The 57671-nt window shown below is 32.2% G+C and carries 44 protein-coding genes (2 of these 44 cut by a window edge); 38 read left to right on the top strand and 6 right to left on the bottom strand.

Annotated elements, in window-relative coordinates:
* The 18 genes from FVE72_RS09455 to FVE72_RS09370 all read left to right on the top strand — a co-directional run.
* On the top strand, positions 1 to 311 hold the 3' portion of the coding sequence (locus FVE72_RS09455; protein WP_026738148.1) for an endonuclease/exonuclease/phosphatase family protein. 439 nt of this gene lie to the left of the window's left edge; 311 of the gene's 750 nt are visible here — the last part of the coding sequence; the start codon falls outside the window, past its left edge; the stop codon is at positions 309 to 311.
* 21 nt (positions 312 to 332) lie between these two features.
* Entirely contained in the window at positions 333 to 1619 is a 1287-nt protein-coding gene (locus FVE72_RS09450; protein WP_232049445.1) for a glycoside hydrolase family 10 protein, read from the top strand.
* Between the two features lie 766 nt (positions 1620 to 2385).
* Entirely contained in the window at positions 2386 to 2772 is a 387-nt protein-coding gene (locus FVE72_RS09445) for an adhesion protein FadA (RefSeq protein WP_026738147.1), read from the top strand.
* 10 nt (positions 2773 to 2782) lie between these two features.
* A complete protein-coding gene (locus tag FVE72_RS09440; protein WP_036056037.1) occupies positions 2783 to 3223 on the top strand; it encodes a hypothetical protein in 441 nt (146 codons plus the stop codon).
* 9 nt (positions 3224 to 3232) lie between these two features.
* On the top strand, positions 3233 to 3706 hold the full coding sequence (locus tag FVE72_RS09435; protein ID WP_051411732.1) for a hypothetical protein: 474 nt from the start codon (positions 3233 to 3235) through the stop codon (positions 3704 to 3706).
* A gap of 242 nt (positions 3707 to 3948) precedes the next feature.
* Positions 3949 to 4191, top strand: a complete 243-nt coding sequence (locus FVE72_RS09430; protein WP_006808102.1) for a hypothetical protein — start codon at positions 3949 to 3951, stop codon at positions 4189 to 4191.
* Positions 4146 to 4688: an OmpA family protein gene (locus FVE72_RS09425; protein ID WP_026738146.1), complete on the top strand. Its 543-nt coding sequence runs from the start codon at positions 4146 to 4148 to the stop codon at positions 4686 to 4688. Before FVE72_RS09430 ends, FVE72_RS09425 begins: the two co-directional genes overlap by 46 nt.
* 62 nt (positions 4689 to 4750) lie before the next feature.
* Positions 4751 to 11014 carry an autotransporter-associated N-terminal domain-containing protein gene (locus tag FVE72_RS09420; RefSeq protein ID WP_026738145.1) on the top strand — a complete coding sequence of 2088 codons (6264 nt, stop codon included), beginning with the start codon at positions 4751 to 4753 and terminating at the stop codon, positions 11012 to 11014.
* Between the two features lie 462 nt (positions 11015 to 11476).
* On the top strand, positions 11477 to 18775 hold the full coding sequence (locus FVE72_RS09415) for an autotransporter-associated N-terminal domain-containing protein (protein WP_146966558.1): 7299 nt from the start codon (positions 11477 to 11479) through the stop codon (positions 18773 to 18775).
* A gap of 191 nt (positions 18776 to 18966) precedes the next feature.
* Positions 18967 to 19689 carry a hypothetical protein gene (locus FVE72_RS09410; protein WP_051411785.1) on the top strand — a complete coding sequence of 241 codons (723 nt, stop codon included), beginning with the start codon at positions 18967 to 18969 and terminating at the stop codon, positions 19687 to 19689.
* Positions 19690 to 19763: 74 nt separating this feature from the next.
* Entirely contained in the window at positions 19764 to 20033 is a 270-nt protein-coding gene (locus FVE72_RS09405) for a GNAT family N-acetyltransferase (RefSeq protein WP_026738144.1), read from the top strand.
* Positions 20034 to 20072: 39 nt separating this feature from the next.
* Entirely contained in the window at positions 20073 to 20690 is a 618-nt protein-coding gene (locus FVE72_RS09400; RefSeq protein ID WP_232049444.1) for a TraX family protein, read from the top strand.
* A gap of 8 nt (positions 20691 to 20698) precedes the next feature.
* Positions 20699 to 21373 (top strand): endonuclease III, encoded by a 675-nt coding sequence (nth, locus tag FVE72_RS09395; RefSeq protein ID WP_026738142.1) that lies wholly within the window; start codon positions 20699 to 20701, stop codon positions 21371 to 21373.
* 17 nt (positions 21374 to 21390) lie between these two features.
* Positions 21391 to 23016 carry a D-alanyl-D-alanine carboxypeptidase family protein gene (locus tag FVE72_RS09390; RefSeq protein WP_026738141.1) on the top strand — a complete coding sequence of 542 codons (1626 nt, stop codon included), beginning with the start codon at positions 21391 to 21393 and terminating at the stop codon, positions 23014 to 23016.
* A 72-nt stretch (positions 23017 to 23088) separates the two neighbouring features.
* Positions 23089 to 24072, top strand: a complete 984-nt coding sequence (locus FVE72_RS09385; protein WP_006807862.1) for a PTS sugar transporter subunit IIB — start codon at positions 23089 to 23091, stop codon at positions 24070 to 24072.
* Between the two features lie 15 nt (positions 24073 to 24087).
* Entirely contained in the window at positions 24088 to 24897 is an 810-nt protein-coding gene (locus tag FVE72_RS09380; protein ID WP_006807861.1) for a PTS mannose/fructose/sorbose transporter subunit IIC, read from the top strand.
* Positions 24898 to 24910: 13 nt separating this feature from the next.
* Entirely contained in the window at positions 24911 to 25825 is a 915-nt protein-coding gene (locus tag FVE72_RS09375) for a PTS system mannose/fructose/sorbose family transporter subunit IID (RefSeq protein ID WP_006807863.1), read from the top strand.
* Positions 25826 to 25851: 26 nt separating this feature from the next.
* The gene (locus tag FVE72_RS09370) at positions 25852 to 26352 is read left to right on the top strand and encodes a DUF956 family protein (RefSeq protein ID WP_232049443.1); all 501 of its coding nucleotides are present in this window, start codon (positions 25852 to 25854) and stop codon (positions 26350 to 26352) included.
* Between the two features lie 142 nt (positions 26353 to 26494).
* On the opposite strand, the gene rpmB is transcribed toward FVE72_RS09370, so the two are convergent.
* From rpmB to FVE72_RS09350, 4 genes are all read right to left on the bottom strand, one after another.
* Positions 26495 to 26758 (bottom strand): 50S ribosomal protein L28, encoded by a 264-nt coding sequence (gene rpmB, locus FVE72_RS09365; RefSeq protein ID WP_006808482.1) that lies wholly within the window; start codon positions 26756 to 26758, stop codon positions 26495 to 26497.
* An 84-nt stretch (positions 26759 to 26842) separates the two neighbouring features.
* A complete protein-coding gene (gene ppc, locus FVE72_RS09360) occupies positions 26843 to 29632 on the bottom strand; it encodes a phosphoenolpyruvate carboxylase (RefSeq protein WP_051411784.1) in 2790 nt (929 codons plus the stop codon).
* A 14-nt stretch (positions 29633 to 29646) separates the two neighbouring features.
* Entirely contained in the window at positions 29647 to 30486 is an 840-nt protein-coding gene (locus FVE72_RS09355) for a hypothetical protein (protein ID WP_026738139.1), read from the bottom strand.
* On the bottom strand, positions 30483 to 31181 hold the full coding sequence (locus FVE72_RS09350; RefSeq protein WP_026738138.1) for an ABC transporter ATP-binding protein: 699 nt from the start codon (positions 31179 to 31181) through the stop codon (positions 30483 to 30485). Before FVE72_RS09350 ends, FVE72_RS09355 begins: the two co-directional genes overlap by 4 nt.
* 139 nt (positions 31182 to 31320) lie before the next feature.
* Here FVE72_RS09350 and FVE72_RS09345 point away from each other — a divergent pair, with 139 nt between their 5' ends.
* From FVE72_RS09345 to FVE72_RS09310, 8 genes are all read left to right on the top strand, one after another.
* Positions 31321 to 33660 (top strand): endonuclease MutS2, encoded by a 2340-nt coding sequence (locus FVE72_RS09345; RefSeq protein ID WP_026738137.1) that lies wholly within the window; start codon positions 31321 to 31323, stop codon positions 33658 to 33660.
* 375 nt (positions 33661 to 34035) lie between these two features.
* A complete protein-coding gene (gene cysS, locus FVE72_RS09340; protein WP_026738136.1) occupies positions 34036 to 35520 on the top strand; it encodes a cysteine--tRNA ligase in 1485 nt (494 codons plus the stop codon).
* Positions 35521 to 35552: 32 nt separating this feature from the next.
* Positions 35553 to 36584, top strand: coding sequence for a rod shape-determining protein (mreB, locus tag FVE72_RS09335; RefSeq protein WP_006808470.1), 1032 nt, complete (start codon positions 35553 to 35555; stop codon positions 36582 to 36584).
* Positions 36585 to 36594: 10 nt separating this feature from the next.
* Entirely contained in the window at positions 36595 to 37566 is a 972-nt protein-coding gene (locus FVE72_RS09330) for an ATPase (RefSeq protein WP_026738135.1), read from the top strand.
* A gap of 38 nt (positions 37567 to 37604) precedes the next feature.
* Positions 37605 to 39140: a phosphohexomutase domain-containing protein gene (locus tag FVE72_RS09325; RefSeq protein WP_026738134.1), complete on the top strand. Its 1536-nt coding sequence runs from the start codon at positions 37605 to 37607 to the stop codon at positions 39138 to 39140.
* A gap of 13 nt (positions 39141 to 39153) precedes the next feature.
* Positions 39154 to 39831 (top strand): EndoU domain-containing protein, encoded by a 678-nt coding sequence (locus FVE72_RS09320; RefSeq protein ID WP_026738133.1) that lies wholly within the window; start codon positions 39154 to 39156, stop codon positions 39829 to 39831.
* On the top strand, positions 39831 to 40268 hold the full coding sequence (locus FVE72_RS09315; protein ID WP_026738132.1) for a hypothetical protein: 438 nt from the start codon (positions 39831 to 39833) through the stop codon (positions 40266 to 40268). Before FVE72_RS09320 ends, FVE72_RS09315 begins: the two co-directional genes overlap by 1 nt.
* 367 nt (positions 40269 to 40635) lie before the next feature.
* Positions 40636 to 42273, top strand: a complete 1638-nt coding sequence (locus tag FVE72_RS09310; protein WP_026738131.1) for an AAA family ATPase — start codon at positions 40636 to 40638, stop codon at positions 42271 to 42273.
* 107 nt (positions 42274 to 42380) lie between these two features.
* On the opposite strand, the gene FVE72_RS09305 is transcribed toward FVE72_RS09310, so the two are convergent.
* Both FVE72_RS09305 and FVE72_RS09300 read right to left on the bottom strand, forming a co-directional pair.
* Positions 42381 to 43466: an NAD(P)H-dependent flavin oxidoreductase gene (locus FVE72_RS09305; protein WP_026738130.1), complete on the bottom strand. Its 1086-nt coding sequence runs from the start codon at positions 43464 to 43466 to the stop codon at positions 42381 to 42383.
* Between the two features lie 37 nt (positions 43467 to 43503).
* Positions 43504 to 43980 carry a hypothetical protein gene (locus FVE72_RS09300; protein WP_006808487.1) on the bottom strand — a complete coding sequence of 159 codons (477 nt, stop codon included), beginning with the start codon at positions 43978 to 43980 and terminating at the stop codon, positions 43504 to 43506.
* A gap of 168 nt (positions 43981 to 44148) precedes the next feature.
* On the opposite strand from FVE72_RS09300, the gene FVE72_RS09295 reads away from it, so the two are divergent.
* The 12 genes from FVE72_RS09295 to FVE72_RS09240 all read left to right on the top strand — a co-directional run.
* On the top strand, positions 44149 to 44694 hold the full coding sequence (locus tag FVE72_RS09295) for an ECF-type riboflavin transporter substrate-binding protein (protein ID WP_026738129.1): 546 nt from the start codon (positions 44149 to 44151) through the stop codon (positions 44692 to 44694).
* 61 nt (positions 44695 to 44755) lie between these two features.
* Positions 44756 to 46459 carry an ABC transporter ATP-binding protein gene (locus tag FVE72_RS09290; RefSeq protein WP_026738128.1) on the top strand — a complete coding sequence of 568 codons (1704 nt, stop codon included), beginning with the start codon at positions 44756 to 44758 and terminating at the stop codon, positions 46457 to 46459.
* Positions 46459 to 47292 (top strand): energy-coupling factor transporter transmembrane component T family protein, encoded by an 834-nt coding sequence (locus FVE72_RS09285; RefSeq protein WP_026738127.1) that lies wholly within the window; start codon positions 46459 to 46461, stop codon positions 47290 to 47292. The genes FVE72_RS09290 and FVE72_RS09285 overlap by 1 nt, the downstream gene beginning before the upstream one ends.
* Before the next feature lie 553 nt (positions 47293 to 47845).
* Positions 47846 to 48694 (top strand): SAM hydrolase/SAM-dependent halogenase family protein, encoded by an 849-nt coding sequence (locus FVE72_RS09280; RefSeq protein WP_006808481.1) that lies wholly within the window; start codon positions 47846 to 47848, stop codon positions 48692 to 48694.
* 10 nt (positions 48695 to 48704) lie between these two features.
* A complete protein-coding gene (locus FVE72_RS09275) occupies positions 48705 to 49370 on the top strand; it encodes a uracil-DNA glycosylase (RefSeq protein ID WP_026738126.1) in 666 nt (221 codons plus the stop codon).
* 3 nt (positions 49371 to 49373) lie between these two features.
* Complete coding sequence (locus tag FVE72_RS09270) at positions 49374 to 50354, top strand: LacI family DNA-binding transcriptional regulator (RefSeq protein WP_026738125.1); 981 nt, start codon at positions 49374 to 49376, stop codon at positions 50352 to 50354.
* A gap of 199 nt (positions 50355 to 50553) precedes the next feature.
* Positions 50554 to 53511, top strand: a complete 2958-nt coding sequence (ebgA, locus tag FVE72_RS09265) for a beta-galactosidase subunit alpha (protein ID WP_036056195.1) — start codon at positions 50554 to 50556, stop codon at positions 53509 to 53511.
* A gap of 10 nt (positions 53512 to 53521) precedes the next feature.
* Positions 53522 to 53950: a YhcH/YjgK/YiaL family protein gene (locus tag FVE72_RS09260; protein WP_026738124.1), complete on the top strand. Its 429-nt coding sequence runs from the start codon at positions 53522 to 53524 to the stop codon at positions 53948 to 53950.
* A 22-nt stretch (positions 53951 to 53972) separates the two neighbouring features.
* Positions 53973 to 55154, top strand: coding sequence for an ABC transporter substrate-binding protein (locus tag FVE72_RS09255; protein ID WP_026738123.1), 1182 nt, complete (start codon positions 53973 to 53975; stop codon positions 55152 to 55154).
* Positions 55155 to 55169: 15 nt separating this feature from the next.
* On the top strand, positions 55170 to 56057 hold the full coding sequence (locus tag FVE72_RS09250) for a carbohydrate ABC transporter permease (RefSeq protein WP_026738122.1): 888 nt from the start codon (positions 55170 to 55172) through the stop codon (positions 56055 to 56057).
* A gap of 13 nt (positions 56058 to 56070) precedes the next feature.
* On the top strand, positions 56071 to 56895 hold the full coding sequence (locus FVE72_RS09245; protein ID WP_006808460.1) for a carbohydrate ABC transporter permease: 825 nt from the start codon (positions 56071 to 56073) through the stop codon (positions 56893 to 56895).
* Positions 56892 to 57671, top strand: the 5' end (the start) of a protein-coding gene (locus FVE72_RS09240; protein WP_026738121.1) for a glycoside hydrolase family 65 protein. 1479 nt of this gene lie beyond the right edge of the window; the window shows 780 of its 2259 coding nt (coding positions 1–780); its start codon is at positions 56892 to 56894; the stop codon falls past the right edge of the window. Before FVE72_RS09245 ends, FVE72_RS09240 begins: the two co-directional genes overlap by 4 nt.

Genomic DNA, 57671 nt, shown 5'->3' with positions numbered 1-57671 from the left:
GATTGAAACAGATTGTCCAATTAAGAAAATTGATACAGGACTGCAGAAAACCTTTTATTGTTGCAGGAGATTTCAATGTTCTTTGGGGAAATGAAGAAATAGAGCTTTTTTTGGAAGCAAGCGGACTGCACAATGTAAATGTACATAGAGAGCCTACATTTCCAAGCTGGGCACCTAAAAAGGAACTTGATTTTATTTTGTGTTCAAAAGAAATAAAAGTAAAAGAATTTCAGGTTATAAAAACATTATTGTCGGATCATCTGCCTGTTATTATAGATTTTGAGATAAAAAAAGACGGTTATAAAAATTAAAAAAGAGATAGGAGAAAAAAAGTGAAAGCAATATCAAAAATATTATTAATCATTATGTTAATCACAGGAGCGTTGAATTTATACGGTAGAGAAGGTGTATCCGATTATAATCCTGAAAATGATGATGAAATATTAAAAATAATAGACAGCTACAGTAATGATGATTTCAGTGTTTCAAATACAAAGACAAAAAAGACTGCAGCGAAAAAAAATAAAAAAGAACTTAGAGGAGTATGGGTTGCAAGTGTTATTAATATTGACTGGCCTTCTAAAAAAGGACTCAGTGTAAGTGAACAGAAAAGAGAATTTATCTCGGTGCTTGAAAATGTAAAAAAATGGAATATGAATGCCGTATTTGTTCAGATAAAACCTGTAGGAGATACTTTTTATCCTTCGAAATATGCTCCGTGGTCTGAATATTTGACAGGTGTTCAGGGAGAAAATCCCGGTTATGATCCGTTAAAATTTATGATAGAAGAGGCTCACAAGAGAAATATAGAATTTCATGCATGGTTTAATCCTTACAGACTTACTATGGGTGGAGGCAGAGAAAAACTTTCGAGAGATAATATAGGAAATAAAAGACCCGAATGGACAGTAATGTACGGAGGGAAATTATATCTCAATCCGGGAATACCCGAAGTAAATGATTATGTTGTGGACAGTATAGTGGAAGTAGTAAAAAAATATGATGTAGACGGAGTTCATATGGATGACTATTTCTATCCTTACAAAGTAAAGGGTCAGGAATATCCCGACAGTCAGCAGTACAGAAAATACGGCGGAAAATTTTCCAATATAGGAGACTGGAGAAGAAATAATATAAATAAATTAATCGAAAAGCTCCATAATTCAATAAAAAAAGAAAATAAAAATGTTTCTTTCGGTATAAGTCCTTTCGGAGTTTGGAGAAACGCCTCGACAGATCCTGTAAGAGGTTCTCAGACACAGGCGGGAGTTCAGAATTATGACGATCTGTATGCAGACATACTTTACTGGATGGACAAACATTGGATAGATTATGTTGCACCTCAGATTTACTGGGTAAGAGGATTTAAAGTAGCAGATTACAGTACTCTTATAAATTGGTGGAGTAAATATGCAGGAAAAACAAACACTGATCTGTATATAGGACATGCTGCCTACAAAGTAAATGACTGGTCAAATCCTAATGAGTTGGTAGAACAGGTAAAACTTAACAGAAAATATCCGGAAATAAAGGGAAGTATATTTTTCAGTTATAAATCACTGGTGCCGAATCCGAAAAATGTAACAAATAACTTATTAAACGGACCTTACAGCAATTAAATACAGTAAACAAAAAAGCCGACTTAATGTCGGTTTTTTTGTCACTTTTTATGTCACAACTCATTTTATTAGAAAATTATTATATAACATTTCTCCGTAAAAATCAATCATATCAGGTAAAAACAAAAAAAGCCGATATATATCAGCTTCTTTTGCCACTTTTTTAATGCTTCAACTTGTTTTATTACAGTACAATTATACAATATTTCTTCTTGAAAATCAATCATAAAAGCAAAACATTTATATTAAATTAAAAATATGTAGAAATTTTATTATTTTTAATATATAATATACAGGACAAATCAAAGTTCACTTCTTTGATTGTTATAACATTCTCGAGAGGGGGTGTAGAATAATGCTTCAATTTGTAATAAAAATAGTTATACTGATTATTATATTTTTATTGTTGAATGTAAAAGTATTCTAATTTAATATAACTTTTTTTCTCACTGTATGAAATTTGTGCAGTGAGTTTTTTTTGAAAAAAGGATTAAATCAATCATTTAGGAGTACTATAAAATTATAAAAAGATTAATTAATAAATAAAATATTTATATAAATATACGCTCATATATAACGGTGTTTAAATATTTATATTAAATATAATGCTTTAAAATAGAAAGAAAATAGAAAAATAAAAAACAAAAACATCTAAAAAATTAAAATAAAAAAAATAATTGAATTTTACAATTATTTTTGATATACTAATCTGTAAGAAAAATCTAAGAAAAAAATGGAAAATCTAAGAAAGATTTAAGGAGGAAGTATGAAAAAAATCATTTTATTACTGGCAGGAATATTAACAGTATCGTCAGTAAGTTATGCAGCACCGCAGAAGAGCTTGGAACAAAGTTTGAATGCGATAGAGTCAAAATTTAATGATTTACTAGAAAAAGAAGCACAAAAGAAAAGAGAGTTTGAAGCACAGAAAGCACAACTGGAAGCAGAAGTTGAAGACTTGAAAGCAAAAGAACAGGGGAAAGAAAAACTGTTTGAAAAGCTGAAAAAGGATTCGGAAGTAAGATGGTTAAGAGACAAGTATAAACAGGTTCTTAACAATTACGACACATACTATAAAAACATAGCAAAAATGATAAGAGAAAAAGAGCAGAAGATAAGTGAATTAGAAGCAATGTTATCAGTGATGAATTAGGAGGGAAGTAATGAAAAAGATAGTAATGTTGGGCTTACTTGCGATAGGAAGTATAGTAATGGCAGAGAGTGCACAGGACGTATTAAGAAAAGCAAGAGAAGACTATTATAGACAACAAAAAGAGGCATCAAGACCTGTAAGAGAAGAAAAAGTAAAAGAAAAGAAAGTGTTAAGAAGAGAAACAGCTGAAGGGAATGTACAGGAAGTGACATTGGATGTAGAAGAAGAAGCAGTAGAAGAAGTAAAACCAAAGACACCGATGGAAAAACTTGAGTATAATGCAGCAAAAGCAAAAGACAGAGTAGACTTTTACGAAAGAGTAGTGAGAAGTGTAGAAAGAGAAGAAAAAGAATTAAACGGATATAATGAAGTAATAGGCAAGAAAAAGAAAGTAAAGAAAGTAGTAGAGAAAAAAGTAAGAGAGCCTAAGAAAGTAAATAAGAAGAAATAGGAGGAAGCAATGAAAGTGAGAAAAGCGATAGGGTTGTTGGCAGGATTAGTACTGTTAATGACACAAATAAGTTACAGTGACCCTGCAGTGGACAGATTATTGAGAGAAGCGAGAAAGAGACAGGCAGAGGAAGCGAAGCAGGAGAAGGTAGAAGAAGTGACAGTGGAAGAAACACCTGTTACAACAGAAACACCAAACAGTATACAAAAGAGAGCGGCAGAAATAAAAAGAGAATCACAAAGTAAAAAAAGTCAAGAAATGAAGATGAAAAAAGATGCCCAGATGCAAAAGAAAGCAGAAATGAGAGCAAATAAGGCAAGACAGAAGAACATGACAGAAAGTGAAAAGATGAATGTAGAAATACAGAGAATCAAAAAAAGAGTGGATGAAATAAACAACAATATAGAAACATTCCACAAAACAAATGAAGCGTTAGAGAAAATGGAAGAGAGACTGGAAGGTATACAAAGTAAAATGAAGTAGCTTTTAACTTCCTTTTTTGAAAAAAAGGAAGCGAAAAAACAAACGACAAAAATTTTACTAACTCGAAATAACTGACTACACTATAAAAACAACAAACTCGCTACGCTCAAACAGTTGTTTTTATGACGTTTCGTTACGTATTTCTCGAAGTAAAATTTAAATGTCGGAAGTAAAGAAAACTTCAACGTTGTAAAATATGATGTTGAGAGAAAAATAAAAATATAACAGGAGAGGTAGAAAATATGAAAAAGATAGCAATAGCATTAGGATTAGGAGCATTGGCAGTATCATGTACAAATGCGAAGTTGGTAAACTACAATACAGACAGATTGGACAATATAGAAGCATATCTGAAAGAGAATAAATTTGTAAAACCGTCAGATAATCTGGAGAAATTGAAAAATGAAGGACAGATAGAATACACAACACAATATAAGTCATTGGAAAGAGAGGCAGATGCATGGAAAGAAAGTCAAGAGCAATAATATTAATGATGTTGTTATTGATGCTTTCGATTCCGACAATGGCTTTCAGAAAGTTGACGACAACACAGATAAGAGAGAACAGTATAAGAATAAATGCATTGGAATTGGATGAAATAGACATAACGAGAGTAAAAGGACCTAAGGAAGTAACAGTAGTATTGGATGAGAGATCATTGTTATTTGATTTTGACAAATCAAATGTAAAACCGCAATATTACGGAATATTACAAAACTTGAAAGAGTATATAGAAGTGAATGATTATGAAGTAACGATAATAGGACATACAGATTCTAAGGGAACAAACGAATACAACATGAAACTTGGAATGAGAAGAGCGGAAAGTGTAAAAGCTAAGATGATAGAGTTCGGAGTGCCTGCAAGTAGAATAGTGGGAGTAGAAACAAGAGGAGAAGAAGAGCCTGTAGCAACAAATGAAACAGCAGAAGGAAGAGCACTGAACAGAAGAATAGAGTTTAAACTTGTGAGAAAGAATTAAGAAACAGGAAATGTAACGAAATGGAAAGAAAATAAAAGAATTGTTATAGAAAGGGAGAAATTATGAGTAATAACTTGAAAAAAATGGAAAAAGACTTAAGAGCCTTCGCTAAAAGATCTAAAGATGTAAAATATACAAAAGGCTTATTGTTCAGTTTCCTATTAATGGGGATGTTGACATTTTCAGATACATTGACATCACCTGAAGTTAAGAGTACAGAAAATGCAATAAATCAGACTAGAAAAGAATTAAACACATCAATAAGTGAAATGCACACAGCATTTAAACAGGCAAAGAGAGAGAATAACAGATTATTGAAAAGAGCAAATTTAGAATTGATTCAGTTAATGGAACAGGGAGACCATGTAGTAAAATCACCATGGAGCAGCTGGCAAATGGGAATGAACTACTTCTACAGTAACTGGAGAGGAACATATAAAGGAAGAGGAGATAAGGCAGAAAAATATCCTTATGAAGGAATACTTGAAAGGGATAGTAACGAATTTAACAGATATGTTTCGCCTGACAGTAAATTTTACGGCAGTTTGCCAACATCTTCGAATCCGCGTTCGGCGGCATCAAATGCAAGACAGGGATTAAGCACTCAATATGGGATAGCAAGTACACAACCTGTACCCGAACCTATAGTAGATTTGCAGTTAAGTGCAGGAATAAATCCTAAAATAGTAAATAAGGCTGATTTGAATTTAGTTCCTAAATCCGCAAATGTGCCGAATTTACCTGAACCTGTTAAGTTTCAGCCGATAAATCCTAAGATTACGATTCCGGCGGATCCTCCACTACCTACACCGCCTAATTTTGCTATAGTGTTAGGAGGAGACTGTAACTCGGGATGTGACAGTTATGATTGGAGAAATGGAGGTGGAACAACTCCAAGACAAAATACTAAATCAGGTTTTACACCACCTGCCGGTACTAATCAAAATGTAACTAATATATTACATTATACTTGGAGAGATGGACTTGCAACACCTGCTGAAAGATCTTATGCATTTAAAATGCTTTGGGAAGCACCAAACGGATCTACGACTTCTTATAAATTAGAAGATAAACCGCAAGAAATATTTTTTAATTCATATAACTACGGATATGGAAGAGCTGCCAACGGTGGTGAATGGGCTTCTGATGTTGCAGATTCACAGAATATTCCGAGTGATACACAGGAAAAAAACCATCAATATTTCTTGATAGGTGGTTCAAGAGTTTTAGAAGTGGATAATGTTTACAGTACTAATACTGAATATGGAGTAGCTTCAGGAAGAACATTACAATTAGGAGGTATTTTTACATTAGGAGTTGTTTCACAGGAAAATGGAACAATTTTAGTAAATGAAGGAACTATTACTGACGAAAAAGAAAATCAGGATTCTTATATAAGAAATATGCCGACAGATCCAGGAAAAGATTATTTAACTATTCATGGACCTACTCAAGATTATCAAATTTCTAAAAACGGAAACGGATATGTAGGGTATAAAGTCGGTATTGCTCAAGTTGAAGAAAATGAAGGAGTTTCACAATTCCATATGGATCAACAAAGATTACAAAATAGAAGCGGTGGTAAAATTAACTTTTTTGGAAACCGTTCCATAGGAATGTATGTTTATTTACCAAGACACACTACTTATGCTAAAATGGAAAACCAGGCAGGAGCAGAAATTAATATGAGCGGTGCTGAGAGCTACGGTATGAGAATTGCTGCAAAATCAGATGATGCTGCAACAATGTTGAATGCAGGTACGATAAACTTACGCAAAATCAATAATCAGGGAGCAGATACTTCAGCGGGAATGGCATTAATGTTAGACAGCTCTGTTGTTAACGGAGTAAGTTTAAAAAGAGGAAATGCTAAAAATACAGGGAAAATAACTCTTACAGGTGTTAAAAACTCAATAGGTGCTTATGTTAATATTGACAGTGATATAACAAATGAAGGAACTATCAGTATAAATTCGACTATAGCAAAAAATAATGATCCTACTAAACAAGAAGTAAATGTAGGTATGAGAGCTGATAAAACTGCTACTGCCGAAGTAATAAATGAAGGAACAGGTAAAATTACAATGGACGGTTCTTACGCAATGGGTATGCTTGCTAACGGTTCTAAACTTGTTAATAAAGGTACTATATCAAGTACTAATGTACTTAATGGGGTCGGAATAGCAGGAATAAACAATGCAAAAGTAAAAAATAGCGGTTCGATAAAAGTTTTAGGAAGTGGTAATACCAATAATATAGGGGTGTTCTTAAAAACAAATTCAGAAGGAGAGATTGGAACTCCAGCTGCAGGTGTAAACCAAGAAGTTGAAGTTACTGGAGATAATTCTACTGGAGTGCTTGTATCTGATAACAGTAAACTTACAATGAACGGTAACGTAACAGTTTCAGGTAAGAGTGTTTCAGGAGTAGTTGTAAATAATGGCAGCCAAGTTACTTCAAATGGAGGAACGGTAAAAGTTGATAATTCAGGTAATCACGCAGAACCTATTGGAGATAAAGGATCTTACGGAATAGTTGTAAAAGGAGCAACATCAAAATATACAGGAGCGACTACAGAAGTAACAGCAAAAGTAACTTCCGATAAATCAATGGGACTTTATTCAGAAGGGAAATTGGAAGTAAATAAAGCGAATATAGATGCAAAAGACGGAGCAATAAACTTCTATGCAAATGGAGGAGAAATCAAAATAAATAATGGAGGAAATTCTGTAACAGGACAAAAATCATTATTGTTTTATACAGCCGGTGCAGGTAAATTTAATCTTGCCGGAGGAACTCTAAGTGCGACAATAAAAGGAGGAACAACTCCAAGTACAAGAGGAACAGCTTTCTATTATGAACATACGGGACCAACTTATGGATCGTTTGATACAGCTGCATTGACTAATTTTGCTTCTACAAAATTCCAAAATACTTTAAATCACCTTAACTTAACAATGGAAGCAGGATCAAGATTATTTGTGGCTTCCAATGTAGAAATGAATCTTAGCGACACTAATCCTTCGGGACTTGTAGGAGCATTAAATTTAGGAGGAATTACAGGTTCTGATTATAAAGTATTTATGCTTTATTTGAGTAGATTAAAAGTAAATCAAGCCGCAAATTTGGATGATGCTAATGACTTGTACAATAAATTGGAAATAGCAAATTCGTCTATTACAAATGAAAATACAATGACAGGAAGTCAAAACAGACAGGTTGCAATGGCTCAGGAAAACGGTTCTAATCCTTCGGGAACTCCATATGCTGCAAATAAAGTTACTTTAATAAATGAAGCAAACGGAAAAATTAATTTGACCGGAGAAGAAACTACAGGAATGTATGCTAAAAGAGGTGTAATAGAAAATAACGGTGAAATAAGTGTAGGTAAAAAATCCACAGCTATATATTCTGAAGATGATGATGCAATTACAGCAGGTACTTCTGCAACTGCAGAAAATAAGGGGAAAATAACATTAGGTGAAGATTCTACAGGAATTTACTATAAAAATGGAGTTTCTGCTGCAGGTGGAGGAGCATATAACCAAGGAAAAATAGAAAGTTCTGCAAATAATGTAATAGGTATGACCTTTGATACAGGTTCAAACAGTAAAGTATTCAGAAATCACGGAAACGGTGAAATAAATCTTACAGGAGATAAATCAACAGCAATGTATGCTACAGGAAATGGAACATACACAGCTGAAAATAATGCAAAAATAACATTGGGAAATTCAAGTGATGCAAATAACCCTAATGTGGGAATGTTTACCGATAAATCTCAAATAACATTGAAAAATACGGGAACTATTGCAGCAGGAGATAAAACGGCAGCAATGTACGGATACGGGATCAATACAGATGCAAGTTCCGATATTAGTGTAGGATCAGGAGCAACAGGAATATACTCTAAAGGTGGAAATGTTCATTTAAGAGGAAAACTAGCTACAGGAGGAAATGAAGCAGTAGGAGTGTACACTGTAGGTGCAGGTCAAACAATAACAAATGATGCGACAAATGTTAACATAGGTGACGGTTCGTATGGATTTGTTATTAAAAATGCTGCAGGAGGTAATAATTTTACAAGTAATACGGCAAATGTAACAGTAGGAAATAACGTAGTATATGCTTATTCTACAGACACTACGGGAACTATGACAAATAATACAAAATTAAATTCTACAGGAAATGAAAATTACGGATTATACGGAGCGGGAACAATAACAAACAATGCCGATATTGACTTCGGTTCAGGAATAGGAAGTGTAGGAATTTACAGTATAAAAGGCGGAACAGCGACAAATACTGCGGGAAAAACTATAACAATCGGAGCATCAAATGTAAGTGGGCAAAAATACGGAATAGGAATGGCTGCAGGATATGAAAACAGCGACACAGGTAAAATTATTAACAAAGGCACAATAAATGTAAACGGTAAAAACAGTATCGGTATGTATGCAACAGGAAACGGTTCGGTAGCAACAAATGACGGAACAATAAATCTCGGAGCAGACGGTACTCAGGGTATGTATCTTGATAACGGAGCAAAAGGAATAAATAACGGAACAATAACAACAGTAGGAAATCCTACAGGAGCAATCGGAGTAACTGTAAGAGGCGGTGCTGAAATAACAAACAACGGAACGATAAATATTAATTCATCAAACGGATATGCTTTTGCACTCTTAAAAGGCGGAATAATCAAAAACTACGGAACATTTACAGTAGGAAACGGTGCTCAAAAATTATATGAACCTAAGGCTAAACCGACAGGAAAAGGAGTTGCAGGAGTAGAAATAAGTGCACCTGCAGGAGCATCAAATGCCACAATAACAGTAAATGGTAAACCTGTTACTCCTGTTACAATTTCAAGTACAGCAGGACAACGTGCACCGTTGACATCATCAATAGGAATGTACATAGATACATTAAGAGGAACAAATCCTATCGGAGGATTAATACCTTCAGGAGAAGCCGACTTGATAATAGGCTCCGAAGCTGCACAAAAAACAAACAGTAAATATATTGAAGTAAACGGAGATATAATAAAACCTTATAATCAAGCGATAACTAATAATCCTCAAATAAAAAAATGGAATATATATTCAGGATCATTTACATGGATTGCAACAGCTACAATAGATACAGGTGCGGCAACTATAAGAAATATATATTTAGCTAAAAAACCTTATACTGCATTTGCAGGAAAAGAACCTACACCTGTGGAAGTGACAGATACATACAACTTCCTTGACGGATTGGAACAAAGATACGGAGTGGAAGGGTTGGAAACAAGAGAAAAAACTTTATTTAACAAATTAAACGGTATAGGAACTAATGAACAGTTGTTATTCTATCAGGCAACAGATGAAATGATGGGACACCAATATGCAAATGTACAGCAAAGAATGAACAGAACAGGAACATTATTGGATAAAGAGTTCACTCATCTGAGAAAAGAATGGGATAATAAATCCAAACAGTCGAATAAATTAAAAGTATTCGGAATGAGGGACGAATACAAAACAGATACAGCAGGAATAATAGACTATACAAGTAATGCTTACGGAGTGGCTTATATTCATGAAGATGAAACAATAAAACTCGGAAACAGTTCAGGATGGTATGCAGGAGCTGTAAATAACAGATTCAGATTTAAAGATATAGGAAGATCAAAAGAAAATACAACAATGTTAAAACTCGGATTGTTTAAATCAAAAGCATTTGATGATAATGGAAGCTTGAACTGGACAATATCCGGAGAAGGTTACATAGCAAGAAGCAATATGCATAGAAAATTCCTTGTAGTAGATGAAATTTTTGAAGGAAAATCAGATTATACAAGCTATGGAGCAGCATTGAAAAACGAAATAAGCAAAGAGTTCAGAACAAGCGAAAGAACAAGCATAAAACCATACGGAAGTTTAAAACTTGAATACGGAAGATTCAATACAATAAAGGAGAAAACAGGAGAAGTAAGACTTGAAGTAAAAGGAAATGATTATTACTCTGTAAAACCTGAAGTAGGAATCGAATTTAAGTATAAACAACCAATGGCGGTAAGAACGACATTTACAACAACATTAGGCTTAGGATATGAAACAGAATTAGGAAAAGTCGGAAATGTTAAGAATAAAGGAAGAGTGGCATATACTGATGCAGACTGGTTTAATATAAGAGGAGAAAAAGACGATAGAAGAGGAAACTTTAAAGCGGACTTGAATCTTGGAATAGAAAATCAGAGATTTGGAGTAACATTGAATGCAGGATATGACACAAAAGGTAAAAACATAAGAGGAGGATTAGGATTCAGGGTTATTTATTAATATCTGAAGAAAAAAATATCTAATATAACAATAAATAAAATTTTAAGACACTAAAAATAAAGATATTTTTTCCTAACTTTTTTCTAAAAGAAGCTATTAAATAGATATATTTCTATTTTAAAATAGCTTCTTTTTGTTTTATATAAAAATATTAATTATAATTTTACTGTTTTTATAATAAAAAATTTTAAAGTGTTGAATATTATTGTTTAGAATATAAAAATGTGAGGTTTATGAAAATAGAAAAATATATAAAATAGATTTTAAATGTACGATAAATAATTATAATGAATATAAATTATTATTGATTATTTAGATAATATTTGTTATACTCTTCATAGAAAATTACACGTGTTATAAAAAAATATATATAAAAATTATGAAAAGTTAAGTATTTTAGAGGATAAAAAAGAAAAATACTTTTTTATCAATAACAAATTATAAAGAAAGGAAATAAAAATGATGAGTAAGAATCTAAGAGAAATCGAAAAAAATTTAAGAACTTTTGCTAAAAGGTGTAAAAATGTTAAGTACACAAAAGAGTTATTATTCAGTTTTCTCCTAATGGGTATGTTGTCATTTTCGGATACAACATTATCTTCTCAATTAGAAAGTACAGAAAATGCAATAAAACAGTCAAGAAAGGAACTGAATATATCGATAAAAGATATGCATATGGCATTTAAAACAGCCAAAAAAGAAAATAACAGATTGCTTAGAAATTCAACTTTAGAATTAATACAATTAATGGAACAGGGAGATCAGGTAGTAAAATCTCCATGGAGCAGTTGGCAATTCGGGATGGGATATTCATATAGTAATTGGAGAGGAATATATAAAGGAAGAGGAGATAAAAAAGAAAAATATCCTTATGAAGGAATTTTTAAAAGAAGTAATGACTTATTTTTAAGAAATATATCGCCTGAGAGCGATGCTTACGAGAGATACACAGCATCTTCAACTGAGAATTTTGACAATCCTGCAACAACTTCAGATAGAAAGAAAAGAAAAAACTTAAATGATTCATATGGATTGGAAAGTACCTCTGATCAGCAGGAACCTATAGCACAGATTGAACTGGGAGCTTCAGTTAGACCGAGAGAAATAGTTAAAAACCCTATTACTGTAACTCCTCCAAGAATAACAGTAAATACGGTTAGACCTTTAAATACACCTGTTGCACCTACACCGCCTGCAGCACCGAATATTGGGATTGATAAATTTAATCCCGTGGCTCCTGATGACATAACAGTCAGTTTACCTAAGCCGCCTACTTTTAATATTAAGTTAGGTTCTTATCGTAATTATATGGAACAGAACACGCTCGGTCAGATTGACGGTGGAAGACATTCAGGTGATGGAAAATCTTATAACAGTAGCAGTAATGCAGATATAGACGGTAATACATTAAATTATACTGCGATATATGCGTGGGCAAGTCCGAGTACTGCACTTAGAGGAGCACAGGGATTTAATTCAGCTTTATTAAAAGCTTACTTTGATTATACGAATAGAGGAGGCACAGGTGGAGGAACAGCTACTGTAAGAGGTAATATAACAATCGACTCTATAAGAGGAAATATAAATGACTCTGATCCAGGGGCAAGACCTTGGAATAATCAACCTTTTCTTGTAGGAGGTTCAAGGGTAGCAACTCTTGATAATGCTAATGGTGGAGGAACGATTGTAAACAGAGCAACAGTAAATATGGTAGGTCCTCTTGTAACAGGTTATGAAATACAGAATGATGATGCAGGTTCGGGGAAAAGAGAAGTAATAAACGAAGGAGAATTAACAGATAGAGCCGAAGAAGGATATAGAGGAACTGAAGGATTGGGTGGACTTCATGTAGGAAAAGCAGGAGGACAAACTGAAGCTTCAAATTCTACAAATTTAAAGCTCGCCCCTTATTTAGGAGGAAATGAATATCCACGTGGTGTAGATATTTCCAGAACACCCGATATAGTAGATGGAGCAGGGAATGTTCTGAAAAGAGGAGGCTATACGGGTTATAAAATAGGATTAATTTTAACACAGGAATTTGACGACCCTAATCCGGGAAATAACTATTATAGATTGATAAATAACGGAAAAATTTCGTTTATGGGAAAAAGTTCTATAGGGATACAGGTATATGCAAAACCTACAAATAGTCCAAATACTGTAATAGATGTTATAAATGGAGAAGGTACAGGCAGCAAGGAAATAACAATGGGTGGAATAGAAAGCTACGGAATGAAGCTTTCTTCGAGAATATTGCAATCAGCTGCCGGCAGAAGCTCTGTATTTGAAAATAGGGGAACTATTAATATTAGCGGTGGTGATGGAAGCGGGAGCTCTCTTTCTTCGGGAATGGCAGTATTGGAAGATAACGACATGACCTCAAATAAAGCGATAAGAGCTTACACGGGAATGGTTAAAAATAAAGGGACAATAAATGTTTCGGGTGGAACAGGTAACAGCGGTATGATTTTAAAAGTAAAAGATAATGACGATGTTACTAATGATACAGGCGGAACTATTAACGTTACGGGAACTAAAAATATAGGAATGAGAGTGGATTTGGGAAGCGTAGTAACTGAAAACAGTCCTGCCAATATTACACCGAAAGCTATAAATAAAGGAACTATCAATATAAATGACGGTGACGGCAATATAGGAATGGCTGCAAATAATTCCGAAAAGAATGCTGCAGGAGAGATTACTCATAAAGCGGTTGCCGAAAATACAAAAGATATATTGTTTAATAATACGTCCAAGAACGGAATAGGAATGTTCTCTCAGGATGGCGGAGAAATAGTAAATAAAGGGAATATTAAAGGAATAGGGGATAAACTGGAAAAAACTATAGGAATGGTTATCCAGAAAGCCTTGACGACTGCGGGAAATAACAATACGGCTTCAAGCGGAGTAAATGCAGGGAAAATAGAATTAAGGGGAAAACAGGTTACAGGAGTATTCAATCAGGGTAAATTCACAATGACAGGTGGCTCAATTCTGACATCGGGAGAAAAATCAATTTCACTGTATGCTAAAGGGACTACGGCGACTACAAAGATAGTAAAAGGAGACATAACAGCGGAAAATAAAGCATTAGGATTGTATGCCGATAATACTGAAATAGAATTGGGAGATGCTGCAAATGCAAATACTGTAAATCTTACTGCAAAAGGTGCGGGAACATTATTATTCTATAACTATACGAAAAATGCGGGGGGAACTTATACTCCAAGTGGTAAATTTAAACTTCTTAATAATATATCGGGTACGATAAAAGACGGAGCAACTGCATTTTATTACAGAGATTCCGCTACAGCTGCAACAATATCGCAAAGATTAAACGATATGTTTAATGATACCGGAAGTACAGCAGGGAAAAAATTAAAATTGAAAATGGAAGATAATTCTACATTGTTTGTTTTGGAAAATACAACTCCGAGTACAACAGCTATAAATCTAAGCAGTGTAGATCCGAGCCAGATAAACAACTATCTTGGAAAGAGAGTTGAAATTGACAGTACATCTTCCAAAAACTTTAAAGCGTATAAAGTATCAAAGGGAACATTGAACATTGACAGTGATGTAAACCTTGATAATCATTCGGGTGCTGCAATTGATAAATATTACAGAGTAGAATTTATCAACTCGGCTGTGACAATAGCATCAGGCAAAAAAATAAGCGGTACTGACAGCGGAAAGCTCGACCAGGTAATAGCACAGGCAAACTATGAAGGAGCTATGAGCCGGGATAATATTAATGTCGTAAATGAAGGAACGATAGATTATTCCAAAAAAGGAGCAACAGGAATAGTAGTGGATTATGGTAAAGCCACAAACAAGGGTCTTATAAAAATGGATGCCGATAACGGAAATAATCAAAACAGTACGGCATTGTTCGGAGCATCGGATTCATTGCTGTTAAATGATACTACGGGTACAATTCAGCTTGGAAACAAAGGAGTAGGAATTTGGGGGGCTAATAAGATAGGTTCTTCAATTGGTACTTGGAGCAAAAATATAAACATTACAAATAAAGGAAAAATAGCAGGAATTAACGGTAAAAAAGGATTGTTCGGAATATATGCGGACAATAAAGAAGCGGGAGCAACTTCAACTATATCTCATACAGGAACTATAGATTTTTCCAAAGTCACAAGCAGTACAGGGATATATGCAGTAAAAGGAAAAGTGACTTCAAGCGGAAATATATCGGTTAAAGAAGGAAGCGTCGGCATAAATGCAAAAAATTCGGAAGTGGAAATAAACGGAGGAACTTATACTATAGGTAAAAACTCTGCAGGATTTAATTTGACGACTGACAGTGGAACTTCCAAATTTATAGGAAACTCAGGAAATATATCATTAGCAGGTAAAGGGTCAGTTGCATACTTGATTAAAGGAGGTTCCTATAATTCAAGCAGCAATTTTAAAGATAATTTGACATTGACATCTACAGACGGATATACATATATGAGCATTACAGAAGCTTTCATGCAATATAAGAATACTAAAGTCATAAATAATGATGACAGTCTATTTGTAAATGCAAAAAATTCGACTGTAAATTTGGATAATGGAACAGATATATCGTCAACAAAAAACAGAGTTACAGGAATTTATTCAGATGGAGGAGTAGCTTCTAATAACGGAAAAATATCTTTAACAGGAGATAAGTCATCAGCACTTTACGGAAAAGATGCTTCAATGGCAAATGGTATAGATGGTAAAATTACTATAGGAACTAACGGTTCCGGAATATATACTGTAGACGGTAACGGACATAACAATGGACAGATCACAGTCGGTTCGGGGTCTGTGGGAATGCGTGCCGAAAATGGAAATGTTTATAATAGAGCTACCGGAAAAATTGAAAGTACCGGAGAAAATGCAATCGGAATGTCTCAAAGTGGAAATTCGGGAGAGATAGAAAATCATGGAAATATTAATTTAGTAGGAGATAAATCTATAGGAATGCACAGCGAAGGGGCTACTAATGCAGGGCATACAATGCTTAATAAAGGAAATGTGACAGTAGGAGATTCGACAAGAGCAGACAGTCCAAGTATAGGTATATACTCGAATAACGGCTTGAACAGCACAATCAGAAACGAAGGAAAAGTTCAGGCAGGAGCGAGATCGACAGGAATTTACGGAAGAAACGTTACTTTGACAAGCAGTTCTGAAACTACGGCAGGAGACGGCGGAATAGGAGTTTATTCTAAAGAAGGAACAGTTAATATTGAACAAAATGCAAAAATATCTGTAGGAAAATCCTTAGGTGCCAGCCAAGAAGGAGCGGGAGTATATCTTGCAGGAAACGGGCAGACACTTAACAGTGATACGGATAAAATGACTATCGGAAAAGGCTCTTTCGGTTATGTTATGACAGGACAGGGTAATACAGTAAGAACAGGATTATTAGGAACAACAGGAGTTACAACTTTATCAGATGACTCGGTATTTATGTACTCTGCTGACAGAACAGGAACAATAACAAACTACAGTAATTTAAGATCGACAGGAAGCCTGAACTACGGGATTTACGCTTCAGGAGAAGTTAAGAATTACGGAACAATAGATTTCAGAAGAGGTATAGGAAACGTAGGAGCATACAGTTATGTAAAAGGCGGAACTTCAACTCCTAAAGCTATAAAGAACTACGGTATAATAAATGTATCGGGATCGGATATATCTACTAATCCTGATGATAAAAAATATGGAATAGGAATGGCGGCAGGATATAGTGAAGAATCTCCTGCAGGTTCGGGAAATAAAGTAACAAGAGGAATAGGGAATATTGAAAATCATGGAATAATAAGAGTTACGACACCGAACAGTATAGGAATGTATGCTACAGGAAAAGGTTCAAGAATATTAAATGGAGTTAACGGGCGAATTGAGTTAAGCGGGTCTAAGAGAAATATAGGAATATTCGCAGAAAACGGAGCCGAAGTAATAAATGAAGGTACAATTACAACTGTAGGAACAGGAAACGTAGGGCAAATAGGAATTGCAGTTACAAGCGGAGCAACTTTGGACAACAGAGGGAAAATTCATATAGATGCTTCTAAGGGATACGGGTTACTTGTAGCAGGTGGAATAATTAAAAACTACGGAGAATTTAATATAACTACAGGAAGCGGAGCGAATAAAATTAAGGAAGTTAAAGCTGCCGATACATCGAAAACGTTAGGAGATGCAGGACTGGACAGAATAAGAATGTACGCCCCTGCAGGCAGTTCAAACGCAACAATAACGAGAAATGGGCAAATTCAGAAACCGCACTTGGCAAGAGTACAGGCGATTGCTAACAGAAAACCGAGTGAAATACCGACATCATCAGTGGGTATGTACATAGATACATCGGGTATAAATTATACAAAACCTATAAATAATATCGGAGCTTTGGCAGGATTGACACAGGGAGACCTTATCTTAGGTTCTGAAGCTACAAAATATACAAACGCAAAAGATATTCAATTAGGTGATGATATAATAAAACCGTATAATGACATGATAAGAAGATCCGGAATTGAAAAATGGTCCATATATTCAGGAGCATTGACATGGATGGCGACTATAACTCAGTTACCTGATTATACAATAAGAAATGCTTATCTTTCAAAAATACCTTATACTGTATTTGCAGGAGACAAGAAAACTACAAGAGATACGTATAACTTTACAGACGGACTTGAGCAAAGATACGGTGTGGAAGCATTGGATTCAAGAGAAAAAGCATTGTTTAACAAGTTAAATAAAATTGGAAATAACGAGAGAATTTTATTGCAACAGGCATTTGACGAAATGATGGGACATCAGTATGCAAATGTACAGCAGAGAGTATCTTCTACAGGACAAACTCTTGATAAGGAAATAAACGGGCTACGAAAAAACTGGAATAATAAATCTAAACAATCAAATAAGATAGCTGCATTCGGGTCAAGAGGAGAATATAAGACAGATACAGCAGGAATAATAGACTATACAAGCAATGCCTACGGAGTAGCGTATGTTCATGAAGATGAAACTATTAAATTAGGAAATTCAAGTGGATGGTATGCAGGAGCTGTAACAAATATATTCAAGCTCAAAGATATAGGAAGATCAAAAGAAACAACAACAATGTTAAAATTAGGAGTGTTTAAATCTAAAGCATTTGATCATAACGGAAGTTTACAATGGACAGTATCCGGAGAAGGCTATATAGCAAGAAGTGATATGCATAGAAAATATCTTGTAGTAGATGAGATATTTAATGCAAAAGCCGGATATAATACATACGGAGTTGCGGTTAAAAATGAAATAAGTAAAGAATTCAGAACAGGAGAAAAATTCAGCATAAGACCGTATGGAAATTTAAAACTTGAATATGGAAGATTTGATTCAATTAAGGAAAAAGCCGGAGAAGTAAGACTCGAAGTAAAAGGGAATGATTATTATTCTGTAAAACCTGAAGTAGGAATCGAATTCAAATATAAACAACCAATGGCAGTAAAAACAACATTTACAACTACGTTAGGTTTAGGATATGAAAATGAACTTGGAAAAGTGGGAAATGTAAAAAATAAGGCAAGAGTAGCTTACACAAAAGCTGATTGGTTTAATATAAGAGGAGAAAAAGACGACAGAAAAGGAAACTTCAAGGCTGATTTGAATTTAGGATTGGAAAATCAAAGATTTGGGGTAACTCTAAATGCAGGATATGATACAAAAGGTAAAAATATAAGAGGTGGATTAGGATTTAGGGTTATTTACTAATAAGCTTTTCAAGTTATTATTTATAAATAAAAAGAATTCGTTTTAATTTAAAGCGGGTTCTTTTTAGCTTTTACTTATAATTAGTTTTTCGAAAACATTAATAAAACTGTTGGAAATAACTTATAATTATGCTATATTATAAGCGGAAGTAAGAATTATTGACGAATTTAAAAATTACCGGAGGAATGTGTATGAAAAAGTATTTCTTATTAATGTTAGTGTCGGGGATTTTATTGGGAGCGAATGAAAAAGAACTGACTATAGAAAAAATACTGAATAATGAAAATGTAGTTGCAGCTGCAACTGCATCAGCAAAACAGTCTACTGCAAAAAAGGAAGAAAAAAAAGCAGCTGCAGTTCCGAAAAAAACTGTAAATACAGCAACAAATAATAAAGCCGCAACACCACAAAATAATGCGAAAACAACAGCAAATGAAAATGTCAAAGCAAAACAGACAAACGAAGTAAAAAAGACTGCAACAACTAAAAGTTCCGGGGCTGTGAGTCCTCAAAAGGATACTGCAAATACTGTAATAGATCGTGACCGTACGAAACAGTTTAATGATCCTAAAAATTTAGAAAAAGGCTCATACTGTAACAAACCTGTGGGAAGACATCAGTTTCAGGAAATAAACGATAAAGGCGAATACAGAGCGGATATAAAATTCCAGTATTGTATGATTAACAACGAGAAAAAAGAAAATATGACTGTAGGCATTATAGGTACAGATCTTAATGCAATAAGCGGATATATAAAAAAATATGCTTATTTGCATTTGAAAAATGCCGATAAATTACATCAGAATACAGACGGAAAAAGTTATTACTATGACGGAGTATGGGCATGGAGTAATTCATCAGATTATCCGATGTCGGCATGGGAAGAAAAAACAAATACAAATAAAGGAAAATAAAATCTGATTGTCGACTTTTTTCATTTTGATTTTTATGATATAATTTATAAAATAAAATAATCGGAGGTGTCTAAATGGAAATAAAACATATAGAAAATAAAGGATTTTATATATATGATGAAAAAGGAGAAATAATAGCCGAAATGACTTATAAAAAAGACGGAAATAATCTTATTTTCGACCATACATACGTTTCTCCTTTACTTAGAGGACAGGGAATTGCCGATAAACTGTTCAATACAGGTGTAGAGTTTGCAGAAAAAAATAATTATAAAATAGTTCCCGTGTGCAGTTACATTGTGAAAAAATTTGAAAGCGGGAAATACGACTATATAAAAGCATAAAAGAAACGAAAGGCAACTATGGATTTATTTATATTGAAAATGATAGGTATAGTAACAATGTTTACGGATCATTGGTATCATGTTATAGGAGGCAGTGAAGTCCTCAATATTATAGGACGGACTGCTTTCCCGATATTTGCCTTTTCGTTGGGAGAGGGGTATGTTCATACGAAAAATTTGAAAAAATATTTATTGAGGTTATTTTTGTTTGCAATAATAATACATTTGATGATTTTTTATATGAATTACTCCTTGAATATATTTTTTACTTTATTTACAGGACTTTTAATAATATCTTTATACCATTCAAAAAAAATAAATATTTTACCGAAAATAATTATAATCGAAATTTTATGTTATATTTCTGTCAAATTTGACTTTGATTACGGGATATACGGTATTTTAACAATAATGATATTTCATTTTTTCAGACAGGATAAAATAAAAATAACAATAAGTTTTTTGTTACTTAACATAGCGGCACCCTTTATATCTGATATTTCAAAAATACAGATTTATTCGATGTTTGGATTGATTCCTATATTTTTATATAACGGGAAAAAAGGAAGAAACATGAAATATTTCTTTTATCTTTTTTATCCTTTGCATTTTTTAGTATTGGAAGGTATAAAGCTTTTATTGAAAAACGGTTTTTAGGAGAAAGTATGACAAAAAAAGAGAGATTTAATCTGATATTTCCGTATTTGCAGGAAAGATACGGAAAACCCAAGTGTGCATTGGATTTTGAAACTCCCTATCAACTTATGATAGCGGTAATATTGTCGGCACAGTGTACCGATGCGAGAGTAAATATAGTAACAAAAGAGTTGTTTAAAGTAGTGAAAACTCCTGAAGATATTCATAATATGGATTTGGAAACACTTGAAAAATATATAAAATCTACAGGATTTTATAGAAACAAAGCAAAAAATATAAAGCTGAATGCTGAACAGGTGTTAAACGAATATAACGGCAAAATACCGAAAAAAATGGATGAACTGGTAAAACTTGCAGGAGTAGGGAGAAAAACTGCAAATGTAGTATTGGGAGAAGTATGGGGAATAAGTGAAGGAATTGTAGTGGATACTCACGTGAAAAGGCTTTCCAAAAGAATGGGACTTACTAAAAGTGACAATCCTGAAATAATCGAAAGAGAACTTATGAAAATCGTACCGAAAAAATACTGGTTTGTATTTTCTCATTATCTTATTTTATATGGTAGGGAAGTATCTACAGCTATAAATCCCAAATGCGATATTTGCATAATAAATAAGTATTTTAATTACTGCGAAAAAGAGAAAGCTGAAAAGCAGAGAAAAAAAGTGGCTAAAAAGAAATAAATCGGAAAGGCAAAAAAATGTTGAAAAAAATCATAAAAACAGTATTGATGTTAAGTTTATTTACTCTTCTGGTATTCGGAGAAGGAAGTCATAGCGATAATGACGGCGGAAGCAGAAATGACGACATAGGAAATATAATAAAAAACAGTAGTATAGAAAATTCTCAATCGGAAAAAGAAAGAAAGAAACAGGAGAGGGAAGAGAAAAAAAGACTTAAAAAAGAAGAGAAAGAAAGAAAAAAAAGAGAAAAACAGGGAATATTTTTGCCTGAAGATAATAACGAGACAGATATAGATAACGGAACTAACGATAAAAATAATCAGAATAACATAGACGGAAAAGAAAATATAAGTAATACAAATAACAAAAATAATACGATAAACACTACAGTTCCAAAAAATAACAATGAACAGAAGAATAACACAAATATAAATAATAATGTTACAAATGGCGGAACAGATATTGTAAACGAAGATATTTCAAAAATACTGGAAGAAAACAGAAAAAAAGAAGAACAGAAAAAACCTAAAATTGACAAAAGAAAACCTGTAGTCCAGGCTATTGATAAAGAAAAAGAAGAAGCTTCCCAGTATAAAGATAAATTATTGAAATTTATAGCGACAAAAGACGGAAAAATTATCAAAAAAGAATTGGAAACACAGCAACACCCTATAGCTTCACTCACAAAAGTTATGAATATCCTTGTGGCATTGGATGAAGTGGACAAAGGAAATGTAAGTTTGGACGATAAAGTATGCTTTACTCCTCAAAATGCAAATGTAGGAGGAAGCTGGCTTAATGTCAAAGTTGGAGATTGCTATTTGCTTCGTGATTTATTAAGATCCGAAATAATTTATTCTGCAAATAATTCGGCTTATCTCGTGGCTTACCATGTGGGAAAGGGAAATATAGAATATTTCGTAAAATTGATGAATCAAAAAGCTAAAGAATTGGGAATGAACAATACCGAGTTTCATACTCCGGCAGGGCTGCCTACTACAATGACAGGTAAAGGAATGGATGTGTCTACTGCGTATGACATGTTCCTTATGGGTAAAAAAGCTATAGAAGATAAAAGAATAAGAGAATGGGCAAGCGAGCCTGAACTTGTTCTTGTAAATCCGGCGGGAGAACAGGTTATTTATAAAAGCAGAAATCATCTTTTAGGTCAATACGGAATATATGGTCTGAAAACAGGATTTCATGTTCAGGCAGGGTATAATATAATAGTTACGGGTAAAATGGGAAATATCGAGATTATTTCTGTAGTTCTCGGGCATAAAACTCATAATCAGAGAACGAAAGATCAGCTTGAGGAATTTTCTCAAATAAAGAACAGGTTGAAAAAAATACATACAATGGGAGAAGAAATAGGAGAATTTAAAATAAAAGATTCGCCAAAGAGAAAAATAAAAGGTGTACTTGCGGAAAATGTTTATCAGCTTGATGATACTAATTATGATTTTAAAACTGTAGGTATCGATGCTAAAGCAAAAATAAATAAAGGCGATGTAATAGGTAAGATGGAAGTGCTTTCTAACGGGAATGTCGTGTCTTCAGTAGATATTCTTGCAATAGAAGAAGCCGAAGAACTGTCATGGTTTGGAAAATTACTTAGATTTATAAGTTTCGGATTGTTATAACATTGACCGGAATTATTGTAAAAAATATAATTATATTAAAATAATTATAAAAATTAAAAGGAGGTAAGAAGTGTGATAGGAATTATCATTGCAAGTCACGGAGAATTTGCTGCAGGAATAAAACAATCTGCATCAATGATTTTAGGAGATTTGGAACAAGTAGAATCAGTTGTTTTTATGCCCAACGAAGGTCCTGATGACTTATACGGAAAACTTCAAAATGCAGTAACAAATTTAGGAACTGAAGAAATTATATTTCTCGTTGATTTGTGGGGCGGAAGTCCGTTTAACCAGTCAAACAGATTATTTGAAGAGGCTCCTGAAAAAAGAGCAATAGTAGCAGGATTAAATTTACCGATGCTTTTAGAAGCATGTTCGAGCAGAGACGATACGGATAAATCTCACAAACTTGCTGAAATTATAACTTCGGCAGCCAAAGATGAAGTAAAGGTTAAACCTGAAGAATTGCAACCTGCGGAGAAAAAGCAGGAAGTAACAAAGTCAATATCTCAGGGAGCTATTCCTGAAGGAACTGTTATAGGAGACGGGAAATTAAAAATTGTATTGGCACGGGTTGATACACGTTTATTACACGGTCAAGTTGCTACAAGCTGGACTAAAGCGACTAATCCTGACAGAATTATCGTAGTATCGGATACAGTTTCAAAAGATGAATTGCGTAAAAAACTTATAGAGCAGGCAGCTCCTCCGGGAGTAAAAGCTCATGTTATACCTCTTGACAAACTTGTAGAGGTATCCAAAGATACACGTTTCGGTAACACCAAAGCTCTGTTGCTTTTTGAAAATCCTCAGGATGCTTTAAAAGTAATAGAAAAAGGTGTGGAAATTAAAGAACTGAATATCGGTTCTATGGCTCATTCTGTAGGTAAAGTAATGGTAAGTACATCATTATCCATGGATCAGAATGATGTGGAGACGTATAAGAAACTTGCCGATTTAGGAGTAAAATTTGATGTACGTAAAGTCGTGGCGGATAAGTCGGGAGATTTGTTCAAGATGATTTCAGCTAAATCGAACGAAGGTTTAAAACTTTAATTTTAGGAGGTTATTATGGATTTTAATATTATAACGGTTGTTTTTGTACTTATTGTAGCTTTTTTGGCAGGTATGGAAGGTATCCTCGATCAGTTTCAATTTCATCAGCCGATTATTGCCTGTTCTTTAATAGGATTGGCTACAGGACATTTACCTGAATGTATAATGTTAGGGGGAGCATTGCAGCTTATTGCACTCGGATGGGCAAATATAGGAGCTGCTGTTGCCCCCGATGCTGCTTTGGCATCGGTAGCTTCAGCTATTATCTTTGTAAAAGCCGGAAATTTCAGTGCTGACGGACGTAATGCAGCTATTGTTGCAGCAATTACTTTGGCTACTGTGGGATTGGTATTGACTATGGTGGTCCGTACACTTTCTGTAGTTATAGTTCATCAGGCAGATCGTGCAGCAGAAAGCGGTAATTTTAAGGGAGTAGAATTTTGGCATATTATAGCTCTTTTATGTCAAGGATTACGTATTGCTGTTCCTGCAGTGTTGTTGTTATTTATTCCTTCGGAAATTATTCAGGGGGCATTATCTTCCTTGCCGAAATGGTTTACAGAAGGCATGACAATAGGCGGAGGATTTGTTGTGGCAGTGGGTTATGCAATGGTTATTAACCTTATGGCAACAAAAGAAGTATGGCCTTTCTTTTTCTTGGGATTTGCATTGGCTCCGTTAAAAGAGTTGACTTTAATAGCGACAGGAATTATCGGAGTATGTCTGGCTATTATTTACTTGAATCTTTCCAAAAAAAGTAACAGTGGCGGTGGAGGAGCTTCATCTTCCGATGACCCGTTAGGCGATATTTTGGATAACTATTAAGGAGGAATATAAAATGGCAGAAAATAAAATAAAATTATCAAAAAGTGATCGTCGTAGTGTTATGTTGCGTTCTCAATTTCTTCAAGGTTCATGGAATTATGAACGTATGCAAAACGGAGGATGGGCATATTCATTAATACCTGCTCTTAAAAAATTATATCCTGATAGAAATGATGCTTCAGCTGCATTGAAACGTCATTTGGAATTTTTTAATACACACCCCTATATAGCAGCTCCTATTTTAGGAGTGACACTCGCTTTGGAAGAAGAACGTGCAAACGGTATTCCTATAGATGATGCGGCAATTCAAGGAGTTAAAATAGGAATGATGGGACCTTTGGCAGGTATAGGAGATCCTGTATTCTGGTTTACTGTACGTCCTATATTGGGAGCCATAGCAGCCTCTCTTGCAACAGGCGGCTCAGTAATCGCTCCTTTATTCTTTTTCATAGTATGGAATATAATCCGTATAGGATTTTTATGGTATACGCAGGAATTCGGTTATCAAAAAGGTGCAGAAATTACGAAAGACTTGTCTGGAGGTTTACTTCAAACTGTTACTAAAGGGGCTTCAATACTCGGAATGTTTGTAATGGGCATTCTGGTTCAGCGTTGGACTTCGATCAATTTTCCTATGATAATATCAAAAGTTCCTTTATCTGAGGGTGCTTTCATAAAATTTCCTCAAGAAAATGTAAATGGAGCTGAATTACAGAGAATATTGAGTGAAATGATGAGCGGAGTTTCACTTACTCCTGAAAAAATTACTACTTTACAGGATAACTTAAATCAGCTTGTGCCGGGATTTGCAGCATTACTGCTGACATTCCTTTGCATGTGGCTGCTTAAGAAAAAAGTAAACCCTATTCTTATTATATTCGGATTATTTGCGGTCGGTATTTTAGGGCATTTAGTGGGAATATTCTAATTTATAGAAAAAGAGAATTGTCTCAAGTGGATATTAATTATAATCTTTATTCTTTTGCTATAGAAATTTTACGCAATTTCTCCAACTTGGAAGATGTTGAAAAAGTTATATTTTATATTTTGGGACATTCTCTTTTATTTTTTAATGTAAGAGGAGGCATAAAATTGGCTGTTTCTTTAAATACAAAAGCATTATTCGTAACAAAAGGAAATTTTTTGAGTGGAGGTTTCGGGAATAAAAGAGGAGATATTTTAATCGGGGATAGAGCTTTTGAATTTTATAATATAAGAAATACTGAAGATTGTATACAAATTCCATGGGAAGAGATAGAAAAAGTACGAGCCCAGATTTTTTTCAATGACAGGTATATAAGAGGTTTTTTTATAGATACCAAAAAATCGGGATCTTTTAATTTTGTCGTTGTAAAAGCGGGAAAATCGTTAAAGGTGATGAGAGATTTTTTGGAAAATGAAAAAATTGTAAGAAGTAAACCTTTGTTTTCATTAAAAAAACTGTTCAGAAAATAAGTTTTCCTATAGATAAAAAAGTTCATATTTTCTCTGAATTTATAAAATATAATAACAGAGTAATTTTTAATTACTTTTACAATTATTAAAATAAAGTCATTTTTAAAAAAAATAAAAAAAGTAAGTTTACTTTTTAATAAACTTACTTTGCAGAAAACAATACTTTTGAGATTCTTGGGCTCAAATTGTCTTTATTTTCCAATAATATTTTTTTAACTTGATCAACATTTTTACCTTTTAATGTTTTCATTGCTTTAGTGCAAACTCTTACTTTTATTTCAGATCCGTCAACATTCAATGTCATTGTCTGAAGATTAGGTCTCCATATTCTTTTAGTAGCTCTATGAGAGTGACTGACCATGTTTCCGTGCCCTACTCTTTTTCCGAAAACTTCACATATTTGCATAAATTTACCTCCTTTACACATACACATATCGAAACATATTTTATCATATTATCTGAATTATTACAAGTTTTTTGATAATTTTTTTTATCCGCTGTTTCTCAAACCTGTCGCAAGTCCGTTTATTGATATATGAAGGGCCTTTCTTAAATCTTCGGACTCATCTCCTTCTCTTAATCTTTTTAACAGTTCTATTTGCAGATAGTTCATAGAATCAAAGTAAGCAAGACGGTTTCTTAAGCTGCTTGCAAGTTCGGGGTTATCTGCAAGTAAAACATCATTTCCCGTAATTTTTTTCAATACATCGAGAGTAAGTTCCCATTCCTTAACAAGTTCTGAAAATATTTTTTGTGCAACTTCCTGATTTTGAGCCAATTTTACATATTCCGAAGCGATTCTTAAATCGGATTTGGAAAGCACCATGTCCGCATTGGAAATAACCGATCTGAAAAACGGCCATTCTCTATACATTTTTTGTAAAATGGAAAGATTATCGGGATTTTTATTTATCCATTCTGTAAATGAAGCACCTAATCCGTACCAACCCGGAAGCATAATACGTGACTGAGACCATGAAAATACCCACGGAATAGCTCTCAGACTTTCCAGAGACTGCTTTTTCTTACGTGAAGAAGGTCTGGAACCGATATTTAATCCTGCAATAGCATTAATCGGAGTAATTTCAAAGAAAAAATCTGTAAATCCTTCGGTGTTGTAAACTAATTCACGATAAACTTTATAACTTGATTCGGATATTTCTTCGATGATTTTTTCGTATTCACCCCATTTCGCATCTTCTACAGTTAAAGCACCCGACTCTAATGCTGCGGAGACAAGAGCCTCAAGGTTTTTAAATCCTAAATCGGGATTTCCGTATTTTGCACCGATAACTTCTCCCTGTTCAGTAAGGCGGATAGTTCCGTCGGCACTTCCTTCAGGCTGTGCCAGTATTGCTTCGTAACTTGGACCGCCTCCACGACCGACTGTTCCTCCTCTTCCGTGAAAGAATGAAATTTGCACATCAAACTTGTTTCCTAAAGCTGTCAGTTTTTTCTGAGCCTTATATAAAGACCAGCTTGAGCTTAAATAGCCTCCGTCTTTGTTGCTGTCCGAATATCCGAGCATAACTTCCTGCTTTCTTCCGCTTTTCTCCATCCATTTTTGGACAAGAGGAAGAGAAAACCATTTTTCGAGAATTTCCGACGAAGCTTCTAGATCTTCAACTGTTTCAAATAGAGGGACTATCTGAATATCGCAGAAAGGATTTTTGTCTCCTTTTGCAAGATTGGCTTCTTTTAATAAAATCGCTATTTCAAGCATATCCGATACACTCGTAGCGTGAGAAACAAGATGTTTTTCTATGATTCTACTGCCGAATCTGTCTCTTAGTGATTTAACTTTTCTGAAAATAGCAAGTTCTCCTTTTAACAACTCGCTTTGAGAAATTGTAGGATCGCTTAAAATACGAGGATCATGCTCCAATTCTCTCAAAAGCATTTCACAACGGGCATTTTCAGGTAAACTCAAATAGTCTTCCATTATATTTGCACTTTTCAGAAGTTCTGCTACACAAAGCTCGTGAATGCTCGAATCCTGACGTAAATCTATTGTTGCCAGATGAAAACTGAAGATTTTTGTTCCGCTTATAAGATTTCTCAGTTTTCCTTTTACTAAAGCTTCGCTGTTATTTTCAATCAAAGAATTTGCAACGATTTCCAAGTCTTTCGTAAATTCTTCGGGTGAGTTGTAAGGAATATCGAGGGAATCTTTTCTTTTCGGAGGAAGAACCTCTTTGTTTTCGCATAGTTTATAAGCAGTTGCCAAAAGTCTATCATTAATTGCAGTCAATGCCCGACGGTAAGGTTCGTTTACCCTGTGAGGAGAAACTTTTCCTGAAGCTTCAGACAGTTTTTCCAAGTCTTTACTGACTTCGGTCATTGTATTGGACATTGATAAATCACGATAAATACTTTCTATTTCATCAAGATAAAACTGGAATAAAGTCAGAGCCTGTGCCTGAGCAGAAGTCTCAAGAGTATCTACGGTAACATAAGGATTTCCGTCTCTGTCTCCTCCGATCCACATTCCCATAGTCAGAGGTATGAGCTTTTCAGCTTCAAATTTGCTTTCTCCCAATTTTTCGGAAATTTCCTGAAATTTATTTGTTAATTCGGGAATTTCATTAAAAAAAGTTATATTATAGTAGCTTAGAGCATTACTTATTTCATCTGTCACTCTAAGTTGGGAAGTTCTCAACATGGAAGTTTGCCACAAAATTTTTATTTTGGAATTTAATTCGTCAATCCACTCGTTTTCATCTATTTGATGAATTTGTACATTTTCATATTTGGAAAGAGTATCGGTAATTTTTCTCATCAAATCCAGAATACTTTTTCTTTGTACCTGTGTAGGGTGTGCAGTTAATACCGGTACTACAGAAACTTTTTTCATGGCTTCCAGTATTTTTTCTACGGAAATACCTTTCTTTTTAAGATTTTCCAGAGATTTTTCCAGTGTTCCCATTTCTGTTTTATTTGAAAATTTCATATTTCTGTGTTGATAAACCTGATAAACATCTTCAGCTATATTCGCCAGTACCGAAAAATAAGTAAATCCTCTTATAACACGAAGAATTTCCGAATCTCCGAGTTCCGAGCAGAATAATGATAAATCTTTTCGACTTTCCTGTTTGTTCGTTTTATAGTATGAAATTGAAGCCTCTCTCAAACTTTCGGTAACTTTGAAAATGTGAAGTCCTGCATATGTAAAAATGGTTTCTCCCAAAAGAGTTCCCAATAATCTGTTATGTTCCAGTAAAGTTTCCTGCTGCTTGTCAAGTTTTACCGTAGGCAAGGGTGTTACGGGTAAATTTTTCATTACAAATATCTCCTTTATTCCAAGTTCAGTTTATTTTTATGGATATAGTTTATTATTGAAAATATAATTATCCATTCGATTATTGCCAGAAAAATCGCCAAAAGTATATTTAAAGCGGATCCTTTGAATAAGTCTTCCGGATCTTTATTTATTACCATTAAAAATGTAGGTAAATATATCAATAAAAAATAAATGATTTTTAAAACGGTTCTTATTACAAAATACGACACAATTCCCGCTATAAGTTTGTAATTATTGAAAAAATTCGTAATAGTTACGGATAAAAATATAATCATTATATTTAAACATAAATTAACAAAATTATTTATTACAATCAGAATAATTCTTGTTATATAATCAATATAATCTGTAGAATCTATTTGGGAAATCAGACCTACTGCAAATGCCCAAATTTCTTTAAAAGTTATTGTCGGGAAAAGAAGCATAATAGAAGTTAAAGAAACAACACTTCCTATAAATATCCAGAAAAGAAAATTGAAAAATTTTGCAAGAATCAATTCGTGAGTTTTCAAAGGCAGAGTATTTGTAAGGTATCCTTCGTTTCCGTACATAGAGTTATAGTATCTGTTTATTATGCTAAAATAAGTTAATACAAAAATTCCCGCTACAATAAGTGCCGCAAGAAAATATGAAAATACCTGGAAAGAAAAAACGGCAGTATCAAGACCTCTCCAGTTTAAAGAACTGTCATTCAGAAAAAGTTTTTCTATACCTGTATTCTTACCGAATGTAGTAACAATCTTATTCAGAAATCCTATTCCCAGAACAACAATGTATAAAGGAAAAAGCAATCTGGCAGTAGAGCCGAATTCATATTTGAACAGTTTTATCATCTGAACACCTCCCTGAAATATTCATCTACACTTTTATTATGGACAGTTCTTATTTTTTCCACATCTTCATGTAATAAAATTTTTCCTTTGTTTATAAATACAGCCTCGTCCAAAACAGTTTCCACATCACTTATAAGATGCGTAGAAATAATGATAGAAGCTTCTCTGTTATAATTTTTTATAATAGTATTTAAAATATATTCTCTTGCTACGGGATCCACTCCTGCAATAGGCTCATCCAGTAAATAAAGTTTGGCATCACGGCTCATAACTAAAAGCAGCTGTACTTTTTCTTTCATTCCTTTGGACAAAGTCTTGAATTTGCTTTTAGGATCTATTTTCAATCCTTCGAGCATTTTTCGTGCTTTTTCTTCATTGAAGTCAGGATAAAAAGCGGAAAAAAGTTTAAAAAGCTCATTAATTTTATGAGAATTACTGAAATATGTTTTGTCCGGAAGATAAGAAATAATTTTTTTTGAATTAACTCCCGGTTTTTCTCCGTTTATAAGTATTTCTCCGGAAGAAGGCTTCAGCAGATCATTTGAGAGTTTTATAAGCGTAGTTTTTCCGCTTCCGTTAGGACCTAAGAGCCCGACTATTTTTCCGGGACTTATAGTGAGATTGATATTATCCAGTGCAGTTTCATGATCATAATTTTTGGTCAGATTTTTACATTCAAGTATAGGTTTCTCCACTTTGAATACTCCTTTCATAAACAATATGTTTAAAATATTTTATCATATATTTATTTTTAAAAAAAGATATATTTTATATTTTCTGATTTTTTTGGTATAATAAAAATAATAAAATAAGAAAATATATAAAGAGGGAAAAATGAAAAAGAATTATGATGTTTTGGAATTTTATAAAATAATAAATGAACTTATAAATTTATCAAAACTTGAGAAAACAAAAGAAAAATTTATAGATACGGACATAATTAAAGATAAATCCGTACTGGACAAAGAGCTTATGCTTATGACGGAAATGATAGACTTTTACAAATTTGATGACGGATTTGAGCTTACAGGAATGTCTGATATACAAAGATATATAAATTCCATCGAGCTGATAGGTTCTTATCTGAATGCCGAAGATTTTGCTGATTTGAAGAAAAATCTTGCTGTTTACAGAATTTCCAAAAGCCGTGCCAAAAATGTGAGAGATAAATATAAAATAATATGGGGACTGTTTTCGGACACTGAAGAAGTAAAGGATATAGAGCAGTTCATAGGAGATGCGGTAAATGATGACGGCAATATAAAAGACGATGCTTCTATCGGACTTAGAGATATAAGAAGACAGAAACAGAATATAAATGCCAATATAAAAGAAAAATTTGACGAACTTATGTCGGGAAAAGACACGCAAAAAGCCATTCAGGAAAGAATAATAACTCAAAGAAACGATAGATATGTAATAGCTGTAAAAACTGACTTTAAAGGACTTATCAAAGGGATAGAACACGACAGATCGGCAACAGGTAGCACTGTTTATATCGAGCCTTTGAATGTTGTATCTTTAAACAACAAACTCAGAGAATACGAAGCGAGAGAAAGAGAAGAGATAAGAAAAATACTTTTAAGACTGACTGAATTAATAAGAACTAAAAAAGAAGAAATAACAGAAATAAAAGAAATATTAGAAAGACTTGATTTTTTAAATGCAAAAACTGCTTATTCGCTAAATAAAAAATGTACAGTGCCTAAAATTATAAATAAAGAATATTTGAAATTAGTAGAAGCAAGACACCCTTTGATTGATGAGAATGCCGTTGTTCCTATAAATTTTGAGTTAGGAAACAATGAAAATATAATGCTTATTACGGGACCGAATACAGGGGGAAAAACTGTTACCCTTAAAGTTGCGGGATTACTCACTTTGATGGCTTTGTCGGGAATACCGGTTCCTGCCCATGAAAAAACCGAAATAGGGCATTTCGGAAGTGTTCTTGCGGATATAGGTGATGAGCAGAGTATAGAGCAGAATTTGTCGTCTTTTTCAGGACATGTGAAAAAAATAAAGGAAATAGTCGAACAGGCAAACAGTAAGTCTCTTGTACTTATGGACGAGCTTGGAAGCGGAACGGATCCTATGGAAGGAGCTGCTTTTGCTATGGCGATTATAGATTATCTGAACGGGAAAAATATAAAATCTATAATAACTACCCATTACAGTGAAGTAAAAGCATACGCATTCAATACCACCGGAATAAAAAGTGCTTCTATGGAGTTTAATGTGGAAACATTGTCGCCGACATATAAACTTCTCGAAGGGATACCAGGAGAAAGCAATGCCCTTATAATTGCAGGAAAATACGGTATAAGCGAACAGATTATAAACAGTGCCAAAAGCTATATAAGTGAAGATAATCAGAAAGTCGAACAGATGCTCAAGTCCATTAAAGAGAAAAATGACGAACTGGAAGTGCTTAAATTTGAATTGGAAAACACAAAAAGAGAATTGGAAGATCAAAAAAATTCTTATGAACAGAAAATAATTCAAGTAGAAAACGAAAAAAACGAAGTTATTAAAAAGGCTTATGAAGAAGCTGACAATTATCTGAAAGAAGTGCAGTCAAAGGCTAAAAATCTCATAGACAGAATAAGTCAGGACGAAATAAAAAAAGAAGAAGCAAAAAATGCCCAGAGAAGCCTGAATATGTTGAGAGAGTCGTTTATTGCCGACAAGAAGCAGAATGTAAAAGAAAGAAAAATTGTAGCAAGAAATATAGATATTCAGGAGGGTGAAGAAGTTCTTGTAAAAACTTTGAATCAGAACGGAAAAGTTTTGCGTATAATTCCCGACACAAACAATGTTCAGGTACAGGCAGGAATATTGAAACTGGTCGTTTCACTGGACAATATTGTTAAAATCCAAAAGAAAAAAACGAACAGATTTAAAAGCTTTGCTTCGTTAAAATCCACTCAAGTCAGAGGAGAAATAGATTTGAGAGGGAAAAATGCCGACGAAGCCATAGCGGAACTCGAAGTATACCTCGACAGAGCAATGCTTACAGGCTATCATGAAGTTTATATTATTCACGGAAAAGGAACAATGATTTTAAGAAAGAAAATACAGGAATTTTTAAAAACTTCCAAATATGTAACCGAATTTAAAGATGCCAACCAGAATGAAGGCGGGATAGGGTGTACAGTAGCTACATTAAAATAGATATTCAAAATTATGTTTTGTTACTATAAAAATATTTTGTTTCGCTCTGAAAAAATTTTACTTATAAAAATACTTATTCGCTCTTGAAAAAATGAAAAAAGTTCATTTTTTCTACGGCTCATTTTATATTTTTATTGTAAAATTTTAAATGAGCTTATAAAATATTTTGAATAAAACATAAAATTGAATACTATCTTTGACAAGTGAGATAACTAAACCTTTCAGATTTTACAGCGTGAAAAATGTATTAATCTCAGTAAATAGTAATGATTTAAAAAAACCCGCATTTTCGGAGTCGACAAAGGAGCGGAGAACGCGGGTAGCGGGAGCATGAGGGCGACAATGAGCCCTCATGAAAAAGGAAAGGAGAACAAAATGAACCTATACAACACGATGTCCAACAAAATAGAAGAGTTTAAGCCCATAGAAGAGGGGAAAGTAAAAATGTACGTGTGCGGACCTACGGTTTATAACTATATCCATTTGGGAAATGCAAGACCTGTAGTGATTTTTGATATATTGGCAAGATATTTTAAATATAGAGGCTACGATGTTACTTATGTGCAAAATTTTACCGATGTGGACGATAAAATAATAAAAAGAGCAAATGAAGAAGGGATAAGCCCTAAAGAAGTAACTGAAAAATATATTCAGGGATTTTTTGAGGATACCGAATCATTAAATATTTTAAAAGATATAAAAAGACCTAAAGTAACCGAAAATATAGCTGAAATTATAGAAACAATAGAAAAACTTATTGAAAACGGATATGCTTATGAAATTGACGGGAATGTATTTTTTGATGTGAAAAAATATGAAGATTATGGAAAGCTCTCCAATCAGAAAATAGACGAGCTGGAAATAGGTGCAAGAGTGGATATTATGGAAATAAAGAATAATCCTCTCGATTTTGCCTTATGGAAGAAAAAGAAGGAGGGAGAACCATACTGGGACTCGCCTTGGGGTCAGGGACGTCCGGGCTGGCACATAGAATGCAGTGCCATGTCAAAAAAGTATTTGGGAGAAACTTTTGATATACACGGAGGCGGACAGGATCTGATTTTTCCGCACCATGAAAATGAAATAGCTCAAAGTAAATGTGCTTATCACGGACATTTTGCGAAATATTGGGTGCATAACGGTTTTGTACAGGTAAACGGCGATAAAATGTCCAAATCTACGGGAAATTTCTTTTTACTAAGGGAAATATTAGGGAAATTTTCAGGAAATGTGATAAGATTATTTATACTCAGTACTCATTACAGAAAGCCTGTAAATTTTTCTTTTGAAGATATGGAAAATACTAAAAAAACTTTGCAGAATGTAATTTCTTCTATAAGAAGATTTGAAAAGTCTTTAGAAAAATTAAGCTCCGGGATTAAAAGCGAAGATGTTTCGGATGAAAAAATAAATGAAATTAATAAAGTTTTTAAAGAAAAAATAAAAAGTTTTGATGTAAAATTTATTGGAGCAATGGATGAAGATATGAATACACCTCAGGCTTTATCGACAATATTTGATCAGATAAGGGAAACAAACAGATTTTGCGATGATATTGAAAAAATATCGGATAAAGAGAGAAATGATAGCAGCTTTTTATTGTTTGAAGCATTGGAATTATCCTATAAAAATTTGAAAACGAAAATAGAAGATGTTTTGGGAGTTTTGTTAATGGACGAAAAAAAAGAAAATAAAGATGATTTGTCAAAAAATCTTATAGAATTGCTCATAAAAATAAGAACTGAAGCAAGAAAAGAAAAGAATTTCAGTTTGTCCGACGAAATTCGGGACGAATTGAAAAAAATCGGAGTGGAAATTAAAGACAATAAAGACGGTACTACAAGTTATACTTTAATATAAAAACATATAATATAAATAATCAAGGAGGAGAAATGGCAATATTTGATTTCTTTAAAATATTCAGAGTTAATAAAAGTATCTCGATAGATTTGGGGACGGCTAATATGCTTATTTACGATAAACAGAAAAAGAAAATAGTATTAAACGAACCTTCGGTTGTAGCGAGAGACAGAAAGACAGGGAAAATAATAGCTGTAGGAAAAGAAGCGAGAGAAATGTTAGGAAAAACTCCTGCGAGCATTGAAGCTATAAAGCCTTTACAGGACGGGGTTATTGCTGATATAGATTCTACAAAAGAAATGATAAGTTATTTTTTACATAAAATATACGGAAATTCTTTATTTAAACCGGAAGTTATGATTTGTGTACCGATAGAAGTTACAAGTGTAGAAAGGAAAGCACTTTTTGATTCGGTAAACGGAGCAAAAAAAATATATATTATAGAAGAAGGAAGAGCCGCAATAATAGGTTCCGGAATAGATATTTCCCAACCTGAAGGAAATATGGTAGTAGATATAGGTGGAGGTTCCACAGATATTGCAATACTTTCCCTTGACGAAGTAATTTCCAGTAAATCAATAAAAACAGCAGGAAATAAATTTGATGAAGATATTGTAAAATACATAAAGAAAAAGTATAATTTATTAGTAGGGGACAGAACTGCCGAAAAGATCAAAAAAGAACTGGGAACAGCTCTAAAAGTTGCAGATCCTGAAGTTATGACTATAAAAGGAAGAGATTTGGCAGTGGGAATACCTAATACTATAGAATTAAATGCGAACGAAGTGTACGAAGCTATAGAAGATTCCCTTTATCAGATAGTAAACTCTTCCAAAGAAGTATTGGAGAAATGCCCTCCCGAACTTGCAGCCGATATACTTGATAACGGAATAGTTATGACAGGTGGAGGTTCTTTAATAAGAAACTTTGTAGAACTTATGGAAAATGAAATCGGGATAAAAGTCTATCTGGCTGAAAATCCTTTAGATTCAGTAGTTATAGGTGGAGGAAAGGCTTTCGATAATAAGAAATTGCTAAAAACTTTACAAATGAGAGAAAGTTAAAAAAATTGTTATGAAAAGCAGTGAAATAACGGAAAAACTTAAAAATGAAGCAAATCAGAATAAAAAAAGTGCCAGTTATCTTTTTTACGGAGATAAAAGAGTTGACTTACTTTTTTATGCACTGGAGTTTTCTAAAATAATAATGACTTCGGGAATTGATAAAAACTCCGAAGAATATAAAAGTATAATAAAAAGAATAGATAATTTTCAGTATCCTGATATTGAGATTATAAATAAAGAAAATAAAAATATAAAAATCGATGAAGTACGTGAAATTATTTATTCGGCGATAGAATCTTCATACAGTTCGCCTAAAAAGATTTTTATACTTTCGGGAATAGAGAGCCTTAGAAAAGAGTCTTCCAATGCTTTGCTGAAAATATTGGAAGAACCGCCTAAAGATGTATATTTTATTTTGTTATCGAGAAGTCTGAATATTATCCCTACAATAAAATCCAGAACAATAAAATTTCATATAGAAGCCGAAAATAATGAAGAGCTTGATGTAAGTAAAGAAATTTATTATTTTTTTGACGGAAATGAAAATAATATAAGAAAATGGAAAGAAAGAAATATTTCTTTGGGAGAATATGACAGATACGTGTCAACAAGCCGAGAAGCATTGGATTATATTATAAAAATGAAAAAATATATGGAAGATGAAAATACTGAAAATGAAGAAACTGAAACTGACGAATTGGATTTAATAATAAAATATAATAAAAGCATCGAATATATTGCAAAAAAAATTAAATTTTTTGATTTGAAAGAAGTTTATACAATTATTAATGAAATTGAAAAAGAATTTAAGCAGGAAAGAGAAAAACTGACAGAGTTTCTTACAAAAATAATAATAAATGCAAAAAATTCAATAAATGGGGATAAATTGAAAAAACTTATAAATTTAAAAAACAGTATTAGAAGTAATGTAAACACAAGAAGTGTTTTGTTTAATTTTTTTGATTTATTGCAGGAAGCATAAATAAATTATTTAAAAAAGAGTTGTGAAAAGAGGTATTTATGGAATTGAAGCATTTGGTGAGCGGAACGGATATCAGAGGAATCGTTTCGGAATTTGAAGGAAAAGAGATTAATTTGTCTGAAAAGGAAGTTAAATTTATTGCTCTCGGATTTTCCAGATGGATAAAAAGAAAATACGAAAGAAAAGCAGATGAAGAAAATCGAAAAATAAAAGTTTCCGTAGGATATGACGCAAGGCTTACAGGACCGAAATTTGCGGAAATAATAAGGGAAGAACTGAAACAGGAGGGAATAGACGTATATGACTGCAAAATGTCAATAACTCCTTCACTTTTTATGTCTACAGTATTTAAAAATTATAAAGCAGACGGAGCAATAATGATAACAGCCAGTCATCTGCCGAGTTACTATAACGGAATAAAGTTTTTCACTGTAGAAGGAGGATTTGAAAAATCCGATGTCCTTGATATGCTTGAAATGGCAGGAAGAAGAAAATGTCAATGTGAGCAGAACTTGAAAAAAGCAATGGGAATAAAAGATAAAAAAGGCAGAAGCAGCGAAAAAAATCTTGCAGAAGATTATGCCGATTATTTGTGTAAATTTATAATAAAAGAAACAGGCGGAGAAGAAAATCCGCTTAAAGGCTTGAAAGTGGTAATAGATGCCGGAAACGGAGCAGCGGGATTTTTTGCCGATAAAGTAATAGAAAAATTGGGAGGAGATTCTACAGGAAGTCAGTTTTTAAATCCTGACGGCAGTTTTCCAAATCATGTTCCCAATCCTGAAGCCAAAGAAGCTATAGATTCTTTGAAAAAAGCAGTTTTGGATAATAAAGCCGATTTCGGAATAATTTTCGATGCAGACGGCGACAGAAGTGCTTTTGTGGATAAAAGCGGAAGAGAAATAAACAGAAACCGTTTAATTGCATTATTAAGCGATATACTTATAAAACAGAAAGACGGAGCGACTATAGTTACCGACTCGGTTACGTCAATGGGATTGAAAAAATTTATTGAAGACAGAGGCGGGAAACACCACAGATTTCAAAGAGGATATAAAAATGTAATCAATGAAGCTAAAAAACTCAATAAAAAAGGAATTTATACTCCTCTTGCCATAGAAACTTCAGGACATGCGGCATTTATGGATAATTATTTTCTTGATGACGGAGCGTACATGGCGGCTTTACTTTTAATTCAACTGGTAAAAAGTAAAAAAGCAGGAATAAGTTTCACGGACACGCTGAATGAACTGAAAGATCCTATGGAAGAAAAAGAAATAAGATTTTCTATAAAAGCGGCAGACTTTAGAGAATCAGGAAATAAAGTACTGGATAAATTGCCTGAATATGTGAGAAAAATTAACGGTTGGGAATTGGAAAAACCTAATTATGAAGGTGTAAGGGTAATATGCGACGGGAATAACTGGTTTTTATTAAGATTGTCATTACATGAACCGCTGCTTTGTCTGAATATAGAAACAGAAGAAAAAGGAAAAGTTAAAGATATAGAGAAAAAACTTTATGAGTTCCTGAAAAATTACGATGAAGTAGACAGTTCGGTGTTAAATAATTAGTTGAGGTTGATAAATGGATATAAAAAAGATTTTTAAGAAAATAGTGGAAATATTGCTGATTGTTATACTGTGTGTGGCAGTAACGAGATTTTTTATAAATAAAGAGCAGAAACAGAAAAAGGATACGGCAGTTTCTCAGAAAAGCTCTGGGAAAGAAAAATCTGATAAAAATTATGCTCAATATAAAAATAATAAAAAATCAAACAAAAAAAAGAAAAAAGAATATAATACTGAAACGAATAACAATAATCAAAACTCCGATTCGGAAAAAACCGTTTCATCAGGGAACAGAAAATATAAAATAGACTATGATCATATAATAGGCGGAGATATAAATTCGAGCGGTGAAAAAGTGACGGGAGGACACACTCTTCTCAGAGGAGATGTAAGAATCATAAAGAAAATAGGTTCTCCCGCTTCTAACGGAGTTTACAGAGCAACTGTAGAAATAAAAAGACCGGACGGAAAATGGCAGAAAAAAACGAGTAACGGCGGAGTAAATACAATGTTTCCTGAAAACTGGGATGAAGCGAGAGTTATAGACGAGATAAATTCTGCATGGGAAAACAGAAAGGAACTCAAAGGAAGAGACAGCAATATGTGGCAGGGAATAAGTAAAAGCGGAGTTATAATAAGAGGTTATAAAAGTCCGAGGATAACAGCCTATCCTATTTATGAAGGAGAGAGATAATGAAGATAATATTCGGTTATTATGATGATGAAGATTTCGGATTGACTGAATATCCTGAAATCATCGAATCTGAAAAAAATGAAGAAGTGTCTGATGAAGAATATGAACAGGAAAAAGAAAAAGTCGAACAGTACAGAAAGTATCTCGTAACAGGAATAATGGAAGATTTTCAATATCCTGAAAGTTGTGATGAAGTTCTTGTAGCGATAAAAGACATAGAAAACGGAAAAAGTTTCGGAACGGAATGGGACGGACAGGCTTTTCAGCATGAAATAACTCCCCATTATGTTCAGTTTGTTCATACGATTTTCGGAGATAGCGAGGAATATCCTGTATGGACATGCAGACTTAAAGAATATAAAAAAGTCCTTCACGCGTGGAAATCCTTTTTGGAACTGCCGAAAGATTTAGAGAGCAGGATAGAAGTAAGTGTATAGTAGTAATTTTAATTTTAAAATTTTTGTAAACAGAAAAGGAAAATTAAAAGAACTACAAGGAATCTTGAGGAAAAGTCAATTTTTAAAGAGCTTAAATTTTACTCTTAAAACTCATTTTTCCTCTTTTTTATAATAACTTTATTGATTTTTATCAGGAATTAATATATTTTGGAGTGATTTTATGTATTCAAATTTCAATTTTTTACAACAGGATTGGGGAGCTTTGGCTAAAATTGGAGAAATGAGAGAATATATTTTGTGAACGATTGATAAATTGGAAGAAGCTATTGATTTATTAAAATCAGTTGTAAGTGAATTGAAAAAATGCGGTTTAAGTGAGGAAGAATAAAAGAACAAAGGAGGTTGCATGAAAACTTTACCGATAGGAAAAAGTGATTTTAAAGAAATAATAGAATATAATTCTTATTATCTTGATAAAACTTTACTAATTGAAGAATTGTTAAAAGAAAATTTTAAAGTACAATTATTTACAAGACCTCGAAGATTTGGAAAAACATTGAATATGTCAATGTTAAAATATTTTTTTGATATAGAAAATGCTGAAGAAAATAAAAAGTTATTCAAAAGTTTAGCAATAGAAAAATCAGAATATTTTAAAGAACAGGGGCAATATCCTGTGGTATTTATTTCATTTAAAGATTTAGAGGCAAATAATTGGGAAGAAATGATAATTAGAATAAAAAACTTATTATCTGAAGTATTTTCTAATTATAAGCATTTAGTTAAAGGGCTGGATGAATTTGATTTACCTATATTTAAAAAAATTATAAATGAAGAATTGGATATATCTAATTTAAAATCAGTTTTAAGATTTTTAACAAAAATATTATACGAAAAATATGATAAAAAAGTAGTTTTATTAATAGATGAATATGATAAGCCCATAATATCAGCTTATGAACATGGCTACTATAATAAAGCTATTTCATTCTTTAAATCTTTTTACAGTTTGACATTAAAAGATAATTCTTATCTAAGAACAGGAGTAATGACCGGGATTTTACAGGTTGCTAAAGAAGGCATATTTTCAGGTTTGAATAATCTAATGGTTCATAATATTTTAGAAAACAGATACACTACATATTTCGGTTTGACAGAAGAGGAAGTTAAAAATACTTTGACTGATTATGACTTAAAGGAAAATATTTCAGATGTCAAGAAGTGGTATAACGGTTATAAATTCGGAAATAGTGAAATATATAATCCTTGGAGTATATTAAATTATTTGTACGGAAAAGAATTAAAAGCATACTGGATAAATACCTCCAGTAATGAATTAATTTATGAGGCATTGGAAAAATCCGAAGAAGATGTGTTTAATGAGTTAAGAGAGCTTTTTGAAGATAAATCAATTCAAAAAACAATAAATGCCAGTTTTAATTTTCAGGATATAAGAAATTTAAGAGGGATATGGCAATTATTTGTTTACAGCGGTTATTTAAAAATAGACGAGAGTTTAGGAAATAATATATACTCTCTAAAAATACCTAATTATGAAGTCAAAAGTTTTTTTGAAGAAAGTTTTATAAATCATTTTTTAGGAAATCAGGATTCATTTAGAGAAATGCTTATTGGACTAAAAAAGAAAGATATTAGAGAATTTGAAAGAAAATTACAACAGGTGTTTAAGTTAAGTATTAGCTACAATGATATCGGAAAAGAAGAAAAATATTATCATAATTTATTATTGGGAATGATACTGGCTATGCAAAATGAATATAATATAGATTCTAACAGAGAAGACGGCTATGGAAGATATGATATTTTCATTGAGCCGAAAAATAAACTTGATACAGGTTTTATTTTAGAATTTAAAGTTGCAGAAAGTGAAGAAGAATTAGAGAAAAAATCTTTAGAGGCTATTGAACAAGTAAAAGAAAAAGAATACTTTACTTCGATGAAAAATAACGGAATTAAAGATATTTTAGTTTTAGGCATAGCTTTTTATAAGAAGAAAATAAAAGTCAGTTATGAGAAAATATAAATAATGGCAAATAGCAAATAGCTAAAAATAAGAAAAGATATTATTTTAAAATGAGGCTACCTCATAAAAATACATTTTGAGACAGCCTCTTTTTATATAAAATCAATCTAATTTGACATCAATTCGTCAATCAAATCTTTCACATGTACAATTTCTTTAAGTCTGTATCCATTTGCCCCGGAAAAGAATAAACCTGTCTGAAGTCTTCCCAAATAAGCATCTCCCAAACTGTCAGCAATACAGTAGCCTACTCTTCTTGCTCCCTGTCCACGACCGCAAGGAAATACACAGTTGCTGATACATTTTATTCTTTTGTCGTCAGGAACAAGGTTTTTAATAAGGTCGGTTCTGATTGCACGTCCCGGATAACCTACAGGAGAACTTACAATAGCGATGTCTTCTTCTTTGGCATTAAGTAAAACTTTCTTCAGCTCCATACTGGCATCACATTCATAAGTACCGACAAATCTTGTTCCCATTTGAGCCGCATCGGCTCCAAGCTCTATTATTTTACGAATATCGTCGGAATCCCATATTCCTCCTGCAGCAATTATAGGAAAGTCTCCCCATTTATCCCTTTCTTCTTTTACTAGAGGTAAGACATATTCAAGCTGATGTTCAGGAGAAAAAAGCTCGTCATATTTTGCCCCCTGATGTCCTCCGCTTTTAGGACCTTCAACAATTACGGCATCAGGCAGTCGACCTTCGGATTTCCATTTTTTACATATTACTTTTAAGGCTCTTGCAGATGAAACAATAGGTACGATAGCAACACCCGGATAATCTTTTGTAAGCCTTGGCAATTCCAAAGGCAATCCGGCTCCGGTTACAATAATGTCGGCACCGGCATCGAGAGCATCGGTAACTACTCTTTCATAATCGTTTATAGCACGTAAAACGTTACATGCAAGAGGTTTATCTCCACATATTTTTCTTGCATTTTTAAAAATTTCAAATAAAGCTTCTCTGCTGTAGGTGTTTTCTGTACCGAAAGGTCTTCCATTTACAAGTTTCTTTGCAAATCTCATATTTTGATAATATCCTGTACATATTGCACTTATAGTTCCGAGACAGCCGTTTTTTGAAACATTCCCTGCGAGCTGATCCCAACTCAAACCTACGCCCATTCCACCTTGGACGAGAGGTTTTTCAATATAGTGTTTACCTATTTTTATTCCTTTAAATTCTTTCATTTTTGATTTCCTCCTCAATATTTTGTTGTCTCTAAAATTAACAACGACGAGGGGGAGCTCTCACGATACGTATATTTGAAGAAAATGAACTGTAATTCAGAAGTATACTTGTAAAAACAGTATACAAAAGCGACATACAGTTTATAATGTTTTTAAATTTTTCTATAACTTTTTTGCGAATATCATTAGTCATAAAGTCTATACAGTCGTTAGAGCAGAGCTGCTCAAATTTTTTCGATAAAATGCTTATATATTTTTTGTCTATCTTTTCAAAAAAAGACAAGTCAAAATCCAGGTTGGAAATTTGCTTATCCAGAAACTTAAAAAAATTATCACTTTTATTAAGTAATATTTTCTTATTTTTATTATAAATTGAAAAAAATATTTCAAAATTCACAAAATTGCTTTCGGAAAAAAGCGAAGAATAGTCATTTTTAGAAAATTGATTAGAAATATTTGTAATAACATTATGTATAATTTCAGATAATATATACATTTTAATTTTTCCGAACATTGCTCTCTCCCGTAAATTAAATAACATTTGTTACATTATAGCAAAAAATAAAGTAAAAAGTCAATTGATAAAATCTCAATACTATATTGACGGGATTATGTATTAAGTGATATAATTTTTCTACGAAAAAAAATAAATAATATAAATTTTTGAAGAGGTGATGGAAAGATGAATGAAACAGGAATAAAAAAAGTAGTAGCTGCGGGGATAGGAGCTGCAATATATATTGTGTTGGCGAGGTTTGCGGCAATTCCAAGTCCGATTCCGAATACAATGATTCAGATAACTTTTGCGTTTTTGGCATTAATGGCTTTTATATACGGTCCTGTTACGGGGTTGGCGATAGGATTTATAGGACACACTATAAATGATATAACTGCATACGGTTCGCCATGGTTCAGTTGGATAATCGTTACGGCGTTTTTCGGCTTTTCTATGGGTGTTTTAGGAAAATATATAGGTTTGGAAAATTTCAATTTAACAAAAATAGTAAAATTTATAATAGGAGATATAGTAATTTCCGCAATAGGTTGGGGACTGTTAGCTCCAACTCTTGATATAGTTTTGTACAAAGAGCCTGCAAGTAAAGTTTTTGCTCAGGGAATGGTAGCAGGGACAAGTAATGCTTTGACAGTAGTTGTCTTAGGGACAATTCTCATATTAGGATATTCTAAAACAATTGTAAATAAAGGAAGTTTAAAAAAAGAGGATTAAAAATTTTGAAGAGATTTTAAACTCTCAAAAATGAATTGATTAAAAGAAAGGAGTCTTGGCTTTGGAGACAAGCGGGAGAAAAGAAGCTGTAAGTTTTGAAAATTTTACATTTCAGTATGAAAGTCAATCGGAGCCCACATTGTATGATATAAATCTGAAAATATACGAAGGCGAGAAAGTCTTGATAATAGGACCGTCAGGCTCGGGGAAAAGTACATTGGGACATTGTATTAACGGCTTGGCTCCTTACTTTTACAAAGGTGAAATAAAGGGGAAAGTCGGAATTTACAATAAAGAGATTAAAGGAATTTTTGGGCATTCCGAATATGTGGGGACTGTTCTTCAGGATTCGGATGCTCAGTTTGTAGGGTTGAGTGTTGCCGAAGATATAGCTTTTGCTTTGGAAAATGATAATGTTAAAACAGATACAATGAAAAAACAGGTGCATGAGATAGCTGATTTTGTGAAAATCGGAGATTTACTGACAATGAAGCCCCATGATTTATCCGGAGGACAGAAACAGAAGGTCTCCCTTGCGGGAATAATGGTCGAAGATACTAAAATAGTTCTTTACGACGAACCTCTTGCAAATCTGGATCCGCTCAGTGGAAAATATGCAATAGAGCTGATAGACGAGCTTCATCATCGTAAAAATCTTACGACTGTAATAATCGAGCATAGATTAGAAGACGTGCTCCATAGAAAAGTGGATAGAGTTGTCGTTATTGATAAAGGAAGAATAATTGTGGACGATATTCCTGATAATATTCTTAAAAGTGATATTCTGAAAGAAATAAATATAAGAGAGCCTTTATACATATCGGCACTTAAATACAGCGGCGTAAATCTCAATAAGTATGATAAAGTTTCAGATGTTGAAAATATGGATCTTTCAGGCATCAAAGAAAATATAAGTAACTGGATAAAACACAATCCTGCAAAAGAAAAACAGAATAATTCGGAAACAATATTAAAACTCGAAAATATTGATTTTTCCTATAATGAAAAAAGAAAAATACTGAAAAATATAAATATTGATATAAAAGAAGGGGAAATGGTAAGTATAGTAGGCTCTAACGGTGCCGGAAAGTCTACTTTGTCTAAAGTTATCGCAGGTTTTGAAAAACAGGATATAGGAAAAATCTTTTATAAAGGTCAAGAAATTAATGACGAAAGCATCACTGACAGAGCTGAAAAAATAGGATTTGTTTTACAAAATCCCAATGCAATGATTTCCAAAGTGACGGTTTTTGACGAAGTAGCTTTAGGACTTAAAATAAGAGGAGTTTCTCCTGAAGAAATTGAAAAACGTGTGTTTAAAGCTTTAGATATATGTAAATTAAAGCCTTTCAGAAACTGGCCTATAAAAGTGCTGAGTTACGGACAGAAAAAAAGAGTTACGATAGCATCAATACTGGCACTTGAGCCTAAAATAATAATAGTGGACGAGCCTACTGCAGGACAGGATCTGTTCCATTATAAAGAAATAATGGAATTTTTGAAACAACTGAATGATTACGGAATTACGATATTATTCATAACTCACGATATGCATTTGATGCTCGAATATACTGATAAAGCCTACGCTTTTAATGACGGAGAAATAATAAAAGAAGGAAAACCGTCGGAAGTTCTGGCTGATAAAAAAGTTCTTGAAGAAGCCAATCTGAAAGAAACATCATTACATTATCTGGCAGAGGCTGTGGGGGCAAATCCTCAAGATTTAATAAAAACTTTTGTGTATTATGAAAAGGCGGATAAATAATGGCAGGTAATTTTTTACTCGAATACATAGAAAAAGACTCAGTTGTACATCGAATGAACGGAGCTGCAAAATTAATAAGTTTTCTATTATGGACAACCGCAATTATGCTGACTTACGATACAAGATTTCTTATATTTTTGACAGTTTTCGGTTTTTTTCTGTTTAAAGTCTCAAAAATAAGATTTAAAGAAGTAAAAATCGTTTTTTATCTAATTTCTGTATTTTTACTTTTGAATTTAATGATGATTTTTTTGTTTTCTCCTCTGGAAGGAACAAAAATTTACGGGACGCAGCATGATATTTTTAGAATTGCGGGAAGATATGTTCTGACTTGGGAACAGTTATTTTATGAATTTAATATATTTGTAAAATATATATCGGTTATTCCTGTTGCGTTACTTTTTATAGTAACAACTCATCCGAGTGAATTTGCATCTTCGGTAAACAGAATAGGTGTTCCTTATAAATTTTCTTATGCGGTATCTATTGCACTGAGATATATACCGACTGTTCAGGAAGATTTTATGACTATAAATAAGGCACAGCAGGCTAAAGGTGTGGATGTGTCCAAAAAAGTCGGTTTTATTAAAAGGATAAAAAATGTTTCTTATACATTGATGCCGCTTATATTTTCAAGTATCGAGGAAATAGATGTTATAAGTAATGCTATGCTTTTAAGAGGATTCGGAAAGAAAAATAAAAGGACATGGTATTGTGAGAAAAAAATGACGTCAAAGGATATTTCCGGTATTTTGCTGACTCTTGTATTTGTTATTATTTCGATATTATTGATAAAAATGAATAACGGAAGATTCTATAATCCTTTTAGATAAGATATATTCTAAAATAATTTGCTTTCAGCGTGACAAAATTTAAAATTTAATTAAAAAATATAGTGACTTTTAGTGTAAAAAATAGTATACTATCCTCGTAGAGAGGAGGTGAAGTCATCATATGAATTTAGTGGAAACAGTTACTCTGATCGCAAATATATGCACTATCATCGTTACAATAGATTATTTTTTAAACAAACGGAAATAATCGGTATGAGAGGTTCTTCCTCTCTACTTAAAATAACAAAAAAGGAAGTGATAAAATGTTGCAATATATAAATACAATTTTGTCAGTAGTTAATTTAATTTTATTATTATACATACTATATAGAAAGAAATAAAAAAATAAGCCCTGATCGCAAATTTGAGGGCTTAATCATCATATGAATTTCTTATAAAAAGTATACGATAAATTTGTAAAGAAGTCAAGTGAAAAATCTTAATGGTAAAAAATATAAAAATATAAAAGCTCCGTATTGTTTGTAATTTATACAGGCAATATCGGAATTTTGAGAAAGTTAATAAACTTTTTTATAAAATAATAGGAGGAATTATGAATAATATGCTTGTTTTACAAACGGATTTCGGGTTACAGGACGGAGCAGTTGCTGCAATGTACGGAGTTTCTTTGGGAGTAAATCCTGATTTGAAGATATATAATTTGACACATGAAATCGAGACATATAATATATGGGATGCTTCTTATAGATTAGTACAGACTTTACAGTATTGGCCAGAGGGAACGGTTTTTGTATCGGTTGTTGATCCGGGAGTAGGAAGTTCGAGAAAAAGCATAGTTGCAAAAACAAAAGACAAAAAGTATATAGTAACTCCTGATAACGGCACGCTGACTCATATACATTCCAATATCGGCATTGAGGAAATAAGAGAAATAGATGAAACAAAAAACAGATTACCTTATTCGGGAGAGTCTTATACATTCCACGGACGGGATATATATGCTTTTACAGGAGCAAGGCTGGCAAGCGGAGTTATTTCTTATGAAGAAGTCGGTCCTAAAATTTCTTTAGATGAAATGGTATGTTTGAATACAACAGAAGTAACAGTTGATGAAGATGGAATGATAAAAGGAACTATTGATATACTTGATATAAGATTCGGTAATTTATGGACAAATATTCCGAAAGAAATTTTTGATAAAGTAGGTATAAATTACGGAGATACTTTGGAGTTGAATATAAAACATGACACAAGAAATGTCTTTAACAGCAGTGTGAAATTCGTAAAATCTTTTGCGGAAGTGCATGTAGGAAGAACATTATTATATGTAAATTCTTTAAATAAAATAGGTGTTGCTATAAATCAGGGATCATTTTCAAGAGCTCATCAGGTAGAATCAGGTTATCAATGGAAAGTCGAACTGAAAAAAATAAGTAAATAGCGAGGTAATTATGGTTAATATAGGAAATGACTGGGATGAAGTTTTTAAAGGAGAATTTGAAAAAGAATATTATCAGAATTTAAGAAAATTTCTGATAAATGAATACAGAACAAAAAGAATATATCCGAAAGCCGATGAAATATTTACGGCTTTCAAGCTGACAGGTTATAAAGACTGTAAAATAGTTTTACTCGGGCAGGATCCTTATCACGGTATAAATCAAGCACATGGTCTTGCATTTTCTGTAAAAGAAGGAGTGAAACTTCCTCCGTCATTACAAAATATGTACAAGGAAATAAGCGAGGAGTACGGTTATGAAATGAGTAAAAACGGTTATCTCGTTCCTTGGGCAAAACAGGGAGTGCTGCTTCTTAATACGGCTCTTACAGTTATTGCCGATAATGCAAATTCTCACTCGAAAATCGGTTGGGAAATATTTACGGATAATGTAATAGAATATCTTAATGAAAGAGAAGAACCTCTGATTTTCATACTTTGGGGAAATAATGCCAGAAGTAAAAAAAGACTTATAAATACAGGAAAACACTATATTTTAGAAGCAGCTCACCCGAGTCCTTTATCTGCAAGTAGAGGATTTTTTGGATGCGGACACTTTAAGAAAGCTAACGAAATATTAAAAGAACTCGGAAAAGAAGAGATTGATTGGAGGATGTAGAAAATGATAACATTATCAGAAATTTCTAAAATTGCAGGAGTGTCTATTTCAACTGTTTCCAGAGTGTTATCTGAAGATGAAACTTTAAAAGTGACTGATGAAATAAGAAATAAAATTATAAAAATAGCTGATGAAAACCAATATAAGAGAAAAAGAAAAAAAAGTAAAAATCTGAATGAATATGAAGAGGTAATGATATTAAAAAATTATGATGAAGAAACTGAAATTGAAGATGCGTATTACTATTATTTAAGAACAAAACTTGAAAATAAGTTGAAAAAAAATAATATAAAAATAGTAGTTGAAAGGTATAGTAAAAAAATAAATCTAAAAAAAAATAATATTTTGATTGGAAGTTATCCTGAAAAAATTTTATCGGATTTATCTAAAAAGAGGTGTAATTTAATTTTATGTGATTCTTATTCAGATAAGGAAAATATAGATTGTGTTACTTTTAATTTTAAAAATTCTGTTTATAAAGTTTTAGACTATATTATAAATAGAGGGCATTCTAATATAGGTTTTATAGGAGGAAAAGATAGTGAAGAAAAACAGGATTTTCGTGAAAAATATTTTACAAAATATATGAAAAAATTTAATATGTATAAAAAAGAAAATATTTATATAGAAAATTTTGATTTTAAAACAGGATATAATAAAACAAAAGAAATATTATCTTTAGAAGAGTATCCGACAGCATTATTTGTAGCAACAGATGAAATAGCACTTGGTTGTTATAAAGCTGCAAAAGAATTTAATAAAAAAATACCTGAAGATATTTCTATAATAGGATTTAATAATTTAGATATGTCTGAATATATGATACCTCCGCTGACATCAGTTCAGGTATATATGGATAATATAATAAATGAAACAATAAATTTACTGAAAGAAAGAATGATACATAATAAAAATTATACTAAAAAAATTCTTTTGGAAACCAAAATAATAGAAAGAGACAGTGTGAAGCAGTTATTGTTATAAAATGATTAATAATCTATAACAGTAACTGTTTTTTAGTAAAAAAAATATTTTCAATCTCTTTAAATAATTGAATTTTATTATATGATTTTGAGTAAAAAAATCAAAAAAATAATAAAAAATAGAAAAATATTTATCTTTAAATATTGATTTTTACTAAAAAAGAGGTATACTTTATTATTAAATAACTCAGGAGATAAAGATGAATAAATGGGAAGATTTCAACATATTAAGTGAGAATACAATGGAACCTAGAAATCACTTTTTTCGATATGAAAATTTAGAAAAAGCCAAAACTTTTAATCGGTATTACAGTGAAAATTTTTTACTATTAAATGGAATTTGGAAATTCAAGTATTTCAAAAATCCTCATGAAGTATTAGAGGAATATCATTCTCAAATTACAGCTGACAGAGAAATACAAGTTCCAAATATGTGGCAATTTGAGGGCTATGGTCAACCTCATTATACCGATGAAGGATTTCCGTTCCCTATAGATTTTCCTTATGTATCGACAGATAATCCCACAGGATTATATCAAAGATATTTTTACTTGAGCAAAGAGTTTAAAAATAAAGATATTATATTAAAAGCTGAAGGTATAGAGAGTTATTATGAATTATATATTAACGGTCATTATGTGGGATTGAATAAAGGAAGCAGGCTAATAACAGAATTTGATATAACAGATTTTGTAAATATATCTAAGGAAAATCTGATTAGTATAAAAGTACTTCAATGGTCTGATTCTACGTATTTAGAAGATCAGGATATGTGGTGGATTTCAGGAATTTTTAGAGATATTTATATATATTCAAAAAATAGATTTTGCATAGAAAAATACGTTGTAAAGACCGAAATGAAAAATGATTATAAAGATTCGGATTTAATTATTGATTTAGAATTGAATACAGAAAAATTTTTGGGCAAAAATTTGGAAATAGAATTTACTTTATATAACGAAAAAGAAAAAATTTTTTCTGAGAAAATTGTGCCTAAGAAAAAAAATATAAAGTTAAAAAAAAGTATCAAAAAAATAATTGAATGGAATCCTGAAAATCCCTATTTATATGATTTGTTTATAATTTTGAGAAAAGATAAAAAAATAATTGAAGTGATTCCTCAAAAGGTCGGTTTCAGATATATAGAAGTTAAAAAGGGGTTGATGTATTTAAACGGAAAATATTTTATGATGCATGGAGTTAATAGACATGACAATGATCATATAAGTGGAAGAACAGTCGGATTTGAAAGAATGGAAAAAGATATAATATTGATGAAACAGAATAATATCAATTCAGTCAGAACAGCACATTATCCCAATTCTCCGAGATTTTACGAATTATGTGATAAATATGGTTTAATGGTATTGTCTGAAATGGATATTGAAACTCATGGATTTGTTAATACAGATGATTTCAATATGCTAATTAATAATGAAAAGTATAAAAAAATGTTTGTTTCCCGTGTAGTAAGACAAGTAATAAGTCAGATAAATCATCCAAGTATAATAATATGGTCATTAGGTAATGAATCAGGATACGGTGTCAATGTAACTCATATGACTAACGAAATAAAGAAAGTAGATACCACTCGGCTAATACATTATGAAGAAGACAGATATGCGGAAGATGTAGATATAATAAGTACAATGTATTCAAGAGTTCAGATGATGGATAACTTTGGAAGATTTCCTTCAGATAAACCGAGAATAATCTGTGAATATGCTCATGCGATGGGAAACGGTCCGGGAGGGTTAAAAGAATATCAGGAAGTATTCTATAAATATCCTTCAATACAGGGGCATTTTGTATGGGAATGGTGTGATCACGGAATTTATGATAAAGAAAGAGATATATACAAATATGGAGGTGATTATGAAGATTATCCGAACAATTTAAATTTTTGTATGGACGGATTAATTTTTTCAAATCAAAAAGAAGGACCGGGATTAAAAGAATATAAACAGGTTATTTCTCCGGTTTTAATAAAGAAAATTTCCGACATTGAATATAAAGTTATAAACAGATACTGGTTCAGTAATTTAAAAGATATAAAAATATATTATGAAATTTTTAACGGAAAGAAACTTACAGAATGCAATGAATTAGAAAATATAGAAAATGGTTCTATAATCAAATTTCCTAGAAAAATAGTAAATGCTTCCATAATTAATTTTAAAGTATATAAAAAGAATAAAACTGATTATTCTGCTGAGAATCATTTATTATCAGTTTACCAATTTCAACTTGAAGAAAAAAAACAGACTTATGAAAAAGACAATAAAATTCCGGAGTTTCATAAGATAACTGAAAATAATAATGAGATTGTAATAACAGGGAAAAATTTCAGTATAAAATTTTCCAAATTAAACGGGAAACTTATATCATATAATTATTCAGGCTTAGAATTGATTAAAAAGCCGGGATCAATTAATTTATACAAACCTGTAATAGATAATCATAAAAAAGAAAATCTAAAATGGTGGCTTCCATTTTATTTTTCAGTAATTCAGGAACATTTCAGAAAAATGAAAATAGTTAAAGAAAAAAATAAAGTGAAAATTTCTGTGAACAGTATTTTAGCTCCTCCTGTATATGATTTCGGATTAAATTGTGAGTATGAATATGAAATTTACGGAAATGGACAAATAAATATAAAATTGAAAGGAAAAAAATATGGGAAATTTTTGGGAATTATACCAAAAATAGGTTTTGAAATAGGATTGAATAAAGATTTACAAAATGTGAAATATTATGGAAGAGGAGAAAATGAAAATTATACTGACAGTAAAGAAGCTTCAATTATAGGATTTTATAAAACAACAGTTGATAATATGTTTATAAATTATCCATATCCTCAAGATAATGGAAATCATCAGGATACAAAAGAATTATATCTGACAAATCATTTCGGACAGGGAATGTCGGTTAAATCAGAAAACGGGCTCAATTTCAGTGCTTGGAATTACACAAAAGAAAATATTGATAAAGCTAAGCATCCAGATGAACTAATAAAATCTGATTTTATAACTTTGAATTTAGATTATAAAATATTAGGATTAGGTTCAAATTCTTGGGGTTCTGAAGTCCTAGAAACGTACAGAGTATATTTGGAAGATTTTGAATATGGATTCAGTATAAATACATATAATGATTAGGAGAGAGAGAATGTATTTGTTTAAATCGTTACCAGAATTTAAATTTAAGTTTGAAGGAGAGAAAAAATGGGACAGGCTTTTTTCTTCACTAAATGAAACAAATAAAATGAGAGACAATATATTTTATAATAATACGGATAGTCTTATAATTATGAAAACAAATTTGAATATGTCAGGAAGTAAGTTTGAAGGACATAAAAGATATATGGATATATACTATATTTTGGAGGGAGAAAGTGAAATAGAAATTAATTTGAAAAAAAATTTAGAGCTGTATAAACAATATGAAGATATAACAGATACTGAATATTATACAGGGAAAGGAGAAAAAATAAACTTAAAAAAAGGTTGTATATTAGTAGCAGAAATAAATGAAGCAATAAAATTTTTAAAAGATGAAAATACACAAAAAATAGTTGTTAAATTAACAGTAGAATAAAAAGAGAAAGGTGATGGGAAATATGTTTAAATGGAAAAGAATATTATTAGTAGTTATATTTGCTATTATTTTATTGTCTTGCGGGAAAAAAGATAACAGAGTTAAAATCAGATTTGCAACTTGGGATAATGCTGAAACTTTAGAGTTTCAAAAGGAAATGGTTGAAAAGTTTAATAAAAGTCAGGATAAAATTCAAGTTCTGATAGAAGCCTACGGCGAAAATTATGATACTAAAATAACAGCTTCTATGGGTAGTTCTGATGCACCGGATGTTATGTATATGTGGAATTTTCCTAAATATAGCGAAGGACTGTTACCGTTAGATGAAATGATAAAAAAAGAAGGAGACAGCTATAAAAATAATTTTTATGAAGCCTTATGGAATTATAATTCTGTTAAAGGAAATGTATACGGATTACCTGTGGGTTATACTACTCATGTATTGTATTATAATAAAGATTTATTTGACAAAGCAGGAATCGAATATCCCAATAATAATTGGACATGGGAAGATGTAGAAAAAGCAGCTGCTAAACTTACAAATAAAACTGAAAAAATATACGGTTTTGCATTTTCACAAAAACCTGATCCTTATGATTATGAAATGTTTGCATGGTCTAATGGAGGTTCATTTAATCCAGATATGATTTTAGACGATAAGTCAATAGAACCTTTCAAATTTTTTCAAAAAATGATTAGAGAAGGAAATGCAATATCTACTGAAGACGGAGGAGAAAAAAGCTTTCTTTTGGGTAAAATAGGGATGTTTATAAACGGAGCATGGTCATTGCAAAAATTGCAAGATAAAAAACTTAATTTCGGAGTAGAAGTCTTGCCTAAATTTGGTAGTGAATCGTCTCAAAGTATTATAAGTTCTTCGGGAGTTTCTATATCCAAGACAACAAAGCATCCTGAAGAAGCATGGGAATTCATAAAATACTGGACGAGTGAAGAAATGAATAAAAACAGATTGAATTATGAGTTGCCGGTATTAAAATCGGTTGCTAAAAGTGAAAATTTAACTGAAGATAAAATAAAAGGAAAATTTTACAAAATGTTGGAACAAAGCCAAAAAAATATGCCAACTTCATTTGTTATTTCAAATTGGTCGGATATAGGAGAAAAAATAGGTTTGGCATTAGAAAAAATTTTTAACAAAAATTCACTTGTTGAACCGAAAGAAGCTTTATTCGAAGTTAAATAAAATCAGGAGGATATAATGGAAATTAAATTTAAAAAAAATATAATTCCGTATATATTTATAGGACCTCATTTTTTAGGTTTATTTCTATTTACATTGGGACCTTTGATAATGTCTTTAATTATGAGTTTTTTTAACTGGCCGGTAATAGGGGAAAGAGTTTTTACAGGATTTTCAAATTATATTGAGTTATTTACAAAAGACACACAGTTTTATAAGTCTTTATTCATAACTTTTAAATTTACAGTCATTTTTGTTCCTGTAAATATAGTGCTGTCATTGTTACTTGCACTACTTATTTCTCAAGATTTAAAAGGAATGTCTTTTTTCAGAATTATATTTTATTTGCCGACAGTTGTATCAAGTGTTGCAATTTCCATAATATGGGGATGGATATTAAATGGAGAATATGGGATATTGAATTATTTTCTTTCAATTTTAAAAATTACAGGTCCTGACTGGTTAAATAGTGAAAAATATTCAATATTTGCATTGATAATAGCATCAGGATGGACAGTGGGTGTTATGATGCTTGTATTTTACACTGCATTGAAATCTATACCGTATGAATTATACGAATCTGCTATAATTGACGGAGCAAATAATATTGTTATATTTTTTAAAATAACTTTGCCACTTATAACACCTACATTATTATTTAATTTAGTAACCGCAATAATAGGAGCCTTACAAAATTTAGCTCTGGTAATACTTTTAACTAATGGAGGTCCTTTAAATTCGACTTATATGTACGGTTTATTTGTTTATAATAATGCATTCAAAAAGTCAAGATTAGGTTATGCTTCGGCAAGTGCATGGGTAATGTTTATATTTATTTTGATTATAACAGGGGTTATATTTAAAAGTTCAAAAAAATGGGTATATAACTACGATAATAAGGAATAGAGGGTGAGAATTTATGAGATTAAGTTTAAAGACAAAATTTGTAATATACTTTCTATGTGTAGTTTTCAGCATATATTTTTTGTTTCCTTTTATTTGGATGATTTTAAGTGCGTTAAAAACAGATGTGGAAGTATTTAGTTATCCTCCGAAATTTTTTCCTGAAAAATTTAATTTTAAAAACTTCTATGATGCGTGGCATTCTCAAAAATTTTCAGTGTTTTTAGTAAATTCTCTAATAATTACAGCTTTTACTACGTTAGGACAGGTAATATCAGGCTCGTTAGCCGCATATGGATTTGCAAGATACAAATTTAAAGGAGATAAAATTCTGTTTTCATTAATGTTGGCAACAATGATGTTACCTTGGGATGTTACAGTTATACCTCAATACATGCAATTTAATATACTCGGTTGGATTGATACTTTAAAACCGCTTATAATACCTGCATTATTCGGTTCAGCTTACTATATATATTTATTAAGACAATTTTTGGAAACACTTCCCAGCGACTTTGCCGAAGCTGCAAAAATAGACGGAGCAAATGAGTTTCAGATTTATCGGATGATATATCTACCATTGATGAAACCGAGTATTATATTAGTTGCAGTGTTAAATATAATTGTAGTTTGGAATGATTATTTAGGGCCTCTGGTATTTACTAATAGCAGTGATAAGTACACATTGGCTTTAGGATTGGCAGCTTTCAAGGGGGTTCATAGTGATGCTATAATTTATACTATGTGTATAAGTATTATTATGTGTATACCGCCTATAATAATATTTTTCATGGCACAGAAAAATATTATTGAAGGAATAAGTGGAGGTGTAAAAGGATGATAAGAGACAGATTTTCTGATAATATAAAAAAGTATTTATCGGAGGATGAATGGATTGTAGTTGAAGATGGATATAATTCATTGGAAAATCTGAATTATGAAACAATATTTGCAATGGCGAGCGGTAAAATGGGATTACGGGCAACTCATCCTGAAGGTTGGGTGAAAAAAACTTTACCTGCTAACTATATGCACGGTGTATTTGATCGTTCAGAAGCTTTTCAGAGAGAATTGTGTAATTTACCGAATTTTAATATTTTAAAAATATATTATAAAACGGAACCTATAAGTGTAGAATATGGAGCCAAAACAGAAGATTATATAAGAGTTCTTGATTTAAAAAACGGCATTTTGGCAAAACATTATATAAATGAATCTTATGACGGAAGAAAAACTCTTGTGGAAACTTTACAGTTTTTAAGTAGGAAACATCCGAATTCGGGACTTTTAAAATATTTTATAACACCTTTAAATTATTCGGGAAAAATGGAATTTGAAAATATAATTGACGGAAGTGTAACTAATTTTTATGATTTTCCGAGATTTCGAGTTAAACACATGAATATTAAAGAAGTAGGGAAATTTTCCAATAATGGAATTTATATAAATAGTGAAACGAGAGATTTTAAATTACAGGTAACAACATCAAGTAAAGTAAAGATTATTGATAAAAAAACGCAGTTTCAGATAAAATCTCACGGAGAATATGCGATAGAATTTTTTGATTGTGATTTTGTTGAAAATGAAACTCTAATAATTGAAAAGTATTCTTGTGTA

This window comes from Pseudoleptotrichia goodfellowii (assembly GCF_007990505.1).
Classification (GTDB): domain Bacteria; phylum Fusobacteriota; class Fusobacteriia; order Fusobacteriales; family Leptotrichiaceae; genus Pseudoleptotrichia; species Pseudoleptotrichia goodfellowii.
Note: the sequence above shows the minus strand (reverse complement) of the source record. Positions and strands in the feature narration are given on the sequence as shown.

Coding starts and splice junctions, on each gene's coding strand:
- FVE72_RS09375 (WP_006807863.1), top strand. CDS start 24,911: ATGGCAGAAAATAAAATAAAATTATCAAAAAGTGATCGTCGTAGTGTT.
- FVE72_RS09310 (WP_026738131.1), top strand. CDS start 40,636: ATGAAAACTTTACCGATAGGAAAAAGTGATTTTAAAGAAATAATAGAA.
- FVE72_RS09355 (WP_026738139.1), bottom strand. CDS start 30,486: ATGATAAAACTGTTCAAATATGAATTCGGCTCTACTGCCAGATTGCTT.
- FVE72_RS09245 (WP_006808460.1), top strand. CDS start 56,071: ATGAGATTAAGTTTAAAGACAAAATTTGTAATATACTTTCTATGTGTA.
- FVE72_RS09295 (WP_026738129.1), top strand. CDS start 44,149: ATGAATGAAACAGGAATAAAAAAAGTAGTAGCTGCGGGGATAGGAGCT.
- FVE72_RS09415 (WP_146966558.1), top strand. CDS start 11,477: ATGAGTAAGAATCTAAGAGAAATCGAAAAAAATTTAAGAACTTTTGCT.
- FVE72_RS09315 (WP_026738132.1), top strand. CDS start 39,831: ATGAAGATAATATTCGGTTATTATGATGATGAAGATTTCGGATTGACT.
- FVE72_RS09255 (WP_026738123.1), top strand. CDS start 53,973: ATGTTTAAATGGAAAAGAATATTATTAGTAGTTATATTTGCTATTATT.
- FVE72_RS09405 (WP_026738144.1), top strand. CDS start 19,764: ATGGAAATAAAACATATAGAAAATAAAGGATTTTATATATATGATGAA.
- FVE72_RS09325 (WP_026738134.1), top strand. CDS start 37,605: ATGGAATTGAAGCATTTGGTGAGCGGAACGGATATCAGAGGAATCGTT.
- FVE72_RS09430 (WP_006808102.1), top strand. CDS start 3,949: ATGAAAAAGATAGCAATAGCATTAGGATTAGGAGCATTGGCAGTATCA.
- FVE72_RS09400 (WP_232049444.1), top strand. CDS start 20,073: ATGATAGGTATAGTAACAATGTTTACGGATCATTGGTATCATGTTATA.
- nth (WP_026738142.1), top strand. CDS start 20,699: ATGACAAAAAAAGAGAGATTTAATCTGATATTTCCGTATTTGCAGGAA.
- FVE72_RS09300 (WP_006808487.1), bottom strand. CDS start 43,980: ATGTTCGGAAAAATTAAAATGTATATATTATCTGAAATTATACATAAT.
- FVE72_RS09270 (WP_026738125.1), top strand. CDS start 49,374: ATGATAACATTATCAGAAATTTCTAAAATTGCAGGAGTGTCTATTTCA.
- FVE72_RS09345 (WP_026738137.1), top strand. CDS start 31,321: ATGAAAAAGAATTATGATGTTTTGGAATTTTATAAAATAATAAATGAA.
- FVE72_RS09440 (WP_036056037.1), top strand. CDS start 2,783: ATGAAAAAGATAGTAATGTTGGGCTTACTTGCGATAGGAAGTATAGTA.
- FVE72_RS09420 (WP_026738145.1), top strand. CDS start 4,751: ATGAGTAATAACTTGAAAAAAATGGAAAAAGACTTAAGAGCCTTCGCT.
- ppc (WP_051411784.1), bottom strand. CDS start 29,632: ATGAAAAATTTACCCGTAACACCCTTGCCTACGGTAAAACTTGACAAG.
- FVE72_RS09305 (WP_026738130.1), bottom strand. CDS start 43,466: ATGAAAGAATTTAAAGGAATAAAAATAGGTAAACACTATATTGAAAAA.
- FVE72_RS09445 (WP_026738147.1), top strand. CDS start 2,386: ATGAAAAAAATCATTTTATTACTGGCAGGAATATTAACAGTATCGTCA.
- FVE72_RS09275 (WP_026738126.1), top strand. CDS start 48,705: ATGGTTAATATAGGAAATGACTGGGATGAAGTTTTTAAAGGAGAATTT.
- FVE72_RS09260 (WP_026738124.1), top strand. CDS start 53,522: ATGTATTTGTTTAAATCGTTACCAGAATTTAAATTTAAGTTTGAAGGA.
- FVE72_RS09280 (WP_006808481.1), top strand. CDS start 47,846: ATGAATAATATGCTTGTTTTACAAACGGATTTCGGGTTACAGGACGGA.
- rpmB (WP_006808482.1), bottom strand. CDS start 26,758: ATGCAAATATGTGAAGTTTTCGGAAAAAGAGTAGGGCACGGAAACATG.
- FVE72_RS09320 (WP_026738133.1), top strand. CDS start 39,154: ATGGATATAAAAAAGATTTTTAAGAAAATAGTGGAAATATTGCTGATT.
- FVE72_RS09250 (WP_026738122.1), top strand. CDS start 55,170: ATGGAAATTAAATTTAAAAAAAATATAATTCCGTATATATTTATAGGA.
- FVE72_RS09410 (WP_051411785.1), top strand. CDS start 18,967: ATGAAAAAGTATTTCTTATTAATGTTAGTGTCGGGGATTTTATTGGGA.
- mreB (WP_006808470.1), top strand. CDS start 35,553: ATGGCAATATTTGATTTCTTTAAAATATTCAGAGTTAATAAAAGTATC.
- FVE72_RS09435 (WP_051411732.1), top strand. CDS start 3,233: ATGAAAGTGAGAAAAGCGATAGGGTTGTTGGCAGGATTAGTACTGTTA.
- FVE72_RS09330 (WP_026738135.1), top strand. CDS start 36,595: ATGAAAAGCAGTGAAATAACGGAAAAACTTAAAAATGAAGCAAATCAG.
- cysS (WP_026738136.1), top strand. CDS start 34,036: ATGAACCTATACAACACGATGTCCAACAAAATAGAAGAGTTTAAGCCC.
- FVE72_RS09390 (WP_026738141.1), top strand. CDS start 21,391: ATGTTGAAAAAAATCATAAAAACAGTATTGATGTTAAGTTTATTTACT.
- FVE72_RS09380 (WP_006807861.1), top strand. CDS start 24,088: ATGGATTTTAATATTATAACGGTTGTTTTTGTACTTATTGTAGCTTTT.
- ebgA (WP_036056195.1), top strand. CDS start 50,554: ATGAATAAATGGGAAGATTTCAACATATTAAGTGAGAATACAATGGAA.
- FVE72_RS09285 (WP_026738127.1), top strand. CDS start 46,459: ATGGCAGGTAATTTTTTACTCGAATACATAGAAAAAGACTCAGTTGTA.